Origin of the sequence: Mycobacterium terramassiliense (assembly GCF_900157385.1) — a bacterium.
GTDB classification, from domain to species: domain Bacteria; phylum Actinomycetota; class Actinomycetes; order Mycobacteriales; family Mycobacteriaceae; genus Mycobacterium; species Mycobacterium terramassiliense.
Window position 1 is genome coordinate 2,834,358 of the sequence record NZ_LT717701.1, and the last position, 57,671, is coordinate 2,892,028.

Here is a 57,671-nt window from a genome sequence, read left to right on the forward strand (position 1 = left end):
GTCCTGCGAGTCGGCCAGCAGGCTGCGGATCTTCCGGATGGTCACCCGCATCTGGTGCACGGCGTCGTCGGCGTCGGCGCGCACCGCGCGATCCCACACGAGCAGCTCGGCGACCTGCTCGGCCACGGCCCGGTGTACCGGGTCGGCCGGCCGTTGCGCCTCGTCCGGGCGCGCCGTTTCACCGAGCACGCGGGCCAGCTTGGAGCCGTGACCGGCGGGCGCCGCACCGGCGTCGAGCAGCCGATTGCTCAGCCGGCCCAACAGCTCGGTGTCGGCCGCCGCGTTGTTCTCCACCAGCTCGAGTTCCCACTCGCGCCATTCCTGTTCGGCGGGTGGTGCTTCGGGGTTGCCGGCCGCCCACGCGGTGACGTGGTCGTTGCTGAACTCCGCGAGCGCCGCCCCGTCCGCGCCGTACAGCACCTGGGTTTCGCGTTCGGTGCTGATGCGCGCGACGGGTACGAGCGGCCGTTCGCGGACGATCGCCAGCACGACGTCCCGCAACTCGCCGGGCACGTCCTGCTCCGATGCTTCCAGCGGCGCGCGCACCTCGGTGCGGGCGTCGGGGCCGGCCGGCAGCTTCAAATGCCAGCCCGCGTCGTGACCGCCGGTGCGACGCCGCAGGGTGATCTTGTTGCGGGCCAGGTCATGCGTCGGGGTGTCGAAGTACGTCGCGTCCAGCGATTCGACCGGCGACTTGTCGACATGATCGACGGCGGCGATGCCTTCGAACGACGGCGATACCGTGGACTCAACGACGTCGAACTTGCGCTCCACCTCGAGATGGCGCGAGGTTTTGGGCGCTTTCACGGGCATTCTCGACTCCATTGAGGCGGGAGGATGGGCACCCATAGGGTGCCACATCGGGGGGCGCGCTCAGGCGGCCCGTTCCCCTCCTCAGGGGGTGAGGTGCATCGCCAGGCCGGCGAGCTGACGGATCGTTTGGCTTTCGCTCTCCCGGTAGGGCCGCCCGTCGGGGCCGAGGAGGTCGTGGAACCAGACCTCCGGAGGCGCCGGGTAGGGGCGTTCCCACGAGTCCCAGGGGAAGTAGGTCTGCGTCTTCCCGGCGACCAGTCCCCAGTTGATCGCACCGACGTTATGCGCCTTGGCAATTGGCAGGACGCCCTCCACGGTGCTGCCCAGGGACCGGGCCAGGTACTCGGTGCACAGGATCGGCCGTCCCTGCGGGGCGAGCTCCGCGATGCGCGCCTCGAAGTCGGCGGGCTCGCCGTAGCTATGGAACGTGATGACGTCGGAGTTGTCGAGCTGAATGCCGCGGATGGCGCCGCGCAGATCGGTGTCCTCTTCGGGTTCGCCGTCCCACACGCCGCTTGTCAACGGTTGGCGGGGGTCGACCGAGCGCGCCCAAGCGAACACCTGGGGAAGCAGATCGGCGACGAGGTTCGCCTTGTCCGCCCTCTCGACCGAGCGGTAGTAGCGGGAGGGATTGTCGGGCTCGTTCCACAGGTCCCAGCCCAAAACCCGGTCGTCATCGCGGAATTGGGTCAGCACCGACGTGACGTAGCGGCGCAGGACGCGGACGTAGCCGCCGTCGCCCAGGCGTTCGGCGCCCGGACTTTGCACCCAGCCGGAGTTGTGCACGCCCGGCCTGGGTTCGCGCTGCCTGCCCGCGTGCGGGAACGGATCCCAGCAGGAGTCGAACAGGACGAACAACGGTTTGATGCCGTGCCGCGCGGCGATGTCGACGAGCTGGGCGAGGCGGACTTGGAATCCCCGGGGATCCTGGGTCCAGAGCTGATCGTGCAAGAAGACCCGGATCGTGTTGAACCCGTGCAGCTGCGCCCAGCCCAGCTCGGTGTCGATGCGTCCCGGGTCGTAGGTGTCGGCCTGAAACATCTCGAGTTGATTGATGGCGTTTGACGTCACGAAGTTCGCGCCGACGAGCCAGTCCTGCGCCTGATACCAGCGGTTGGCGCGGTCGGGGGACCAACGGCTTGAATCCGGCGCGCCGACGGGAGGTTGCGCGGCGGCGCGAGGTGCTCGGGCCAGGGCGGTGCTTCCCGCCAGTAGCAGCGGCAACTTCAGGACCGTTCGGCGGTGCACGAAGCCACCACGAGTGCCGACTATGTGTTCAACCCCCCGCCCGCGGAGCCGTGATTTGTGTCTAGAAGAAATCGTACGCTCTTTGTCAGACAAGGGATTTCAGCAAAACCTTGTCTGGACAGGATCGACTTTTACGCGGGCAGAAGCCCCTGACCGTCAGCCTTTGGCGAACCTCCAGGGGCTCCTTCGTGCGGCGCCGATCAGAAGCAGTGCTCGTCGGCGGGAAAGACGCCGCCGGCCACTTCCTCCGCGTATTGCACTGCGGCCCGGTGCAACTCGCCGCCGATGTCGGCGAACCGCTTGACGAAGCGGGCGGGCTTGCCGCCGCTCAGGCCGGCCATGTCCTGCCAGACCAGGACCTGGGCGTCGCAGTTGGGACCGGCTCCGATCCCGATGGTCGGGATGGTGAGCTTGCCGGTGATCTGGGTGGCCAGTTCGGCCGGCACCATCTCCATCACGACCGAGAACGCGCCGGCCTCGGCGACGGCGATCGCGTCGTGCACGGTCTGTTCGGCGGCGTCGCCGCGACCCTGCACCCGGAACCCGCCGAGGCTGTTCACGCTCTGCGGGGTGAAGCCGATGTGTGCCATCACCGGGATGCCGGCCGCGGTCAGGCAGGCGATCTGGTCGGCCACCCGCTCACCGCCCTCGAGCTTGACGGCGTGCGCGCCGCCCTCCTTCAGGAACCGGGTGGCGGCGGCCAGCGCGGCCGCCGGACCCGCTTCGTAGCTGCCGAACGGTAGATCGGCGACGACCATCGCGTGCTGGGCCCCGCGCGCCACGCCGCGGACCAGCGGGATGAGTTCGTCGATCGACACCGGCACCGTGGTGTCGTAGCCGTAAACGACGTTGGCGGCCGAATCACCGACCAACAGCACCGGGATGCCGGCGTCGTCGAAGATCCTGGCGGTCGAATAGTCGTAGGCCGTGAGCATGGCCCACTTGTGGCCCTCGGCCTTCATTTTCTGCAGGTGGTGGGTGCGAATCTTGGCCGGCGTCTTGGTGGGCGCGGGCGAGTTTGCACCGTAAATGTTCTGCTCAGACATCATTGTCCCTGGTAGTGGTCTGGTCGATCCTCGTGGCCGTTGAGGTCCCCGGGTTCGTCGGACTCCACACATTCTGCCATCTGTTCAGGGCGATTGCACCGCCGGTGTGGTGTGAGTCATACCATTGGCGGCCATGCAGCGGCTCAGCGGACTCGACGCCAGTTTCCTCTACCTGGAGACCCCCTCGCAGCCCATGCATGTTTGCTCGATCATGGACCTGGACACCTCGACGATGCCGGGTGGCTACACCTTCGACCGGCTGCGCGACGCGTTGTCCCTGCGCCTCAAGGCGATGCCGCAGTTCCGCGAAAAGCTCGCCAACAACCCGCTGAACCTCGATCACCCGGTGTGGGTGGACGACGAGCACTTCGACGTCGACCGCCACCTGCACCGCATCGGATTGCCGCCGCCGGGCGGCCGCAGCGAGTTGTCGGAGATCTGCGGCCACATCGCGTCGCTGCCGCTGGACCGGGGGCGGCCATTGTGGGAGATGTGGGTCATCGAAGGGGTGGCGGGCACCGATTGCCACGAGGACGGTCGCGTGGCGGTGATGACCAAGGTGCACCACTCCGGGGTGGACGGGGTCACCGGCGCCAACCTGATGTCGCAGCTGTGCGCCACCGAAGCCGACGCGCCCGCGCCGGATCCGGTGGCGGGCGTCGGCGGCGGCAGCGGGTGGCAGATCGCGGCGGGCGGGTTGGTCCGGTTCGCCAGGCGCCCACTGCAGCTGGCCAACGTCCTGCCCCAAACCGTGTCCTCGGTGGTCGCGACGGTTCGCAAGGCCATCGAGGGCCAGGCGATGGCGCGTCCGTTTGCCGCGCCGCGCACCGCCTTCAACGCCAGCATTACCGGCCGCCGCAACATCGCCTACGCGCAGTTGGACCTCGAGGACGTCAAGAAGGTGAAGAACCACTTCGGCGTCAAGGTCAACGACGTGGTGATGGCCCTGGTGTCCGGGGTGCTGCGGCAGTACCTGGCCGAGCGCGCGGCCCTGCCCGAATCGCCGCTGGTGGCGTCGGTGCCGGTGTCGGTGCACGGCAAGAGCGATCGGCCCGGCCGCAACCAGGTTTCGGCCATGTTCTCCAGCCTGCACACCGACATCGCCGATCCGGTCGAGCGCCTGAAGGCCATCGCGGAAGCGAATTCGGTTGCCAAGCAACATAGTTCGGCCATCGGGGCCTCCCTGCTGCAGGACTGGTCGCAGTTCGCCGCCCCCGCGGTGTTCGGCATCGCGATGCGGCTGTACGCCAGTTCCCGGTTGACCGAGAGCGCGCCGGTGCACAACCTGGTGGTCTCCAACGTCCCGGGCCCGCAGGTGCCGCTGTACCTGCTGGGGTGTGAGGTCAAGGCGATGTATCCGCTGGGGCCGATCTTCCACGGTTCGGGGCTCAACATCACGGTGATGTCGCTGAGCGGGAAGCTGGACGTCGGGCTGATCTCGTGCCCGGAGTTGCTGCCGGACCTGTGGGAGATGGCCGACGACTTCGCGGTGGTGATGGAAGAACTGCTCAGCGCCGCCGGTTAGTCAGGGGCACCAACCGCTCATCAGAATCTCAGGTTGGCTCTGGCAGCATAGGTGAGCATGAGAGTGTCCCGCCGCGACAGGATCGCGCGCACGCTGCTGATCTGGACGGCGATCGTTGCCGTGGCGCTTACGGTCGCAGGCTGCCTCCGCGTGGTCAACGGTCGCGCCCTCATGAAGGCGCCCAAGCTGGGCCAGGCGGTCGAATGGACCCCCTGCCGCTCGTCCAACCCCAAGGCCAAGATCCCCAGCGGCGCGATGTGCGGCAGGCTCGCCGTGCCCGTCGACTACGACCACCTCGACGGCGACGTCGCGACCCTGGCAATGATTCGGTTTCCCGCGACCGGCGACAAGATCGGCTCGCTGGTGATCAATCCGGGCGGGCCGGGCGAGTCCGGCATCGAGGCCGCGTTGAGCGTCGTGCAGTCGCTGCCCAAGCGCATCCGGGAGCGCTTCGACCTGGTCGGCTTCGACCCGCGCGGGGTCGGCTCGTCGCGGCCGGCGATCTGGTGCAACTCGGATGCCGACAACGACCGGCTGCGTACCGAGCCGAACGTCGACTACAGCCCCGCCGGGGTGGCCCACATGGAGGACGAGACCAAGGAGTTCGTCGCCCGTTGCGTCGACAAGATGGGCAAGAACTTCCTGGCCAATGCCGGGACCGTCAACGTCGCGCGCGACCTGGACGCCATCCGCGCCGCGCTGGGTGACGACAAGCTGACCTATCTCGGCTACTCCTACGGCACCCGGATCGGCTCGGCCTACGCCGAGGCCTATCCCACCAAGGTGCGGGCGATGATCCTCGACGGCGCCGTCGACCCCAACGCCGACCAGGTCGAGGCGGATCTGCGCCAGGCCAAGGGATTTCAGGACGCGTTCAACGACTACGCGACGGACTGCGCCAAGCAGCCGACCTGCCCGCTGGGCACCGACCCGGCCAAGGCCGTCGCCGTCTACCACAGCCTGGTCGACCCGATGGTCGACCCGAACAACACGATGGTGGGCAGGCCGATCCCGACGAAGGACCCGCGCGGGCTGAGCTATGCCGACGCCATCGTGGGCACCATCATGGCGCTGTACTCGCCGTCGCTGTGGCACCACCTGACCGACGGCCTGTCCGAGCTGGTGGACCACCGCGGGGACACGATGCTGGCGCTGGCCGACATGTACATGCGCCGCGACCCGCACGGCCACTACACCAACGCCACCGACGCGCGGGTGGCGATCAATTGCGTTGACCAGCCACCGATTACGGACCGCGCCAAGGTCATCGACGAAGACCGCCGGTCGCGGGAGATCGCCCCCTTCATGAGCTACGGCCAGTTCACCGGCGACGCCCCGCTGGGCACCTGCGCGTTCTGGCCGGTGCCGCCCACCAGCAAGCCGCACGCCATCTCGGCGCCCGGCCTGGCGCCGACCGTGGTGGTGTCGACCACGCACGATCCGGCGACGCCCTACAAGGCCGGCGTCGACCTGGCGAACGAGCTGCGCGGGTCCCTGCTGACCTTCAACGGGACCCAGCACACGGTGGTGTTCCAGGGCGACAGCTGCATCGACGACTACGTGACGGAGTACCTGCTCGGCGGCGACCCGCCCCCGAGCGGCGCCAAGTGCTAGCCGGCCGCTGGCGGCGCCGAGCGTGCGCTGGTTGCGAGATTCCGGCCGGCGCTTTCAGGCGATGGATGCAACAGTGGGTGGTTTGGTCGGGTTGGACAGTAGTTCGTCGAGGGCTTCGGCGGGGGTTTTCCAGTCCAGTGTTTGGCGTGGCCGATTGTTGAGTTTGGCCGCGACGTAGTCCAGATAGTCGGCCGGAAACACCGACAGGTCAGTGCCTTTAGCAAACCACTGGCGCAGTAGCCCGTTGGTGTTTTCGTTGCTGCCGCGCTGCCACGGGGAGTGCGGATCACAAAAGTAGATATCCAAGTCGGTGGCTGCGGCGATGGCGATGTGGTTGGCCATTTCCTTGCCTTGGTCCCAGGTCAACGTGCGGCGCAGCATCGCCGGCAGCTGGGCCATCTTGGCCACGATCGCGTCCTGGACGGCCAGCGCGCCGTGGTTGTCGGGCAGGTGCAACAGCATGACGAATCGGGTGCTGCGCTCGACGAGGGTGCCGATCGCCGAGCCCGATTCGGTGCTGCCCAACATGAGGTCGCCTTCCCAGTGGCCAGGCACCGCGCGGTCGGCCACCTCCGGTGGACGCTCGCTGATGTTGACCATGTTGGGGATACGACCCCGGCGCTCACCGGGGATGCTGCGCGGTTTGCGCAACGCCCGCCCGGTGCGCAGGCAGCGGTGGATATCGCGGCGCAAGTGGCCGCGGCCTTGCACGTAAATCGCCTGATAGATGGCTTCGTGTGACACCCACATCTCCGCATCGTCAGGAAAATCCCGCCGCAGCCCCACCGCGATCTGGCCGGGACTATGGAAGTCGTCTAACCGAGTCTGCACCTCCTGACGCAATCGGTCATTTGCCGCCAGCGTGCTCTGCTTGGGACGCCGGGCACGTTCATCGGAGCGTGCTTGGGCCCTGAGGGCCCGATACTGAACGTGCGCGGTTTTGCCGCTCTGGCGCGCCCCGAAGGCTTCCTTGCGCCGATAACCGGATTTGCGCCCGTCGTAGCTGTTGTCCACCCCGTTGGCGTCGATCTCGCGTTTGATCGTCGACGCCGGCCGGCCCAGCCGGTTGCCGATCGAGTGCAACGATTCGTTCGTCCTGACACCAATTTCGATCTCGACCCGGTCTTCGAAGGTCAGCCTCGGCCGCGGGCCAACGCTTTTCGGTTCACATAGCCGTGGTTTCACGCCGCCAGCATCAGCAAACCAGCCATAGCCAGAACGTTCCGACACGCCGACGGCGACACCGGCCTCCGCGGCACTACAGCCATTACCGATGTGAGCCCAGAACTGACGGACAACAAACCTCAACGGCGGACGCGGCACAGCAACACTCCTCAATCAGATGTGTTGCATCCATCCCTTGAAGCTAAGGCCGGATATTCGCGCTGAGTGCACGTTCGGCGAACGGGTGGCGACACGCGGAGGCGAGACCAAGGCGTGACCATTCCGCGCTGTGACGGGTATCCGCGGCTGCAAATATTGACAGCCATGTCGCGCCGCAGACCGTTGAGCTCGGCGCTGCTGTCGTTCGGATTGTTGCTTGCGGGTTCGCAGTTGCCGGTGGCCGGCGCGACTCCCGAGCCCGGTGCGGGTCAAACGCCGAGCCCGGCCCCGCCGGCCGCTGCGGCGAGGCCGCAGAACTGGGGCAGCTGCAACCAATTCCTGACCGACACCAGCGACCTTCCCACCGCCCAGTGCACCACCGTCTCGGTCCCGATCGACTACGCGAATCCGGGTGGCGCGCAAGCCAAGCTGGCCGTGATCCGGGTTCCCGCGACGGGCCGGCGGATGGGATCGCTGTTCATCAACCCCGGCGGGCCGGGCGCGTCCGCGGTCGACATGGTCGCCGGCATGGCGTCGGATTTGGAAAACAGCGACATCACCCGCAATTTCGACCTGGTGGGGTTCGACCCGCGCGGGGTCGGCCACTCGACGCCGCAGTTGCGGTGCCGCAGCGACGCCGACTTCGACGCGTTCCGGCGCGACCCGATGGTCGACTACAGCCCGGCCGGCGTGGCGCACATCGAGCAGGTCTACCGGCAGCTGGCCCAGCAGTGCGCGAGCCGGATGGGCAACGGGTTCCTCGCCAACGCCGGCACCGCATCCGTCGCGCGGGACATGGACGTGGTCCGCCAAGCGCTGGGCGACGACCAGATCAACTACCTCGGGTTCAGCTACGGCACCGAGATCGGCACCGCCTACCTCGAGGGGTTCGGCAGCCACGTGCGGTCGATGGTGCTCGACGGCGCCATCGACCCGACCGTGGACCCAGTGCAGGAAAACATCAACCAAATGGCCGGATTTCAAACGGCTTTCAACGACTACGCCACCGACTGCGCCCGCTCCGCGGGCTGTCCGCTGGGCACCGATCCGGCCCAGTTCGTCAACCGCTACCACGCCCTGGTCGATCCGCTGGTCGCCAGGCCCGGCCGGACGTCGGACCCGCGCGGGCTGAGCTATGCCGACGCGACCACCGGCACCATCAACGCGCTGTACACCCCGCAGCACTGGAAGTACCTGACCAGTGGGCTGCTCGGGCTGCAGCGCGGCACCGACGCCGGTGACTTGCTGTTGCTGGCCGACGACTACGAAGGCCGGGACAAGAGCGGGCACTACACCAACGATCAGGACGCGTTCAACGGCGTGCGGTGCGTCGACGCGCCGACTCCGACCGACTCGGCGACCTGGGTGGCCGCCGACCAGAAGATGCGCCAGGTCGCCCCGTTCCTGAGCTATGGACAATTCACCGGCAACGCCCCGCGCGACCTGTGCGCGCTGTGGCCGGTGCCCGCCACCTCCCGGCCGCACGCCGCGCCGCCCGCCGCGCCCGGGAAGGTCGTCGTCGTCTCGACGACACACGACCCGGCCACCCCGTATCAGGCCGGCGTGAACCTCGCCCGCCAACTGGGCGCCCCGCTGATCACCTACGACGGCACCCAGCACACCGCGGTGTTCAACGGTGACCAATGCGTGGACACCGCGGTGGTGCGCTACTTCGTCGCCGGAGCGCTGCCGCCCGCGTCCCTGCGGTGCAGACCCTGAGGTGCCCGCAACGGTTCTGAGCGGTCTTGAACTGCAGTGGTAACACGGATTTAACAGGCGTTGCCTACTGTCGGGTCATGGATCGACAGAAGGAATTCGTCCTCCGGACGCTAGAGGAACGAGACATCCGCTTCGTTCGGCTTTGGTTCACCGACGTGCTCGGCACCCTCAAGTCCGTCGCGATCGCCCCGGCCGAACTCGAAGGGGCCTTCGAGGAGGGCATCGGCTTCGACGGCTCCTCGATCGAGGGCTTCGCGCGCGTCTCGGAATCCGACACCGTGGCGAATCCGGACCCGTCGACGTTCCAGGTGCTGCCGTGGGCCACCTCGTCCGGACATCATCACTCCGCGCGGATGTTCTGCGACATCACCATGCCCGACGGCTCGCCGTCGTGGGCGGACCCGCGGCACGTGCTGCGGCGCCAGCTACAGAAGGCCAACGACCTCGGCTTTTCCTGCTACGTGCACCCGGAGATCGAGTTCTTCCTGTTGGAGCCCGGGCCCGACGACGGGTCGCGGCCGGTGCCCATCGACAGCGCGGGCTACTTCGACCAGGCGGTGCACGATTCGGCCTCCAACTTTCGCCGGCACGCGATCGAGGCGCTGGAATTCATGGGCATCTCGGTCGAGTTCAGCCACCACGAGGGCGCTCCAGGCCAGCAGGAGATCGACCTGCGCTTCGCCGACGCGCTGTCGATGGCCGACAACGTGATGACGTTCCGCTACGTCATCAAGGAAGTCGCGATCGAAAACGGCGCGCGGGCGTCGTTCATGCCCAAGCCGTTCGCCGAGCACCCCGGCTCGGCCATGCACACCCACATGAGCCTGTTCGAGGGCGACGTCAACGCCTTCCACAGCACCGACGACCCGCTGCAGCTGTCGGACGTGGGCAAGTCGTTCATCGCCGGGATCCTCGAGCACGCCTCGGAGATCAGCGCGGTCACCAACCAATGGGTCAACTCCTACAAGCGGCTGGTGCAGGGCGGCGAGGCGCCCACCGCGGCGTCGTGGGGGGCGGCCAACCGGTCGGCACTGGTGCGGGTGCCGATGTACACGCCGCACAAGACGTCCTCGCGGCGGATCGAGGTGCGCAGCCCCGACTCGGCGTGCAACCCCTACCTGGCGTTCGCCGTGCTGCTGGCCGCCGGACTGCGCGGGGTGGAGAAGGGCTACGTGCTGGGACCGCAGGCCGAGGACAACGTCTGGGACCTCACCCCCGAGGAACGACTCACGATGGGGTACCGCGAGCTGCCCACCAGTCTCGACAGCGCGCTGCGCGCCATGGAGGCCTCCGAGCTCGTCGCGGAAACGTTGGGGGAGCACGTGTTCGACTTCTTCCTGCGCAACAAGCGCTCGGAATGGGCGAATTACCGCAGCCACGTCACGCCCTACGAGCTGAGCACCTACCTGTCGCTGTAGCTCACAGCCGGTGCCGATCGGGCTGAGAGACCGGCCGGTTGCGCTACGGTCGTGGGCGTGACCAAACCCGCGACGGAGCGCCCCCGGCTGCCGAGCGTGGGCCGGCTCGGGTTGGTCGACCCCCCTGCGGGCGACCGGCTGGCGCAGCTGGGTTGGTACGCGCGCGACGACCCGGACTACGTCGACCGGTTGTGGTCGTTGTCGCGCGCGCCGGATCCCGACGCCGCCCTGCGGATCCTGATTCGGCTGGCGGAGAACCCCGACAGCGACTGGGATGAGCTCAACGCGGCGCTGCTGACCGAGCGCGGGCTGCGCGGACGGCTGTTCGCGGTGCTCGGCTCGTCCCTGGCGCTGGGCGATCACCTGGCCGCCAATCCGCAGTCCTGGAAGCTGTTGCGCGGCAAGGCCCACCTGCCATCGCGCGAGGAGTTGCTCGCGAGGTTCACCGCGTGCGTCGACGAGGCGTTGGCCAGCCCCGGCTCCGCGCTGTCGCGCCTGCGCGTCTTCTACCGTGACCAATTGCTGGTGCTGGCGGCGCTGGATCTGGCCGCCACCGTCGAGGACGAGCCGGTGCTGCCGTTCAAGGTGGTGGCGGCGCAGTTGTCGGATTTGGCCGACGCCGCGCTGGCGGCCGCGCTGCGGGTGGCCGAGGTCGGCGTGTGCGGCAACCGGACGCCGCCGCGGCTGGCCGTCATCGCCATGGGCAAATGCGGTGCCCGCGAACTGAACTACGTCAGCGACGTCGACGTCATCTTCGTCGCCGAGCGAGCCGACGCGCAGAGCGCCCGGGTGGCCGGCGAGATGATGAAGGTGGCCTCCGAGGCCTTTTTTCAGGTGGACGCCGGCCTGCGGCCGGAGGGCCGCAGCGGTGAACTGGTGCGCACGATCGAGTCGCACGTCGCCTATTACGAGCGTTGGGCCAAGACGTGGGAGTTCCAGGCGCTGCTGAAAGCCCGGCCGGCCGCCGGCGACGCCGAGCTGGGCGAGCGCTACCTGGCCGCGCTGATGCCCATGGTCTGGATCGCCTGCGAGCGTGAGGATTTCGTCGTCGAGGTGCAGGCGATGCGGCGCCGGGTGGAGCAGCTGGTGCCCGCCGAGGTCCGCGGCCGGGAACTCAAACTCGGCAGCGGCGGGCTGCGGGACGTGGAATTCGCCGTGCAGCTGCTGCAGCTGGTGCACGGCCGCGGCGACGACTCGCTGCACGTGGCCTCCACGGTTGATGCGCTGGACGCGTTGGGCCAGGGCGGCTACATCGGACGTGAGGACGCGGCAAACCTGACCGCCTCCTATGAGTTCCTCCGGTTGCTCGAGCACCGGCTGCAGCTGCAGCGGCTCAAGCGCACCCATCTGCTGCCCGAGGCCGACGACGACGAGGCGGTGCGCTGGCTGGCGCGCGCGGCACACATCCGCCCCGACGGCCGGCACGACGCGGCGGGCGTGCTGCGGGAGGAGCTGCGGCACCAGAACGTGCGCGTCTCCGAGCTGCACGCCAAGCTCTTCTATCAGCCGCTGCTGGAGTCGATCGGGCCGGCAGGCCTGGAGATCGCGCACGGCATGACCTCCGAGGGCGCGGAGCGCCAGCTGGCCGCGCTGGGCTACGAGGGCCCGCAAACCGCGTTGAAGCACATGTCGGCGCTGGTCAACCAGAGCGGCCGCCGCGGCCGGGTGCAGTCGGTGCTGCTGCCCCGCCTGCTGAACTGGATGTCCTACGCGCCCGACCCCGACGGCGGGCTGCTGGCCTACCGGCGGCTGTCCGAGGCGCTGGCGGGGGAGACGTGGTACCTGTCCACGCTGCGGGACAAGCCCGCGGTGGCCAGGCGACTCATGCACGTCCTGGGGACCTCCGCCTATGTGCCGGGCCTGTTGATGCGCGCGCCCCGGGTGATCCAGGACTACGGCGACGGCCCGGCCGGCCCCAAACTGCTGGAGACCGAGCCCGCCACCGTGGCCCGCGCGCTGGTCGCCTCGGCGTGCCGCCACCCCGACCCGGTGCGCGCCATCGCCGCGGCGCGCACGCTGCGGCGCCGGGAGCTGGCCCGCATCGGTTCCGCCGATCTGCTCGGGTTTCTCGAGGTCACCGAGGTCTGCCGGGCGCTCACGTCGGTGTGGGTGGCCGTGCTGCAGGCCGCGTTGGACGCGTTGATCCGCGCCAACATGCCCGAGGACGGCCGGGCACCGGCGGCCATCGCGGTCATCGGCATGGGCCGGCTGGGCGGCGCGGAGCTGGGCTACGGCTCCGACGCCGACGTGATGTTCGTCTGCGAGCCGGCCCTCGGCGTCGAGGATTCGCAGGCCGTGCGGTGGGCGACGTCGATCGCCGAGCAGGTACGGGCGCTGCTGGGCACCCCTAGCGTCGACCCGCCGCTGGAGGTCGACGCCAACCTGCGACCGGAGGGCCGCAGCGGCCCGCTGGTCCGCACGCTGAGCTCGTACACCGCCTACTACGCGCAGTGGGCGCAGCCGTGGGAGATCCAGGCCCTGCTGCGCGCGCACGCGGTGGCCGGCGATGCCGAGCTGGGCCAGCGCTTCCTGCTGATGGCCGACCGGACGCGCTATCCACCCGACGGCGTGTCGGCCGAGGCCGTGCGGGAGATCCGCCGCATCAAGGCCCGCGTCGAGGCCGAGCGGTTGCCGCGGGGTGCCGACCCCAACACCCACACCAAGCTGGGGCGCGGGGGGCTGGCCGACATCGAATGGACCGTGCAGCTCATGCAGCTGCGCCACGCGCACGAAATCCCGGCGCTGCACAACACGTCGACGCTGGAATCCCTGGACGCGATCGCCGCCGCCAACCTGGTGCCGGCCGAGGACGTGGACCTGCTGCGGCAGGCCTGGCTGACGGCCACGCGGGCGCGCAACGCGCTGGTGCTGGTCCGCGGCAAGCCCACTGACCAGCTGCCGGGGCCCGGGCGGCAGCTCAACGCGGTCGCCGTTGCGGCCGGCTGGCCGACCGACGACGGCAGCGAATTCCTGGACAACTATCTTCGGGTGACGCGCCGGGCGAAAGCGGTCGTGCGCAAGGTGTTCGGGAGTTGAGTCAGGAGGCCGGCGCGTTGGATGCCACATTCGAGGTGCTCAGCGCGGCGGAGGCGGCACGGGTGACGGCCCTGTACACGCCGCTGGCCGACGCCGTCCGCGAACTCATCGACGCCACGATCCGCACCGAGGCCGACGAGGACGTCGTCGCCGGCGCGCGATCCGCGATCGAGGCCGTCACCGAGTCGTTGCGGCAACGGACGCGGCCGATGGGAGTCAGCTACCGCGTCGACAGCGGCCGCCCGCTGACGCTGGGAAACGCCGCGATCGGCCTGGGCAATCCGATCGCCCCGCCCGTCATCGTCCATCACGACGGCGGCGGCCGGTGCTGGAGCGAGTTCATCCTCGGGGCGGCCTACGAGGGCCCGCCCAAGCTGGTACACGGCGGGGTGAGCGCCCTGGTGCTCGACCACATGCTGGGCGAGGCGGCCAGCGAGGGGCTGTCCAAGCCGCGGTTCACCGGAACCATCACCGTGAAGTACCTGCGCGGCACCCCGCTGGGCCCGCTTCGGTCCGAGGCCTGGATCGAGGGCAAGGAGGGCGTGAAAGTCTTTGCCCGAGGCACCATTTCGGACGCCGCCGGCGTCACCGTGGAGGCCGAGGGCGTCTTCATCGAGCCGTCCTGGGCGCGGGAAGCGCAATGAAGTTCTACGTCAGCAGCGCCTTCCTGAACACCCGGGAGATCGTCGAGATCGCCAAGGCCGCCGACGAACTCGGCTACGACGGCATCGGCATCCCGGACCACGTCGTCAACCTGGAGACCCTGGACACGCCGTATCCGTACACCAAGGACGGGGAGCGGCGCTGGCAGCCGTTCACCGACTGGCCCGACCCGTGGGTGCTCGTCGGCGCGCTCGCACAGGTCACCACCCGGCTGCGGTTCGTCACCACCGTGTACATCCCGGCGATGCGCAACCCCTACTCGGCGGCGAAAGCCATTGGCACCGCTGCGGTTTTGGCGTCGGGGCGGGTGGAGCTCGGCATCGGCGTCGGCTGGTGCCGCGAGGAATTCGCGCTGATGGGCGAGCGGTTCGCCGCGCGCGGCAAGCGCACCGACGAGATCATCGACCTCATGCGGGCGCTGTGGCGGCCGGGCTGGACGGAATTCGAGGGCGAGTTCTACGGTGCGCCGCGGCTGGAGATGGAGCCGACGCCGCCGCCGATACCGGTGTACGTCGGCGGGCTCAGCGACGTGGCGCTGCGCCGCGCGGCCCGCAACGACGGCTGGATCGGCGACCTGATCAAGACCGATCGGGCCATCGAGGCGGTGGGCCGGCTGCGCGAACTGCGGGCCGAAAACGGGCGTTCGCTGGACGATTTCACCGTCCTGACGCCGCTGACCGACGCCTTCACCACCGCCGACTACCGGCGCGCCGAGGCGGCAGGCATCACCGGCATCATCACCATGCCGTGGATGTTCTATGCCGGGCCCGACGCCACGTTGGCCGACAAGATCGACGGCATGCAGCGCTTCCGCAAGGACCTGGCGCTCGACGGCTAAACTTTGCTCGTGGCCTTCACGGTGGTTTTCAGCAACGGCGAACCGCGGGACTACGGTGCCTTCGACAGCTACGAGGTCACCGACGCGGGGGTGCTGATCATCCAAATGCACCGCGAGGACGTCGAGCGGCACTACGTCGCTCCCGGGGGCTGGCTGGAGGTCGTCGAGATGGCCGAGGGCCAACCCGTCCGGATGACCCGCGGGATCATGGGCCGGCGACCCAATTGACCCGATTGCCCCGCCGCAGCCTCAGTAGGAACGCAACCGCGCGACGCCACCCCGCAAAAGCCCAAGCGGCTCAATGATTCCCAGCGCCCGGATGCGCCGGGCGGTGATCAGCACGAGCAGGGTGATCGCCAGCCGGCCCAGCGCGATCCGGCTTGTTCGCCTCTTCCAGGTCGACGGCTGGGAGCCCGCGCGCCGGCCGAGGCAGTAGCCGAGGCACAGGGCTGTCCCGAGCGCCGAGAGGAGCGCGAGCGCTGTCATGAGATGAGCGTCCTTTGTCGCCGTCGCGGAAAGGTCACATACCGGCTACACCTCGGCCAACACCGCGACACATAACCAGTTGCGAAGACACGCCGGGACGCCTCGCAAGGGTTTATGTTTCGGCGCGATAGCCGCCATGACGAAACCGCCCGCGCGGCAAGCGAGCCCGCGCGGGCGGCGTCGTCTAGGGCCGCGACGGCTTAGACGTCGTAGTACAGCGCGAACTCGTAGGGGTGCGGCCGGATCTGGACCGGCAAGATCTCGTTCTCACGCTTGAAGCTGATCCACGTCTCGATCAGGTCGGGCGTGAAGACGCCTCCCTCGGTGAGGTATTCGTGGTCGGCCTCCAGCCGGTCGATGACCGCGGACAGCTGGGTGGGCGCCTGCGGGATGTTCGCGGCCTCCTCGGGCGGCAGCTCGTAGAGGTCCTTGTCGACCGGCGCCTGCGGCTCGATCTTGTTCTTGATGCCGTCAAGCCCGGCCATCAGCATGGCCGAGAACGCCAGGTACGGGTTGCCCGACGAGTCGGGGCAACGGAACTCCAGCCGCTTGGCCTTCGGGTTGCTGCCGGTGATCGGGATGCGCACGCACGCCGAGCGGTTGCGCTGGCTGTACACCAGGTTGATCGGCGCCTCGAACCCGGGAACCAGGCGCTTGTAGGAGTTGACCGTGGGGTTGGTGAACGCCAGCAGCGACGGAGCGTGGTGCAACAGGCCGCCGATGTAGTGGCGCGCGGTGTCCGACAGGCCGGCGTAGCCGGTCTCGTCGTACATCAGCGGGGAGCCGTCCTTCCACAGCGACTGGTGGGTGTGCATCCCGGACCCGTTGTCGCCGAACAGCGGCTTGGGCATGAAGGTGACGGTCTTGCCGGCCTGCCACGCGGTGTTCTTGACGATGTACTTGTACAGCTGCATGTCATCGGCGGCGTGCAGCAGCGTGTTGAACTTGTAGTTGATCTCGGCCTGCCCGCCGCTGCCCACCTCGTGGTGGCCCTTCTCCAGGCTGAAGCCCGACGTGATCAGGTTGTGCAGCATCCTGCTGCGCAGGTCGACGTAGTGGTCGACGGGGGCGACGGGGAAGTACCCCCCCTTGGGGCGGACCTTGTAGCCGCGGTTGGGGCTGCCGTCGTTCTCGGTGGGCTCGCCGGTGTTCCACCAGCCGGAGATCGCGTCCACCTCGTAGAAGGAGCCGTTGGTGCGCGAGTCGAAGCTGACCGAGTCGAAGATGTAGAACTCGGCCTCGGCGCCGAAGTACGCGGTGTCGGCGACCCCGGTGCTGATCAGGTAGTTCTCCGCCTTGCGAGCGATGTTGCGCGGGTCGCGCGAGTACGGCTCGAGGGTGAACGGGTCGTGCACGAAGAAGTTCATGTTCAGCGTCTTGGCTTCGGTGAACAGGTCGATGCGCGCGGTCTGGGGGTCGGGCAGGAGCAGCATGTCGGATTCGTGGATGGACTGGAACCCGCGAATCGACGAGCCGTCGAAGGCCAGACCGTCCTCGAACACGCTCTCGTCGAAAAACGAAACCGGAATCGTGAAGTGCTGCATGATGCCTGGCAAGTCACAGAACCGGACGTCGACAAACTCGACGTTCTCGTCCTTGGCGAGTTTGAAGACGTCGTCGGGCGTCATTTCCGTCACAGAATTGCTCCTTTACTTGGTGATCCGCGGCCTGACGCTATGGAGCTGATGTTGCCCGTCAGTCAACCCGATGTTGCGCAGAGGTTACGTGACCATGCTCCCCGCAGCAGAATCCGGGTCGCCGGCGGGTTCTATTGTGGGGCCATGACCCGCAAGATCGTATCTGGTCGGCTGAACGGGCGCACTAGTTCTCGGCGGCCCCTGTGACCGAGGGTTTACCGCGGGCGCGGTCGGCCTATCCCGGCGAGAGGCTCGGCCTGCCGGAGCGCGGGCCGGGATCGCTGGCGCCGATGGGCCGCCGCCTCGCCGCGCTGATGATCGACTGGCTGATCGCCTACGGCCTGGCGGCGCTGGCCATGGCATTCGGCCTGCTTTCCCAACGGATGCTGTCGACGGCGGTGTTGGTCGTCTGGCTCGTGCTCGGCCTGGTTGCGGTGCGGCTGTTCAGTTTCACGCCGGGGCAGTTGGTGCTGGGCCTGCAGGTGGCGTCGGTCGACGGGCGGGTGCCGGTCGGGCTCGGCCGCTTGGCGGTGCGCGGGCTGCTCGTCGCGTTGGTCGTCCCTGCGCTGTTCACCGATTTCGACGGCCGCGGCATGCACGATCGCGTGAGTGGCACCGCGGTGGTCCGCCGCTGATTTGATGGCGGCGACCCGCAGCGCCCGGCTTCGCCGCGGTTGCCATCGCCGCTGAATTTGATGGCGGCGACCCGCAGCGCCCGGCTTCGCCGCGCTTGCGATCGCCGCTGAATTTGAGGGCGGCGACCCGCAGCGCCCGGCTTCGCCGCGCTTGCGATCGCCGCTGACGACAACGGCGACCCGCTAAGCGGCCGCTACCTGCGGCGCACGGTGCGCTGCACGCCGCGCATCTTGCCGGCGTTGGGCAGCGGGCCCTTCGGCATCACGGCGGCGCCGGCTCGCGACCCCAGGGCGGCCAACCGCGACTCCAGCGAGTCCATCTGTTTGACGGTGATGTTGTTCGGCAGGCGCGTGAGGTGGCGCTCCAGCTTGCCCAACGGGACCTCACCCTCGCCGTTGCCGACGACGATGTCGTAGATCGGCGCCTCGCCGACCAGCCGGGCGGTGCGCTTCTTCTCCTGTGCCAGCAGCGGTTTGACCCGGGCCGCCGATCCCTCGCCGACCAGGATGACGCCGGGCCGGCCGAGCACCCGGTGCACGGCGTCGAAGTGACCTGTCGCGGCGACGCCGGGGGTGACCCGCCACTTGCCGCGCAGGTTGTCCAGCACCCACGCCGCCGCGCCGGTTTGACCCTCGGCTTTGCTGTAAATCGAGCGCTGGGCCCGGCGGCTGAAGATGATGAACATGACCAGGGCGCCCAGCAGCACGCCGAGCGGGATGAGCGTGAGCATGGTCAACCCGCCGGCCCACACGCCGGCGGCCACCGAGACGCCGACGATCAGCACGAACGCGCCGATCATGTACGGCAGCAGCCGCTTGTCCTCCTTGCGCTGCATGTTGAACGCCTGCCACAGCTGGCCGCGGCGCTCCTTGGCGGCGGCCTTGCGGGCGGCGGCCGCCTGAGCCCGGGCGGCCTTGTTCTCGGCGGCAGTGCGGGGTTTAGCCATAGTCACTAAGGATACGTACGTGCCCGGTTACGGGACGCGGCCGGCAGCGGCTTGCGCGTAGAGCCGCCCGGCCCGGTAGGACGACCGCACCAGCGGCCCGGCCAGCACCCCCGAAAAGCCCAGCGCTTCGGCGTCCCGGGCGAATTCGTCGAACTCCTCGGGCGCCACCCACCGCTCGACCGGGTGGTGGCGCGCCGTCGGACGCAGGTATTGGGTGATCGTCACGATGTCGCAGCCGGCGTCGCGCAGGTCGGCCAGCGCGCCGCGCACCTCGTCGGGGGTTTCGCCCAACCCCAGGATCAGGTTGCTCTTGGTGACCAGGCCGGCGTCGCGGGCCGCGGTGATCACATCCAGGCTGCGCCGGTAGGTGAACGCGGGCCGGATCCGCTTGAAGATGCGCGGCACGGTTTCGACGTTGTGCGCCAACACTTCCGGGCGCGCCTCGAAGACCTCCGCCAGCCGCGAGGGCTCGCCGTTGAAGTCGGGGATCAGCAGCTCGACGCCGGTCGACGGGTTGAGTTCTTTGATGGCGCGCACCGTCTCGGCGTACAGCCAGGCCCCGCCGTCGGGCAGGTCGTCGCGGGCGACGCCGGTGACCGTCGCGTAGCGCAGCCCCATCGCCCGCACGCTGTCGGCGACCCGCCGGGGTTCGTCGCGGTCCAGGGCCGCGGGCTTGCCGGTGTCGATCTGGCAGAAGTCGCAGCGGCGGGTGCACTGGTCGCCCCCGATCAGGAAGGTGGCTTCCCGGTCCTCCCAGCATTCGAAGATGTTGGGACAACCGGCCTCCTCGCAGACCGTGTGCAGGCCCTCGCGCCGGACCAGGCCCTTGAGCTGGGTGTACTCGGGTCCCATCCGGGCCCGGACCTTGATCCACGGCGGCTTGCGCTCGATCGGCGTCTGGGCGTTGCGCACCTCCAGGCGCAGCAGTTTGCGTCCTTGGGGAGCGACAGTCACATGCCTGATGCTACGCGGGCGGCGGGCTGGTCACCGACCGGCAGCGCTCCGTCCAGCGCGTCGCACACCGCGGCCGCGACCGCCGCCCGCACCTCGTCGACCGCGACCGTGCGCCCCAATTCGGCCGACAGGGACGTCACCCCGGCGTCGCTGATGCCGCACGGGACGATCGCGGTGAACGCGCCCAGATCGCAGTCGCAGTTGAGCGCGAAGCCGTGCAACGTGGTGGCGCGCGCCACCCGCACGCCGATGGCGCCGACCTTGCGCGCGGGCCGGCCGCCGCCAGCCGGCACCCATACCCCCGACCGCCCGTCCACCCGGACGGTGTCCAGGCCCAGGTCGGCGCACACCTTCATCAGCGATTCCTCAAGGCGCCGAACGTATTTGACCACATCGAGCGGTTCGGCCAGCCCGATGACGGGGTATCCGACCAGCTGTCCGGGCCCGTGCCAGGTGATCTTGCCGCCGCGGTCGGTGTCGACGACAGCGGTTCCATCGACCGGTCGCTCGTGCGCCTCCGTGCGCCGTCCGGCCGTGTAAACCGGCGGGTGCTCCAGCAGCAGCAGCGTGTCGGGGCCGCCGGCGACCCGGGCGTCGGCCAGGTCGCGCTGTAGTTGCCAGGCGGTGCGGTACTCGACGGTCCCCAGCTGACGGACGTCGATCGCGGTCGCGCTCGACCGGATGGAAGGACTCACGTTCGTGACGGTACTCGCCCGCCGACACCACGGCCCGGCGGAGCGGCCTCAGTCGTGATCGCGCCGGGCGGTAGCAAAGGCGAGCGCTTCGCCAATGGTGTTGTGGTGGAACTGGAAACCGGCGCGCTCCAGCGCCGAGGGGATCGCGCGCTGGCCGGTGAGCAGCCCCTCCTCGGCGAACTCGCCGAGGGCGGCCCGCACCGCGAAACCGGGCAACATCAACGGGGTGGGACGGTTGACGGCCCGACCGAAGGCGGTGGTGAATTCCGCGTTGGTCACCGGCGCCGGTCCGGTCAGGTTCACCGGGCCCGACAGCGACGGGTGTGAGATTGCGAACAGCAGCGCGCGCACCTCGTCCTCGAGCGTGATCCAGGACATGTATTGGCGGCCGCTGCCCAGCCGGGCGCCCAGCCCCGTCGAAAACAGCGGCCGCAGCCGGCGCAGCGCGCCGCCCGACCGGGCCAGCACCAGGCCGGTGCGGGCCAGCACCACCCGGGTGCCCGCGTACTGGGCCGGCAGCGTGGCGGCCTCCCAGTCCTCACACAGCTGGGCCAGGAAACCCATTCCCGCCCTTGCGGTTTCGTCGACCACGCGGTCTTTGGTGTTTCCGTAGTAGCCCACCGCGCTGGCGTTGATCAGGGTTTCGACGCCGGCGTCGGCGACGGCGTTGGCCAGCACCTCGGTGGGGGCGATGCGGCTGTCGCGCAGGCTCTGCTTGAAGGCACCCGACCAGCGGCGCTGGCCGACATTGACGCCGCACAGGTTGACGACGGCGTCGACGTCGGCCAGCGCGTCGGCGTCGAAATCGCCGCTCTCCGGGTTCCAGTGCAGTTCCTCGGAGTTCGTCGGCGTCCGGCGCACGATGCGCAGCACCGGGTGGTCTGCGGCGCGCAGCGCCGCGGCCAAAGCCGAGCCGATCAGGCCGGACGAACCCGCTATCGCGATGACGGGCTTGGCCACGGTTGTCCAAGCCTCCTATAGACCAAGGTCGGCCTCGAACGCTGCCTCTTCGAGCCGGTGCTTGATCGTGGTGAGGAAACGCCCGGCATCGGCGCCGTCGATCAGCCGATGGTCATAGGTCAGCGGGAGATAGCACACCGAGCGGACGCCGATCGACTCGTTGCCGAACTCGTCCACGATCACCCGCGGCCGCTTGACGATCGCGCCGGTGCCCAGCATCGCGGCCTGCGGCGGAACCAGGATCGGGGTGTCGAACAACGCGCCCTGGCTGCCGATGTTGGTGATGGTGAAGGTGCCGCCGGACAACTCGTCGGGCTTGAGGTTGCCCGAGCGGGCGCGGTCGGCGATGTCGGCGATCGCCCTGGCTAGGCCCGCCAGCGACAGGTCGCCGGCGTTGTGGACGACGGGGGACAGCAGCCCCTGCTCGGTGTCGACGGCGAAGCCCAGGTGTTCGGCGTCGTAGTAGGTGATCTCCTTGGTGTCCTCGTTGTAGCTGGCGTTGATGTTCGGGTGGATCTTCAGGGCGTCGATCACGGCCCGGGCGATGAACGGCAGGTAGGTCAGGTTCACGCCCTCGCGCTCGGCGAACGCCGACTTGGCCCTGGCCCGCAGCCCGACGATCTTGGTCATGTCGACCTCGTGGGTCTGGGTGAGCTGGGCCGTGGCCTGCAGGGACTCGCGGGTCTTGGCCGCGGTGATCTGGCGGATCCGGCTGGCCTTCTGCGTGGTGCCACGCAGGTGCGCCAGCGCGGGCGCCGGGGCGGCCGCGGCGGCGGGAGCCGCCTTGGCCGGCTGTGCGGCGGGCGCGGCGGCGGGGGCCTGCGCGGGCGCGGGCGCCGCCTTGGCTTCTTGTCTCTTCTGGGCGGCGGCGAGTACGTCCTGCTTGCGGATGCGGCCGCCGACGCCGGTGCCCGTGACCTCGGCGAGGTCGATGTTGTTTTCGTTGGCCAGCTTTCGCACCAGCGGTGTCACGTACGGCGCGCCGTCGGTGCCCGGGCCGCCGGATTCCGCGGCGGCCGGGGCCGGGGCCGGTTGCGGTTTCGGCGCCGGCCCCGGCTTTTGGCTCCGGCTTGGGCGCGGGCGGGGCCGGCGGGGCGCTCGCACCGGATGCCTCCGCGCTCGAGCCGATCCGCGCCAACTCGCCGCCGACCGGCACGGTCGCGTCCTCCTCGGCGGTGATGCTGACGAGCACGCCGGCCACCGGGGAGGGGATTTCGGTATCCACCTTGTCGGTGGACACCTCCACCAGCGGCTCGTCGACCTGAACCGAATCGCCGACCTTCTTCAGCCAGCGGGTCACGGTGCCCTCGGCCACCGACTCGCCGAGCTCGGGCATCAGCACCGGCTTGGAGTCGCCGGAAGCGCCGGCCCCCGACTCGGCCGGGGCCGGCGCCGCGGGCTGCGGTTCGGGCTCCGGCTCGGGTTGAGCCTCGGCTCGGGGCTGCGGCTCGGGCTCGGGTTCGGGCTGGCTGGGCGCCGCGGGCTGGGCCTGGGGCTGCTCGCCCGCGTCGCCGATGACGGCGAGTTCGCCACCGACCTCGACGGTGTCGTCCTCCTGGGCGACGATCTTGGTCAGTACGCCCGCGGCCGGCGAGGGAATCTCGGTGTCGACCTTGTCGGTCGACACCTCGACGAGCGGCTCGTCGAGTTCGACCGTGTCGCCTTCCTGCTTGAGCCAGCGCGTGACCGTCCCCTCGGTGACGCTCTCACCGAGTGCCGGCATCTGGACGGAGAAGGCCATCGTTTCTGACTCCTCGATCGCTCGTGGGTCGGGGCTGGTCGTACGTCTCGCTTGGAAGAACCGAAGTAGCTATCCAAAACTATCCTGTCACTGCGCATTCCTCGGCACACATCCAGGGCGCGGGCCGCGCGGCTGCCCGGGCGGCCCGAACACCCTTGCTACGGTGTGGCGACGTAGTCAAAGCGGGGAGGTCCGGTGCCGGCAATACAAGAGGTGCCCCAGCGGTTCGTCGACAGCGCGGACGGCACGCGGATCGCCGTCTACGAGGAGGGCAACCGGGAGGGCCCGACCGTCGTGCTGGTGCACGGCTTCCCCGATTCCCACGTGCTGTGGGACGGCGTGGTGCCGCTGCTGGCCGAGCGGTTCCGCGTGATCCGCTACGACAACCGGGGCGTCGGCATGTCGGCGGCGCCCAAGCCGGTTTCCGCCTACACCATGGCCCGGTTCGCCGACGATTTCGCCGCGGTGATCGGCGAGCTCAGCCCGGGTGCGCCGGTGCACGTCCTGGCCCACGACTGGGGCTCGGTCGGCATCTGGGAGTACCTGAAGCGCCCGGGCGCCGGCGACCGGGTCGCCTCGTTCACGTCGGTGTCCGGCCCCAGCCAGGACCAGCTGGTCGAGTACATCTTCGGCGGGCTGCGGCGGCCCTGGCGCCCCCGGCGCTTTGTGCGGGCCATCAGCCAGGCGCTGCGGCTGACCTACATGGTGTTCTTCTCGATCCCGGTGCTGGCGCCGCTGTGCCTGCGGCTGTTGTTGTCGATCCCCGCGCTGCGGCGCAACGCCGTCGACAACATTCCCGACGACAAGATCCATCACTCCGCCAAGCTGGCCGCCGACGCCGCACATTCGGTGAAAACCTATCCCGCCAACTACTTTCGGTCGTTCTCCCGCAAGCGGGAGCTGCACATGGTCGACGTGCCGGTGCAGCTCATCGTCAACACGCGGGACAAGTACGTCCGGCCCTACGGCTTCGACGACACGGCGCGCTGGGTGCCGCGACTGTGGCGCCGCGACATCAGGGCTGGCCACTTCTCGCCGATGTCACACCCGCAGGTGATGGCGGCCGCGGTGCACGACTTCGCCGACCTGGCCGACGGCAAACAGCCGGGCCGGGCGATGCTGCGCGCGCAGGTCGGACGCCCCCGCGGGCGCTTCGGCGACACCCTGGTGGCGGTCACCGGCGCGGGCAGCGGCATCGGGCGCGAGACCGCGTTCGCCTTCGCCCGGGCGGGCGCCGAGCTGGTGGTCAGCGACATCGACGAGGCCACCGTCAAGGAGACCGCCGCCGAGATCACGGCGCGCGGCGGCGTCGCCCACGCGTACGTGCTCGACGTGTCCGACGCCGGCGCGGTCGAGGCGTTCGCCGAGCGGGTCAGCGCCGCGCACGGCGTGCCCGACATCGTCGTCAACAACGCCGGCATCGGGCAGGCGGGATGTTTCCTGGACACCCCGGTCGAGGAGTTCGACCGGGTGCTCGAGATCAACCTGGGCGGCGTGGTCAACGGCTGCCGGTCGTTCGGCCGCCGCCTGGTCGAGCGCGGCACCGGCGGCTACATCGTCAACGTCGCGTCGATGGCCGCCTACGCCCCGCAGCAGTCGCTGATCGCCTACTGCACCTCGAAGGCCGCGAACTACATGTTTTCCGACTGCCTGCGGGCCGAACTGGACGCGGCCGGGGTCGGGGTGACGACGATCTGCCCCGGCGTCATCAACACCAACATCATCAGCACCACCCGCTTCAGCGCCCCGGTCGGCAAGGACGGCAACGTCGACGGCCGGCGGGGCCAGCTCGGGCGCCTCTTCGCGCTGCGCCACTACGGGCCGGAAAAGGTCGCCAAGGCGATCCTGTCGTCGGTCGAAAAGAAAAAGCCGATTCGGCCCGTCGCGCCGGAAGCCTATGCGGTGTACGGCCTTTCCCGCGTGGCGCCGCAGGCGTTGCGCAACGCCGCGCGGGTGCGGGTGATCTAGACCGTTCGGGACCCCGACGGTCGTCGCACCAGCAGCGCGGCGCCGATCGCGACGACCCCGATGACGGCCAGCGGGATGGTCCAGCTGCGCCGGCCGTTCACCGACGACTGGCATTGGGCCACGTAGTCGGTGTGCGGGAGGACCTGGTTCAGGATGGGGATGTTGGCGCCGTTCTTGTCGTTGGCATTGCGGGCGCTGGACAAGTCCACCGCGATCCCGTTCCCGCATGAGACGGAATTGCCGTTGCCGTCCGACACGGACACCGGTACCAGCAGCCCGATGATCCCGGCCAGCAAAAGCACGGCGCCCACTGCGATGATGATCCGTCGCACAGTCACTATTAGTCTCCCGTCGAACGCGAGTGTTGTAACGGCTTAGTAACCACTGGCCGCCGCCGCTAAACCGACCGGCGCTCTCGGGCGTGCACCGAGGCGGCGCATGGTTCCCGCCGACCGGGGTACCCGTAGGCATCACTGCCGTGTGAAAGGACCTTCAATGACGGCGACTCGAAAGATGGCGACCACCCGCGAGGTGCGGGCGTCGCGCCAGCAGATCTGGGATGCGATGAGCGACGGATGGACGTATGCGCAGTGGGTGGTGGGTAACAGCCGCACCCGCGCCGTCGACTCGAATTGGCCGCAGCCCGGCTCCGCGATCAAGCACTCGGTCGGGGTATGGCCGCTGGTGATCAGCGACGAAACGGTGGTCGAAAGCTGCACGCCCGGTGAGGAACTCGTGCTGCGCGCGGGTCTCGGATCGCTCGGCTCCGCGCGAATAACGTTGCGGCTCACCGATATTCCGGACGGCTGTCGCATCGATATGGTCGAGACACCGGCCTCCGGGCCGCTCCGGCTCCTGCCCGACCGGCTGGTCCTGGCCGCGGTCTACCCGCGCAACCGGGAATGCCTGTTGCGGTTGACGGCGCTTGCCGAACGCCTCGAGCCCAGCCAGGTCGACTAGGGCATGGCCGACGAGACCGCTGACGCGGTCGTCATCGGCGCCGGACACCACGGGCTGGTGGCGGCGTCGATGCTGGCCGACGCCGGTTGGGACGTGCTGGTGCTGGAGGCCCAGCCGGAACCGGGTGGCGCGGTGCGCAGCGCCGAACTGACACCGGGTTACATCACCGACCTGTTCAGCTCGTTCTACCCCATGACGGTGGCCTCGCCGGCGATGGCGGCGCTGCGGCTCGAGGACCACGGCCTGCGGTGGTCCCGTGCGCCGGCGGTGGTGGGTCATCCGCGCTGCGCGACCGACGACGACCCGCCCATCATCTACCCCGACCCCGCCCGCACCGCAACGGAATTGGCGCGCCGGGAACCCGGGGACGGCGACAACTGGTGGCGCGCCGTGGAACTGTGGCAGCAGATCAAGGCGCCGCTGCTGGACGGGATGCTGGCGCCGTTTCCGCCGGTGCGGCCGATGCTGCGGCTGCTGCTGAAACTGGGCACCGCCGACGCGGTGCGGCTCGCCCGCCTGTTGATCCAGCCCGCCAACACCATGGCGGGCCGGCTGTTCGACGGCGACGCGCCGCGGACCCTGTTGCTGGGCAACGCGATGCACGCGGACGTGCCGCCGGACGCTCCCGTCAGCGGCGCGATGGGTTTCCTGATGACGATGCTCGCCCAGGACGGCGGCTGGCCGGTGCCCGTCGGCGGTTCGGGCCAGCTGACGGCGGCGCTGGTGCGGCGGGCCGGCTCGGCCGGCGCGCGAATCGAGTGCAACCAGAACGTTTCCCGCATCCAGGTGCGCGGCGGGCGGGCGGTGGGAGTGAGCACCGCCGGAGGCCGGACGGTTCGGGCCCGCCGGGCGGTCGTGGCCGACGTGACCGCGCCGCGGCTTTTTTGCGACATGCTGCCCGCGGACGCGGTCCCGGCCGGGTTGCGCCGCGAGCTCGAGCACTACGGCTGGGACCCGCCGGTGGTGAAGGTCAACTACGCGCTCGACGGCCCCGTTCCGTGGCGATCGGAGAACCTGCGGGACGTGGGCACCGTCCACCTCGGGGCCGACGGCGACGGGCTGGTGCGCTGGATGGCCGACCTGAACACCCGGGTGGTGCCCGAGCATCCGTTCCTGCTGTTGGGCCAGACCACCACGGCGGATCCGAGCCGATCGCCGGAGGGAACCGAAAGCGTATGGGCCTATACGCATTTGCCGCGCGACGTGGCCGATGACGCCGCCGCCGAGCGGCTCGCGAAGTCGATGGATCAGGTGATCGAAGAGCACGCCCCGGGCTTCGGCGCGGCGGTGATCGACCGGTTCGTGCAACGCCCGTCGGACCTGGAGGCCAGCGACGCCAACCTGCACCTGGGCGCCCTGAACGGCGGCACCGCGCAGCTGCAGCAGATGCTGATCTTTCGTCCCGCGCCCGGGATGGGCCGCGCCGAAACCCCGGTCGAGGGCCTGTATCTGGGCAGCGCGTCGGCCACCCCGGGCGGGTCCGTGCACGGCGCGTGCGGCCGCAACGCGGCCAACGCCGCGCTGGCCGCCGGGGGAGTGACGGGCTGGCCGCGCCGCCGGGTCAGGCGGGCCGTCTTCTCGTTGCTGACGAACTAGCCGTTCTCGGCGATGTCCTCGAGCACGGCGAACATGGTGCGGGTCGGCACGCCGGTGCCGCCCTTGGGCGTGTACCCCCACGGGCTGCCGGTGTTGTACGCCGGGCCGGCCACGTCGATGTGTGCCCAGCCCACCCCGTCGGCGACGAACTCGCGCAGGAACACCCCCGCCACCAGCATCCCGGCGAAGCGCTGCCCACTGATGTTGGACAGGTCGGCCACCGTGGACTTCAGGTCGTCCTTCAGCTCGTCGGGCAGCGGCATCGGCCAGCCGTTCTCGCCCACCCGCTGCGAGATCGCCGCCACCCGGTCGCGGAACTCGTCGCTGCCCATCACGCCGGGGATGCGGGCTCCCAGCGCCACCGTCTGCGCGCCGGTCAGCGTCGACGTCTCGATCAGGTAGTCCGGGTCGTCCTCGCACGCCCGCACGATGGCGTCGGCCAGGATCAGCCGGCCCTCGGCGTCCGTGTTCTGCACCTCCACGGTGGTTCCGCCGTACTGGGTCAGCACGTCGCCCGGGCGCTGGGCCGTCGCCGACGGCATGTTCTCGGCCATCGGCACCGTGGCGATCACATCGATCGGCAGTTGCCGCTGCGCGGCCAGCGCGACGGTCGCGATGACCGCGGCCGCGCCACCCATGTCCGAGGTCATGTAGTGCATCGACGCCGCCGGCTTGATCGAGATGCCGCCGGTGTCGAACGTGACGCCCTTGCCCACCAGAGCCACCTTTTTAGCCTGCTTGGGTTTCTTGGCGAGCTTGGAGCCGCGATGGGTGAGCCGCACCAGCCGCGGCGGGCGCGACGAGCCCTGACCGACCCCGATCACCCCGCCGTAGCCCGCCTTCTGCAGCGCCTTGTCGTCGAGCACCTCCACCTCGAGGCCCACCGATTCACCCAAAGCCTTTGCGCGCTTGGCGAATTCGGCCGGAAACAGGTGACTGGGCGGCGTGTTGACCAGGTCGCGCGCGGTGGCGACCGCGGTCGCGACGGCCGCCCCGTGCGCGCTGTCCTTCTTGGCGTCCTTGGAGGTGGACAACACGGTGATCTTGCGCAGCCCGTTGTCTTTCGGCGCGGTCTTGTCGCTGCGGAACTCGGTGAAGCGGTAGCTGCCCAGGATCAGCCCCTCCACGGCGGCCGAGCACACGTCGTCGCCGGGCAACTGGGTCAACGTGGTCAGCACCGCCTCGGCCCCGCCCAGCAAGCGCGCCGCCACACCCGCGGCGCGACGGATCACGTCGGCCGGCCATTCGGGGCGCGGCTTGCCCAGCCCGATCGTCAGCACGCTGGCCACCGGCAGCGACGCCACCACCAGCCGGTGCACCTGCTCGCTGCCGCCGGTGGCCTCGAGCGCCTTCAGGCCGGATTCGATCTCGGCGACCGCGTCGGCGGACAGGAACGGCCCGGCCGCCGAGACGACCGCGCCCGGCTTGTCCTCGTCGCCGGCCGAGACGACCGGAACCACCAATACCGCCGAACCCACGTTGCGTTTGGGCAGCGAGGTGGCGACGTTGACGGTGGGTGCTTGGTAGGCCGGTTCGGTGCTCACGGCAAACCACCCTAGTCACCCGGGCCGGGGGTCGCTTGGGCCGTCCCGGCCGTGCAGTTCGAAGGCGGCCACCGGGTGGTCAAAACCCTTGAGCGTCAACGGGCCGTGGGGGACCCCGGGCCAGTCGGGTAACTCGTCGCGAAGCTCGGAGGAGGCCAGGATCTGCCCTGGTGCCGCCGAGCCCACCAGGCGGGCGGCCAGGTTCACCGGGATGCCGAAGTAGTCGCCGTTGATGGCCAGCACCGCGCCGTATCCGAGGCCGGCGCGCACGCCCAGGCCCGCCTCGCGCGCCCGCGGATGGTCGACGAGATCGACCGCCGCCCGCGCGAGCCGCTCGGGCGACGAGCACACCCACATCACGGCGTCGCCGATGAACTTCACCACCCGGCCGCCGTCGGCGTGCACCACGTCGGCGACGGTGGCACCGAACTCGGTGAGCAAGTCCGACAATTGCGCCGGCGTCAGGGCCTGGGTCAACGCGGTGAAATTGGACAGGTCGGCAAAACCGATGCCGCATACCACGCTCGCCGACGTGTCGCGCAGCACGCCCTCGAAGTACGTGCGCGCGCTGGTCAGGTGGTGGCGGTGCACGACGTCGATCAGGGCCCCGATGCGGGGCACGAACTCGGCGACCGACCGGTACGCCTGCGCCGTGGCGAGCTCGTCGTGGGTGTAGTTCATCTGGATGTCCGGCGTCCCGGCCCGGAGCACCGACGACTCGGCCTCCGCCAGCCGGGCCATGGCGGCGCCGAGCACCCGCAGCATGCCGAGCGCCCCGTCCTCGCCGACCACCGCCCTGAGCCCCACCCACGTCGAGAGCGCATCGACGTCGGCCTGGCTGAGCGCGGGGGCGTCGGGGCCGGCGACGGTCAGGCCGAGCGAAGCCCACGCGCGCGCCACGTCGTCGGCGGGCAGGCCGAGTTGCGCGGCGGCGGACTGGATCGTGTAGACCGGCCGGCCAGTCCACGCCAGCACGTCGCCGGCCAGCCCGAACAGCCGCCCGCGGCGTTCGGCCTCGGCCATGTCCTCGACGGTGAACCCGAGTCCGTCCAGGTACTTGATCAGGTCGGCTCGCTCGCGGGCGTTCGCGACGCCCGCGGCCTCGAACTCGTCGAAGTCCAGCGGATCGGACACCTGCCCAAGTGTGCCAGCGGCGAAGCCGATTAGGGTAAGGCATCGTGACGGAGCTGCAGCACGGACCGCTGGACGACCGCCATCGCGACCTGGGCGCAAACTTCGCCGAGTTCAGCGGCTGGTCGATGCCGGTGTCCTACGCCGGCACCGTCAGCGAACACAACGCCACCCGCAACGCGGTCGGCCTGTTCGACGTCAGCCACCTCGGCAAGGCGCTGGTGCGCGGGCCGGGCGCCGCCGCGTTCGTCAACTCCGCGCTCACCAACGACCTGGGCCGCATCGGCCCGGGCCAGGCGCAATACACCCTGTGCTGCACCGAATCCGGCGGCGTCGTCGACGACCTGATCGCCTACTACGTCAGCGACGACGAGATCTTCCTGGTGCCCAACGCCGCCAACACCGCCGCGGTGGTCGACGCGCTGCGGGCGGCCGCCGAGGCCGGTTCGGGGCCGGGGCTGACCATCACCAACGAACATCGCTCGTATGCGGTGCTGGCCGTGCAGGGCCCGCGATCGGCCGACGTGCTCGGCGAGCTGGGCCTGCCGACCGACATGGATTACATGGGTTACGCCGATGCCACCTACTCGGGGGTGCCGGTCCGCGTCTGCCGCACCGGCTACACGGGCGAGCACGGCTACGAGCTGCTGCCGCCCTGGGATTCCGCGGGTGTGGTGTTCGACGCGCTGCTCGCGGCGGTGAGGGCCGCCGGGGGAGAGCCGGCCGGCCTCGGCGCCCGCGACACGCTGCGCACCGAGATGGGCTATCCGCTGCACGGGCACGAACTTTCGCTCGACATCTCGCCGCTGCAGGCCCGCTGCGGCTGGGCCGTCGGCTGGAAGAAGGACGCGTTCTTCGGCCGCGACGCGCTATTGGCCGAGAGGGAAGCCGGACCGCGGCGGCTGCTGCGCGGGCTGCGGATGGTCGGGCGCGGGGTGCTGCGACCCGGCCTGACCGTCCTGGCCGGGGACGCCCCGGTCGGGGTCACGACCTCCGGGACGTTCTCGCCGACGCTGCAGGCCGGCATCGGGCTGGCGTTGATCGACACGGACGCCGGCATCGACGACGGTCAGCGCATCAAGGTCGACGTCCGCGGCCGCGCGGTCGAGTGCGAGGTCGTGCGCCCGCCCTTCGTCGCCGTGAAAACGCGTTAGCGCCCAGGGGTTCACGTGAGAAAAACCCATTGGCGCGCGGATATAGAATCGGCCGCATGACCAGCGGCTCGCTCGAGTTCACGGTTCTACGCGCGTCTAATCCCGCGACCGACTCGGAACGTGAATCGATCCTGGCGGAGCCGGGTTTCGGCAAATACTTCACCGACCACATGGTGTCGATCGACTACGACGAGGGCCGGGGTTGGCACAACGCGCGCGTCATCCCGTACGGCCCGATCGAATTGGACCCCTCGGCGATCGTGCTGCACTACGCGCAGGAGGTCTTCGAGGGGCTCAAGGCATACCGCTGGGCCGACGATTCGATCGTGTCGTTTCGCGCGGAGGCCAACGCGGCCAGGATGCGTTCGTCGGCGCGGCGGCTGGCCATTCCCGAGCTGCCCGAGAGCCTCTTCGTCGAATCCCTTTGCCAGCTCGTCGCGGTCGACAGGACCTGGGTGCCGCGGACCGGCGGCGAGGAGGCGCTGTACCTGCGGCCGTTCATCTTCGCGACCGAGCCGGGGCTGGGCGTGCGTCCCGCCAAGCAGTACCGCTACCTGCTGATCGCCTCGCCGGCCGGCGCGTACTTCAAGGGCGGTATCAGCCCCGTGACGGTGTGGGTGTCGACGGAATACGTGCGGGCCAGCCCCGGCGGCACCGGGGCGGCCAAGTTCGGTGGGAACTACGCCGCCTCGCTGCTGGCCCAGGCCGAGGCCGCCGAAAACGATTGCGACCAAGTGGTCTGGCTGGACGCGGTCGAGCGCCGCTTCATCGAAGAGATGGGCGGGATGAACCTGTTCTTCGTGTTCGGCAGCGGCGGATCGGCGCGGCTGGTCACCCCGGAGCTGTCCGGCTCGCTGCTGCCCGGAATCACCCGGGACTCGTTGCTGCAGTTGGCCATTGACGCCGGGTTCTCCGTCGAGGAGCGCCGGATCGACATCGACGAGTGGCAGAAGAAGGCCGCCGCCGGTGAGATCACCGAGGTGTTCGCCTGCGGCACCGCGGCCGTCATCACCCCGGTCTCGCGGGTGAAGTACGGCGACAACGAATTCACCATCGCCGACGGGCAACCGGGCGAGGTGACGATGGCGCTGCGCGACACGCTGACCGGAATCCAGCGGGGCACCTTCGCCGATACGCACGGCTGGATGGCCCGGCTGGGCTAGGGCCCGCATTGCACCCGCCGTGACGCTGCAGTCACGTTCGGGGCCCAGCGTGACTGCAACGTCACGCTCAGCCGTGCATCGCGGCCAGCGCCACCGCGGCCACCGTCGTGGTGAGTTCGATCGCGGCGCCCAGCACGTCACCGGTGATGCCGCCGAACCGGCGCACGCAATGCCCCACCAGCGCGGCGCCGCAGCCCACCGCGACCAGCACCGCGACCGGCCCCTGCCACGGCCGCGAACCCGCCAGCAGCGAGACGGCGAGCAGCGCGGCGAGCCAGGCCGCCAGCACGGGCGCCGGCTGGCTCCCGGCGACCCGGGCCCCCAGCGCGCTGCCCTCGGCCGCCGGCACCGACCGCCGGCACGCCAGCACGGCCGCGACCCGGCCGGCGACGACCGCCAGCACGATGGCCGCCGGTCGTAGCGCCGAGAAGGCCAGCCCCTGCAGCAGGATGACCAGCACCACGGCCGCCACACCGAACGGCCCGGTCGACCCGTCGCGCATCACCGCCAGCGCGCGCTGGGGCGGGCCGTAGCACCCCAGCCCGTCGGCCGTGTCGGCGACCCCGTCGATGTGCAGCCCGCGCGTGACGAGCAGCAGCGTTGCCACCGCGAGCAACCCGGGCAGCGGGCTGGACGCACCGAAAACCCAAGCGCCACCCCACGTCACGCCCGCGGCCAACGTCCCGAGCGCGGCGCCGACCACGGGCAGCGCGGTCATCGCGCCGCGGCCCATCGGGGCGTTCCCCGGCACGGGTAGCACCGTTGCGAACGCGAAAGCAGTTGCCAGCGAACGCATCACGGTGGCGGCGGGGTGGCCGGCCCGGCCGCACCGGCCACCCCGGCTTCTTCGAAGGTGGCCATGGAGCACAGCGCGGCCACCGCGGCGCGCAGCACCGGCAGCGCGACCGCCGCGCCGGTTCCCTCGCCGAGCCGCATGCTCAGGTCCAGGATCGGGTCCAACTCGAGGGCCGCCAGGGCCAGCTCGTGGGCGGGCTCCGTCGACCGGTGACCGGCCTGCCACCACTGCCGCGCGCCGGGAGCCAGGCGCTCGGCGACCAGTGCCGCGGCGGTCACCGCCACGCCGTCGAGCAGCAGCGGGGTGCGCCGCACCGCCGCCTGGGCGCAAAAGCCGGCCATCGCGGCCAGATCCGCCCCGCCGCAGCAGCGCAGCAGCCCGACAGGGTCGGGTAGCACCGCCCGCGCCCGGAACAGGGCGTCGCGCACGGCGGCGGTCTTGCGCGCCCACCCCGCGTCGTCGATCCCGGTTCCCAAGCCAACCGCCGCGACCGGCTCGGCGTTGGTCAGCGCCGCCACCAAAACCGCCGCCGCGGTGCTGTTTCCGATCCCCATGTCGCCCGCGATCAGCAGGTCGGCGCCCGCGTCGACCTCCTCGTCGGCGATGGCCCGGCCCGCGGCGAGCGCGGCGATCGTCTCGCCGTCGGACAGCGCGTCGGTGGTCCGGATGTCGCCGCTGCCGCGGCGCACCTTGTGGGCGCCGATCCGCGCGGAAGCCGCCTCGGCGTCGACGGCCAGGTCCGCCAGCCGCACCGTCGCGCCGGCGACGCCGGCCAGCACGTTGATCGCCGCGCCGCCGCCGTCGATGTTGGCGACCATCTGGGCGGTGACCTCCGGCGGGTAGGCCGACACCCCCGCCCGCGCGACTCCATGGTCGCCCGCGAAGACCACCACCCGGGCGCGCTCGAATTGTTTTGGCGGACAACGCCCTTGGCACGACGCCACCCACACCGACAGGTCCTCGAGGCGGCCCAGGGCGCCACGGGGCTTGGTCAGCGCGTCCTGGCGGGCGCGGGCGGCGGCGGCGGCGCCCGCGTCGGGCGGCGATACCGGGGCGAATTCCATCAGGTCCCCGACGGCTTGATCTGCATCGGCTGCCCGGCCACCACCAGCACCACCCGGTCGCACAGCTCGGCGACGCGCTGGTTGAGCGTGCCGAGTTCGTCGGCGAACCGGCGACCGGATGCGGTGGCCGGCACCACGGTCAGCCCGACCTCCGGGCTGACCAGCACCAGCGTGGAACCGAACGCGCCCACCGCGGCCAGCAGCGCCTCGATGGGGGCCGCCACCGACCCGTCGGCCCACGCGTCGTTGCGGTCCAGCGCGCCGGTCAGCCAGCCGCCGAGGTCGTCGACCAGCGTCGGGGTGCCCGGCGACTGGCGCAATTGGCCTGCGACATCGCCGGTTTCGACCGTGCACCAATGCGCGGGCCGGCGGTCGCGGTGCCGCGCGACCCTGTCCGCCCAGTCCGCGTCGGCCCCGTCCGCCGGCGCGGGGGCCAGGTAGCGGACCGGCTCGCCGGGCGGCAGCGACGTGGCGATGGCCTCCTCGGCCCAGCGGGACTTCCCGGACCTGATCCCGCCGAGCACCAGGGTGCGCACGGGGATCAGGCGGCTTTCGGGCGCCGCTTAATCAACACTGCTGCCGCGCTCGACCTGGGGCCGCGGCGCCCGCATCCGGCGCAGCTGTGAGGCCCGGCCCGCGGCGTAAATGCCCAGCTTCCAACGGCTTTCGGTGTTGTCGGGGAACTTGGCGTCCACCAGCTTGCTGACCTTGCGCGCCAGCAGCACGCCGTCGACGCCCATGACGACCATCAGCACCAGCATCGCCGGGGAGGCGTAGAACTGCAGCTGCGCGACGCCGAACGAGGCAAACAGCAACAGCATCGTCGCCGGCATGAACAGGCCGAGCAGGTTGCGCCGGGAGTCCACCACGTCGCGCACGTACCGCTTGATGGGCCCCTGATCGCGCGGCAACAGATATCCCTCGTCGCCGGCCAGCATGCGTTCGCGGCGGTCCGTCATGCGCGCGCGGCTGGCGGTCCGCTCGGCCCGGCGCTCCTCGCGGCTGAGTTTGGGGCCGGCCAGCGATTTCCGGCGGGCCCGCGCCTCGGCCGCGGTCATGGGCGCCGGTGCGACGTGGCCCTTCCTCGGGTTGCGCCGGGCCTCGCTGCGCTTGGGCGTGGGCCGACCCTTGGGGCCGGTCCGGCGCGACCCGGTGTCCGCCGAAGTGGCTGCATCGATGTCCGCGGTCACCCCGGCGGACCCTTCGAGGTCGTCGTCCTGGCCCTTCTTGCGGCCCATCAGCTTCACAGTGCCAAGGTTACTTCCCGGGGGGATCACCCGGTCATGGCCCCGGAACGCGTGGTTATCGGCCATGCGCCAGCGCGGCGCTTGCACCTACGCTTGACTGTGATGAATGGCTACCTGTGATGGACGACGGCACGATGGCCTCGGATGATGGCCTCGCACCCGGCCGTCTGCGGCTGCCGGCCATGCAGGTTTTGGTCGCCCCGGATTGCTATGGGGACAGCTTGTCCGCCGTGCAGGCCGCGGCCGCCATCGCGACCGGCTGGACGCGCTCGCGTCCCGGCGATCGGTTCATCGTCGCCCCGCAGTCGGACGGCGGCCCGGGCTTCATCGAGGTGCTGGCCGGCCGGCTGGGACAGCGGCGGCGGGTGACGGTGTGTGGGCCGCTGAGCACCGCGGTGGAGGCCGATTGGGTGTTCGACCGCCGCTCGAAGACCGCCTATCTGGAGTGTGCGCAGGCGTGCGGCCTCGCCCTGCTCGACGGTCCTCCCACCCCAGAAACCGCGCTGACGGCCGACAGCAGCGGCGTCGGGCAGCTCATCGCCGAGGCGCTGCGGGCCGGGGCCCGCCGGATCGTGGTCGGACTGGGCGGCAGCGCGTGTACCGACGGCGGCAAGGGGATGATCGCCCAGCTCGGCGGGCTGAAAGAGGCCCAGCGCGCGATGACCAACGTGGACCTGATCGCGGCCACCGACACCGAGTACCCGATGCTGGGCCCGTGGGGGGCGGCCAGGGTGTTCGGGCCGCAGAAAGGCGCGGACACCACCACCGTCGCCGCGCTCGAGGTCCGCCTCGAGGCGTGGGCGATCGAACTGGAAGCCGCGGCCGGACGGGACGTCAGCTCGGAGCCGGGCGCGGGCGCCGCCGGTGGTCTGGGCGCCGGGCTGCTGGCGCTGGGCGGCCGGTGCGAATTGGGCGCGGAAATCATCGCCGAGCACACCCACCTGGCCGACGACCTCGAGACGGCGGACATGATCGTCACCGGTGAGGGCCGCTTCGACGAGCAGTCCCTGCACGGGAAGGTGGTCGGCTGCCTCGCGGAATCGGCCGGTCCGCTGGGAATCCCGGTGATCGTGCTGGCCGGCCAGGTCGGGCTGGAAAACTCCGCGGTGCGCTCGTCGGGCATCATGTCGGCCCTGTCCATCGCCGATTACGCCGGTTCCGTGCGGTTGGCGCAGGCCGACGCGGCCAACCAGCTCATGGGATTGGCCTCCGAGGTCGCGGCGCGACTCGGGAATAGCGGTCCCGCAATGTACCGTTGAGGCAGTGGGCCGTCCCCGGTGCGGGTGGCGCCCGACCATGAGCTAAGTAGGAGAAGCAATGACGGTGCAAAACGAGTCGACGACCGCCAAGACCCATGGCGTGATCCTGACCGAAGCCGCCGCTGCCAAGGCGAAGTCGCTGCTGGACCAGGAGGGCCGTGACGACCTGGCGCTGCGCATCGCGGTCCAGCCGGGCGGATGCGCGGGCCTGCGCTACAACCTGTTCTTCGACGACCGGACGCTGGACGGCGACCTGACCGCGGAGTTCGGTGGCGTCACGCTGACGGTGGACCGGATGAGCGCGCCCTACGTCGAAGGCGCGTCCATCGACTTCGTCGACACCATCGAGAAGCAGGGCTTCACCATCGACAACCCCAACGCCACGGGTTCGTGCGCCTGCGGGGACTCGTTCAACTGATCGACGGGCCGCTCATCCCGGTCGCGGCGACCCGTCCCCCAGCTCCGCGGGGGTAGCCCCACGCCAGGCCTCGCCGCCCTCGCGATCGCCGCTAGTACGAGCCGCCGGTGCGGAGCACATACGCACACACCATGATCTGGCCGCGCTGAAATAGCAGCTGGGCCATGCCCTGGACGTCGCTGCGCGCCGGGCTCCCGTCCGCGGGCGACACACGCATGGTGAACAGCGCCTGGGCCTGGTATTGCGACAGGTAGACGATCTTGTCGACCGACACGAGCTGCACGTCGGAGAACTGCTTGCGCAGGGCGTCACTGCTCATCTTGGCCAGCGCCACGTCGGAGCGCTTGTCGCGGACCGCGTCGTACATGCCGCACAGCGCGTTGCGGACGATGACGTCGATATTGCGGTGCTCGAGGGCGTCCAGATAGTCCTGAATCGCCGTTTTGGCCGCGCCCTCGGAGAACGAGTTGCCGGTATTGGCCCCGTTGGTGCGAACCCCGTACGCGATCGCGAGCGTCGTCGCGGCGACCAGCGCGACGGCCATCATTAGGCCGATGAGCAGCCGCCGCTTGGGCCGCCCCGTCGGGTACGGGACCGGGGGCGTTTGACCGCCGTAATGGGCCGCGTGGTGGGTTGGCGGGCCCGCCGGAGGCTCGCCGGGGAACTCGAGCGGCCGGGACCCGGTGTGGGGCGTTGGTCCGGTGGCGCCGACGGTGGGGTCCGGCGGGTGCGGACCTGCCATGTGGTTCTCCTACGGTGGTGGTCGGGACCATGAACGCGCCGGGTCCCGACGGGCCCGAGGCCGGCGGCCCGGCGACGTCTCATTTCCCTAGGCAGGCTAGCGCACGAGTTTGCCCGGACCGTGAGGCGACGACACCCGATGCGCCTGAGTAAGCTAGATAACCTTACTAACGAAGGATGGAGATTTCGTGACGATCGCGGTGACAGGTTCTATTGCGACCGACAATCTGATGCGGTTCCCCGGCCGCTTTTCCGAGCAGCTGCTGGCCGACCATCTGCAGAAGGTGTCGCTTAGCTTCCTCGTCGACGACCTGGTCATTCACCGTGGTGGCGTGGCGGGCAACATCGCCTTTGCCATCGGTGTGCTAGGCGGTGATGTCGCGCTGGTCGGTGCGGCCGGCGATGACTTCGCCGATTACCGCGAATGGCTCGTGGCGCACAACGTCAACTGCGACCACGTGCTGATCTCACAGACCGCGCACACCGCGCGGTTCACCTGCACCACCGATGTCGATATGGCCCAGATCGCGTCGTTTTATCCGGGGGCGATGTCGGAGGCCCGCAACATCAAGCTCGCCGACGTGGTGTCCTCGGTGGGGAAGCCGGAGCTGGTCATCATCGGGGCCAACGACCCCGACGCGATGGTGGTGCACACCGAGGAGTGCCGCAAGCTCGGCTTGGCGTTTGCCGCCGATCCGTCCCAGCAGCTGCCCCGCCTGTCCGGGGAAGACATCGACAAGCTCGTCGACGGTGCGGCCTACCTGTTCACCAACGACTACGAGTGGGAGCTGTTGTTGTCCAAGACCGGCTGGTCGGAGGCCGACGTGCAGGGCAAGGTCGGGCTGCGGGTGACGACGCTGGGGGCCAAGGGCGTCGACATCGTGGAGCGCGACGGGACGACCACGCATGTCGGTGTGGTGCCCGAGACCAGCCAGACCGACCCCACCGGGGTCGGCGATGCGTTCCGGGCCGGTTTCCTGACCGGGCGCAGCGCGGGGCTGAGCCTGGAGCGTTCGGCGCAGCTGGGCTCGCTGGTGGCGGTGCTGGTGCTGGAGTCCACCGGAACCCAGGAGTGGGTGTGGGACCACGAGGTGGCGAAGTCCCGGCTGGCCGGCGCCTACGGCGAGGACGCGGCCGCCGAGATCGCCGCGGTGCTCGCCTGAGCGAGGCCGCGCGTTAGAGCTGGACCGGGTATACGGGCTCGCTGATCTGCGGCACCACGGTGTGCTCGACGAAGATCGCGTGCCAGAGCATGAAAATGAGCACCGTCCACAGCCGGCGGCTGTGATCGCTTGCGCCGCTTCGGTGCTCGTCGAGCATCCGGCGCACCGCGCCCCGGTCGACCAGATGATCGGCCTGCGACGCGTCCACCAACGCGTAGGCCCAGTCCAGCAGTTCGCCCGCGCGCAGCCAATGCCGGATCGGCACCGGGAAGCCGAGCTTGGGCCGGTGCAGCACGTGCGCGGGAACGATCGGCTCCAGCGCGCGCCGCAGCGCGTACTTGGTGGTGGTGCGCGTGATCTTGGCCTCGACCGGCAGCCGGGAGGCGACGGCGAACACCTCGGGATCCAGGAACGGAACCCGCAGCTCCAGCGAGTTGGCCATCGTCATCTTGTCGGCCTTGACCAGGATGTCACCGCGCAGCCAGGTGAACAGGTCGACGTGCTGCATGCGGGCCACCGGGTCCCAGCCGGCCGACTCGGCGTACACGGATGCGGTCACGTCGGTGTGGGTCCAGTCGTCGCGGAAACCGGGCAACACGTCACGCAACTGGGCGTCGGAGAAACTGCGCGCGTTGCCGTAGTAGCGCTCCTCGAGGGTCAGCGATCCGCGGTGCAGCAGGCTCTTGCCGCGCATGCCGTCGGGCAGCGGCTTGGACACCCTGCCCATCGACCGCCGCAGCGGCCGCGGCAGATAGTCGAAGGGCTTGAGCGACAACGGCTCCCGGTAAATGGTGTAGCCGCCGAACAGTTCGTCGGCGCCTTCGCCGGACAACACCACCTTGACGTGCTTGCGGGCCTCGCGGGCGACGAAGAACAGCGGCACCAGCGCGGGGTCGGCGACCGGCTCGTCGAGGTACCAGACGATCTCGGGCAGGGCGGCGACGAATTCGTCCGGGCTGACGACTTTGGCGATGTGGCGGGCACCGATCGCCTCCGCCGAGGCGACCGCGACGTCGATCTCGGAGAACCCCTCCCGCTCGAAGCCGGTGGTGAACGTGATCAGCCTGGGGTTGTGCCGGATGGCCAGCGCCGCGATCGCGGTGGAGTCGATGCCACCGGACAGGAACGCGCCCACGGTGACGTCGGCGCGCATGTGCTTGGCCACCGAGTCCTCCAGCACCGCGGTGATCTCGTCGTAGCGGGCCTGTTCGGTGTCGCCGGTGATCGGCGTGGCGGCGAAGCGCGGCACGAAGTACCGGCTGATCTGCGGCGCCGTCCCGGGCCGGATGCGGGCGTAGCAGCCCGACTCCAGCCGGCGCACCCCGCGGTGCAGGGTTTCGGGCTCCGGCACGTACTGCAGGACCGTGTAGTGCTGCACCGCGCGCTCATCGATGCCGGTGTCGAACCCGATCAGGTCGGCCAGGTCCATCAGGCATTTCTTCTCGCTGGCCATCGCGGTGCCGCCGGTGCCGACGGCCATGAAGAGCGGCTTGATGCCGAACGGATCACGGGCGCAGAACAATTCGCGGGTGACGGTGTCCCACAGCGCGAACGCGAACATGCCCCGCAGCCGGGTCAACACGTCGGTGCCCCAGTGGTGGTAGCCGGCGACGATGGCCTCGCCGTCGCCGTCGGTGGCGAACGCGGCGCCGTGCTCGGTCGCCAGTTCGTCGCGCAGCTCGAGGTAGTTGTAGATCTCGCCGTTGAACACCAGCACGTAGCGGTCGGGCGCCTCCGGCGGCCCCCACCGTAGCGGCTGATGCGAATGCGCGATGTCGATGAACGACAGCCGGTTGAAGCCGAACACGACGGCCCCGTCGCCGTCTGGGTCAAACAAACCGCCCGGCTCGTCCGGTCCGCGGTGGCGCATGAGGCGCAGCGCGCGGGAGATGGCGCCGTCGGCTCTGGCGGCGGCCGACACGTCTACCACATCTGCGGCCCTCGGGCCGCCGGGATCGGCCGGGGCCGCGACGAACGCCAGCAGACCACACACGGCGCCCCAGTATGCCGCACTTGACCGCCGCCTGTGGCGCCGCACACCCCTGACGGGTCGGGGTTTCGTCGCCGGGGTAAGCGGCGTGGTCTACGCTGCGTAGTATTCGATGTCCGAGCATGGAGGCGCCAACGTGACACCTCGCGAGCAGGTCCGTTCGCAACGCTTGTCGCAGGCCAGGTTCCAGCGCCGATCCGGGGGAGCCCACCGGGGTCTGTCCCGTCGTTTGCGGCCGTTGGCGCTGGCCGTGACGCTGGGCGTGCTGGCGGTCACCCTGAGCGGATGCAGCTGGTCGGAGGCGATCGGGATGGGCTGGCCGGAAGGCATCACCCCGGAGGCCCACCTCAACCGGGAGCTGTGGGTCGGAGCGGTGATCGCCTCCCTGGTGGTCGGGGTGATCGTGTGGGGGCTCATCTTCTGGTCGTCCGCGTTTCACCGCAAGAAGGCCACCGACACCGAGCTGCCCCGGCAGTTCGGCTACAACATGCCCCTTGAGCTGGTGCTCACCGTGACGCCGTTCCTCATCATCTCGGTGCTGTTCTACTTCACCGTGGTGGTCCAGGAGAAGATGCTGCACCTGGCCAAGGACCCCGAGGTCGTGATCGACGTCACCTCCTTCCAGTGGAACTGGAAGTTCGGTTATCAGCGCGTCAACTTCAAGGACGGCACGCTGACCTACGAGGGCGCCGATGCCGCGCGCAAGGCCGCGATGGTCTCCAAGCCGGAGGGCAAGGACGCCCACGGCGAGGAGCGCGTCGGCGCGGTGCGGGGGCTCAACCCCCAGGACCGGACCTACTTGAACTACGACAAGGTCGAGATCCTGGGCACCGCCACCGAGATTCCGGTGCTGGTGCTGCCGGCCGGCAAGCGCATCGAATTCCAGTTGGCGTCCGCGGACGTCGTGCACACCTTCTGGGTGCCGGAATTCCTGTTCAAGCGCGACGTGATGCCCAACCCCCAGGCCAACAACTCCGTCAACGTGTTCCAGGTCGACGAGATCACCAAGACCGGCGCCTTCGTCGGGCACTGCGCCGAGTTCTGCGGCACCTACCACTCGATGATGAACTTCGAGGTTCGGGTGGTGGCGCCCAACGACTTCAAGGCCTATCTGCAGCAGCGGATCGCGGGGAAGTCCAACGCCGAGGCGCTGCAGGCCATCGCGCAGTCGCCGCTGGCGGTGACCACCCACCCGTTCGATACCCGCCGCGGCGAATCGGCACAAGCCAGTAGGTGAGGACGCGAAATGCACATCGAAGCGAGGCTGTTCGAATTCATCGCCGTCTTTTTCCTGGCGGCGGCCGTGCTCTACGGCGTGCTGACGGCGCTGTACGCCACCGGCGGTGAGGAGTGGGCGGGTACCACCGCCCTGGCGCTGACCGGTGGCCTGGCGTCGATCACGGCGACCTTCTTCCGGTTCGTCGCGCGCCGGCTGGACACCCGGCCCGAGGACTACGAGGGCGCCGAGATCAGCGACGGCGCAGGGGAATTGGGGTTCTACGCCCCGCACAGCTGGTGGCCGATCCTGATCGCGCTGGCGGGCGCGGTGGCCGCGACCGGTATCGCGCTGTGGCTGCCGTGGCTGATCGTTGCCGGGGTGGTATTCGTCCTTGCTACGTCGGCGGGATTGGTCTTCGAGTACTACATGGGACCCGAGAAACACTGATTTGCGACTCAAAGGTCACAATCAGGGCATCAGTTGATCAGTGGCCCGTTTGCCAAGACATCCCCCTCTATTCGGTTCGGTAGGGTTTGCCCAGGCATATGAGAAACTCCCAAGCGCGCGCGCAACGAGGCATTCGCGGAGCCCCGCGCGCTGGTGAAGCAGTTGAACAGGGCAGGCAACTATGAGCGGGCCGAATCCCCCGGAAACCGAACCTGGCGAACCGGACTCCGGCGACGAACTGGGACACGAGGCGGTCGAATCCCATGAGGGACCCGTCGACGACAGCGCGGGGATCGCGGCGGCGGATCAGACCGGCCAGACGGACGCGTACTCGCGGGCCTATTCGGCCCCCGAGTCCGAGCATTTCCTCAGCGGCCCCTACCTGCCGGCCGACCTGAGGCTCTACGACTACGACAGCTACGACGAGTCGGCCGACCCGGACGACGAACACCGCGCCCCGCGCTGGCCGTGGGTGGTGGGCATCGCCGCCATCGTGGCCGCGATCGCGTTGGTGGTTTCGGTGTCGCTGCTCGTCACGCGCGCCGACACGAACAAGCTGGCCAACCCCGCCACCACAACCACCCCGTCGGCGCCGCCGCCGCAGGACGAGATAACCCCGGCCACCTCGACGGCGGCCGCGCCGCCTCCGCCGACGACAACACCGGCCGGGCCGCGGCAGGTGACCTATTCGGTGACCGGCACCAAGGCGCCGGGTGACATCATCTCGGTCACCTACGTCGACGCGTCCGGGCGCTCCCGCACCCAGCACAACGTGTACATCCCGTGGTCGATGACCGTGACGCCGATCTCCACCTCCGACGTCGGCTCGGTCCAGGCCTCCAGCCTCTTCCGGGTCAGCCGGCTCAATTGCTCGATCACCACCAGCGACGGAACGGTGCTGTCGTCGAACAACAGCGACTCGCCGCAGACGAGCTGCTGATGGTCAGCAGATACTCGGCTTACCGGCGTGGCTCCGACACCATCCCGCCCGACGTCATCGATCGCCTCCTGCTGGGCGCCTGCGCGGCCGTCTGGCTGGTGTTGTTGGGCGTCAGCGTGGCCGCCGCCGTCGCGCTGGCCGACCTGGGTCGGGGCTTCCACAAGACGGCCGGCGGCTCGCACACCCCGTGGGTGTTGTACGCGGTCATCATTGTCTCCGCGCTGATCATCGCCGGGGCGATCCCGGTGCTGGTGCGGGCCCGTCGCATGGGCCTGATCGAGCCGGCAACCCGGCCGGGGGCGGGGCCGGCGCGCGCCCCGCAGCGGCCCCCGGTGCGCCTCATGGCCCCCGCGCCGCGCACCGCGGCCGAGCGGGCGCGCCAGCCGAGGATGCAGTCGGCGGAGCCGGCGACGCAGTGGTCCGGCACCGTGGTGGATCGGGTCTGGTTGCGCGGCACGGCCATCCTGACGGGCACGCTCGGCGCGGCTCTGATCGCGGCCGCGACCGCGACGTACCTGATGGCCGTCGGTGACGACGGCCCGTCGTGGGCGGTCTACGCGGTGGCCGGGGTCGTCACCGGGGCCATGCCGGTGGTGGAGTGGCTGCACATCCGCCAGCTACGCGGCCTGGCAGACTCGCGCTAGCCGGGCGGGCCCGCGACACATAAACCTCTGCGACGACACGCCGAAACGCGCCGCAAGGGTTGATGTCTCGCGGCGCGCTCGGTTCAGTGCGGTCTAGTGCTCGCCGTGCTCGCCGTTCGGGGAGCCGACGACGCTCTCCTGGTGCTCGCGCAGCGCGGTCAGCGCGCGCTGCTCGGAGGAGTGCGCCGCCTCGCGCAGCGCGGCATCCTCGGACGCGGGGTCGGCACGCAGGAAGCTGCCGCTACCCGGCGAGCCGGCCGAGCCCAGCTTGTTCATGCGCTTGGGCAACGCCGCGCCCTGGTACTCGAGCGGGATCGGGTGCCCGTGGTCGTCGACGGGCCCGAGCGGCTGGTGCAGCTCGATGTACGCGCCGTGCGGCAGCCGCTTGATGATGCCCGTCTCGATGCCGTGCTCGAGCACCTCGCGGTCGCTGCGCTGCAGCCCGATGCACCACCGGTAGGTGATGAAGTAGACGAACGGCGGAAGGATCACCATCCCGATGCGCCCGATCCACGTCGTCGCGTTCAGCGAGATGTGGAACTTGAACGCGATGATGTCGTTCATCGCCGCCAGGGTCAGCACCATGTAGAAGGAGATCGCCATCGCGCCGATCGAGGTGCGCACCGGCACGTCGCGCGGCCTCTGCAGCAAATTGTGGTGTGCGTAGTCGCCGGAGAACCGCTTCTCCAGGAACGGGTAGATGATCAGCAGGATGAAGATCAGGCCCATCAGCAGCGCGACCCAGACCGGGGCCGGAATGGTGTGGTGCCAGAAGTAGAACTCCCACGGCGGCCAGATACGGGCCAGACCCTCGGTCCACATCATGTAGAAGTCGGGCTGTGAGCCCGCCGAGACGTGAGATGGCTTGTAGGGGCCCAGGTTCCAGATCGGGTTGATCTGCAGCAGCCCGCCCATCAGGCCGAGCACTCCGACGATCGCCGCGAAGAACGCGCCGGACTTGACGGCGAAAATCGGCATCACCCGCACGCCGACCACGTTGTGCTCGGTGCGGCCGGGGCCGGGGAACTGGGTGTGCTTCTGAAACCACACGAACGCCAGGTGCAGCCCGATCAGCGCCAGGATGATCCCGGGCAACAGCAGGATGTGCAGGGCGTACATGCGCGGGATGATGGCGCCCACCGTCGCGCATTCGTTGCCGATGCCACCGCACGGGAAGTCGCCGCCGAACAGCGCCCAGTGCAGCCACGTGCCGATCACGGGCATCCCCAACGTGATCGAGGACAGGGCGGCACGCAGCCCGATGCCGGACAGCAGGTCGTCGGGCAGCGAGTAGCCGAAGTAGCCCTCGAACATGGCGAGGATCAGCAGCAGCGACCCGATCACCCAGTTCGCCTCGCGGGGCCGCCGGAACGCGCCGGTGAAAAAGATGCGCGCCAGGTGCACCATGATCGACGCGGCGAAAAGCAAAGCGGCCCAGTGGTGAACCTGCCGGACGAACAGCCCGCCGCGCACCTCGAACGAGATGTCGAGGGTCGAGGCGAAGGCCTTGGACATGTCGACGCCGCGCAGCGGTTGGTACGCGCCGTTGTAGGTGACCTCGGCCATGGACGGGTCGAAGAACAGCGTCAGATACACGCCGGTGAGCAGCAGCACGATGAAGCTGTACATCGCGATCTCGCCGAGTAGGAACGACCAGTGCGTCGGAAACACCTTGTTGAGCTGCCTGCGCACCGCCGCCGACGGGTGGTAGCGCGTGTCGATGTCCTCGCCCTGGCGGGCCAGGATGTCACCGATCTTCGGGGGACTCAGTTTGGGGCTCATGTCGTCGTCCTCTCCCAAAATGCCGGTCCGACGGGCTCGATGAAGTCACCGTTGGCGACCAGGTACCCGTTGGAGTCGATCGTGATCGGCAGTTGCGCCAGCGCGCGCGCCGCCGGGCCGAAGATCGGCTTGGCGAAGTGCAGGGCGTCGAACTGCGACTGGTGGCAGGGGCACAAGATCCGGTAGGTCTGCTGTTCGTACAGCGACGCCGGACAACCCAGGTGCGAGCACACCTTCGTGTAGGCGAAGAACTCGCCCCAGTTGAAGCTCTCCTGGCCCTGGCGCTTGACCATCCGTGACATGTCGGACGGCCGGATCCGGATGAGCATTACGGGGTTGCGGACGCCCTGGTTGATCGCGCGGAGCTTTTCCTGCGATTCCGGGGTGGTGCCGTCCCCGTCGGACTCCCGCCACGGAAAGACGGTCTCCATGCCGCCGGCGTCGAGGTCCTCGGGGCGCATCTTGATGAACGGTGACGCGCCGGCGGAGCCGGTGGCGCGCGCCAGGAAGATGGTCTCGCCCTTGTAGCGCGGGGTCCACCCGGAGGTCCACAGCACGGCCTTCTTGCCGTCGGCGGTGGGCACGACGGGCTTCCACGGGTTCTTGATCAGGCCGCCGGCGAACGCCACCAGGGTCGACAGCCCGAACGCGCCGAGCCCCACGCCCAGTGACAGGCCGACCAGCTTGCGCCGCCCTACCGTCGAACCCTGATACGCGTCGGCCAGGTTGGCCACCACCGTCTTGCGGTCGATCTCGCGCGAGGCGCCGTCATGGCGCTCCTGGATCGAAAGCTCTTCGGGGATAAACCTTTTCTGGTACAGGATCGCGCCGATCGCGATGCACAGGATCGACATTCCGAAGGTCAGGCCGTACAGCGGTGTGGCCAGCGTGTAGAGCAGGCTGCCTGGGGCGTCCTTGGGCTTGTACTCCCACGGCCAGAACAAGAAGATCAGCAGCAGCGCGACCCCGAAGAAGCCCCCCAGCAAAAGCCATCGGGCCACCGAGCGCTCGGCGCGCTTCTCGGCTTTGGTGCCCTCGATCGGCCAGCGCGGCTCCTTGAAGACGGTCTCGACGCCGTCGATCCTGCCGCCCAGGGCCACCAGTTCCTCTTGCGACATCGCGGCCAGCGCGGCGTCGCTGGGCTCGTGGGGTGCCCCCGGTCCGCCCTTGTCGGTGTCGGAGCCGCGCGGGTGTTCGTCGCTCATGATGCTCGCGCCCCAATCCACAGTGCCAGCCCGATGGCGGCGACCATCCCGATGATCCAGGCGGCCATGCCCTCGGGTGCGGGTCCGAAGCCACCGAGGCCGTAGCCGCCCGGCTGCCGCTCCTCGGAGACGGTTTTCACGTAGTCGATGATGTCCTTCTTGGCGTCGAAGGACAGCTGGCGGTCGGAGAACTTCGGCATGCTCTCCGGGCCGGTCAGCATCGCGGTGAGGATCTGCTGTTCGTTGGCTCCGCCCAGGTCGGGCGCGTACTTACCCGACGACAGGGCACCGCCCTTCCCGGTGAAGTTGTGGCACGAGGAGCAGTTGAGCCGGAACAGGTCGCCGCCGCGGCCCGGGTCATCGCCGCGCAGCGAGCGCATCGCCAGGCTGCCGTCGGGGTTGCGGACCACCGTGGGCCCGCCGCCGTTGGCCTGCACGTAGGCGCCGATCGCGTCGATCTGGGCTTCGTCGAAGATCGGCTCCTTGCGGGGGGCCTGGGCGGCGCCGGCCATCACCGGCATACGGCCGGTGGACACCTGGAAGTAGACGGCCGCCTCGCCGACGCCGATCAGGCTGGGCCCACGGTCCGGGACGCCCTGCAGGTTGGCGCCGTGGCAGGACACGCAGGACGTGTCGAACAGTTGCTTGCCGTTGCGCAGCAGCGCCGACCCCGACTCGTCGGCGACGGCCACCTGCGGGGCGGGGGTGAGGACCGCCGCCACCCCTCCCGACAAGGTCAGCGCGATCAGCAGCAGCAGCCCGCCCGACAGGCGGCGCCGCAGCCGACGTCGCGAGCGATCGCTCTGTGCTTTTCGCGGCTTGGTCCGCCGCGCACCGATTCGGGTAGACCCCAGTTTCTTCAACCGAGCACTCCTGTCCGTCTAGCGCCGGCTCATCGGATGAAATAGATCACGGTGAACAGCGCGATCCACACGATGTCGACGAAATGCCAGTAGTAGGAGACGACGATGCTGGCCGTTGCCTGCGCGGGCGTGAACTTGCTCATCGCGGTGCGGGCCAGCAGGAATATGAAGGCGATCAGCCCGCCGGTGACGTGCAGGCCGTGGAAACCGGTGGCCAGGTAGAACACCGTGCCGTAGGCGCTGCCCGGGATCGTGGTTCCGTGCGACATCAGGTGGTAGTACTCGTAGGCCTGGCCGAGGACGAAGAACAGGCCCATCAGGAACGTGATCACGTACCAGCGGCGCAGCCCGAAGACGTCGCCGCGCTCGGCGGCGAACACGCCCATTTGGCAGGTGAAAGACGACGCGATCAGCACCAGCGTCACCGGAACCGCCTGGTACAGGTTCAGCTCGGTCGGCGGTGGCGGCCACTTGCCGCCCGCCTGAGCGCGCGCGGTGAAATACATCGCGAACAGGCCAGCAAAGAACATGAGTTCGCTGGACAGCCACACTATGGTGCCGACAGCGACCATGTTCGGCCGGTTCAGCGAATGCACTCGCGACGTGATCGCAGTACCCGAGGTCCCCACAGCGCTGGTCACATCCGCAAGTATGACGCTTTGTAGTTGTCGAACTCTACCCGGGTCCGAAATTTCGGTGATCGGCGTTTTGCCCGCCGCCACCGGGCCCGCAGGGGCGCGCCTGTGGCAACGGTTGGGGGGCGGCTGATCCTCGTGGGACCATCGGCGCGTGCCCGCGTCACCTGAAGCCTTCCCGCCCGGGGGCGCCCCCGGGGAGGCGCCGTCGTGGCCGCAGGTCCTCGGCCGCCTGACGGGCGGTCACGAACTGGTGCGGGGCCAGGCCGCCTGGGCCATGGACGAGGTCATGTCCGGCGCGGCGAGCCCGGCCCAGATCGCCGCCTTCGCGGTGGCGATGACGATGAAGGTGCCCACGGCGGGCGAGGTGAGCGAGCTGGCCGACGTCATGCTGCGCCACGCCCGCCCGATGCCGGCCGGCGCGGTCCCCGCGGACGCCGTCGACATCGTCGGCACCGGGGGCGACGGCGCCAACACGGTCAACCTGTCCACCATGGCGTCGATCGTGGTGGCCGCGGCGGGGGTGCCGGTGGTCAAGCATGGCAACCGGGCGGCCTCGTCGCTGTCCGGGGGAGCCGACACGCTCGAGGCGCTCGGCGTGCGCATCGACCTGGAGCCCGACCAAATCGCGCGAAGCCTCGCCGAGATCGGGATCGGGTTCTGCTTCGCGCCGCTGTTCCACCCGTCGTATCGGCACGCGTCCGCGATGCGCCGCGAGATCGGCGTGCCCACGGTGTTCAATCTACTTGGGCCGCTTACCAATCCGGCGCGCCCCCGGGCGGGTTTGATCGGCTGCGCGTTCGCCGACCTCGCCGAGGTGATGGCCGGGGTGTTCGCGGCCCGCCGGTCCAGCGTGCTCGTCGTGCACGGCGACGACGGGCTCGACGAGCTGACCACCACGACCACCAGCACGATCTGGCGCGTGCAGGCCGGCACCGTGGACCGGCTGACGTTCGATCCGGCCGGGTTCGGGTTCGCCCGCGCCGAGCTGCACGAGCTGCTGGGCGGCGACGCGCAGGCCAACGCGGCGGAGGCGCGCGCGGTGCTGGCCGGCGCGAAGGGCCCGGTCCGCGATGCCGTCGTGCTCAACGCCGCCGGGGCGATCGTCGCGCACGCCGGGCTATCCAGCCGCGCTGAATGGCTGCCCGCCTGGGAGGACGGGTTGCGACGGGCCGGCGCCGCCATCGACTCGGGGGCGGCCGAACAGCTGCTCGCGCGATGGGTGCGGTTCGGCCAGCAGGCCTGAGTCCCCGCCCCGCGGGGCACGTGCCGGATCCTGCTGCCAGGCCAACCGCGCCGAACGCGCCGACGCCGCCCACGCCGACCACGGGCCGGCCGACCCCAGCGGTGAGGCCCATCCCTCGTCGGTCTCGGCGGTGACGCGCACGACGCGCACCCCGGGGCTGGCCAGCCATCGCGCGATGAGCGCGGTCTCCTCGACGAGCGCGCCGCCGAGCGGGGCCGCCGTTCGCAGGATCGCCTGTGCGCCAGCGTGAATGGCGTCGATCACCGGCATCGGGGGAACCCCCCGCTTGGCGGTGCCGGCCGCGGCGAGCTGGCCGTAGCGGATCACGGCGAGGTGGTAGCCGCCCCGGCCGTCGGGGCCGTCCGGCGCGGCGGCGATCAGCTCGGGCAGCGACGCCAGCGCTCGCAGCCGCTGGCCGCGCCACAGCGTCTCGATGGCGGTGGCGGTGCGGTCGCGCTGGCGCGCGGCGCTCTCGAAGTGACGTTGCTCGGCAAGCGAGGCGACGTGGCGCACGGCGGCTGCCAGGGCGGCGTTGTCCAACCCCTCGATCAGCGCCGCGACCTGCGCCACGGCCGCGGCGTATTGGGTGGCGCTGACGCCTCGGGCGGCCGGGCAGGGGGACACCTCGACCTCCGGGCAGGCCGGCCCGTGCAGGGCTGACCGGCCGAGCCGCGCCGTGCAGGTGCGCAGCCCGGTGAACCGCGCCAGCAGCGCCGCGGTGTCGGTGGCGTCGGTGCGCGACTGGAACGGGCCGACGGCGCGGTCGTGCCGCGGCGCCCGGATCGCCGCGAGCCGCGGGAACGCCTCGTCGGTGAGCGCCAGCCACCACCACCGTTGCGGGAAGCGCGACCGCCGGTTGTAGGGCGGGGCGTGCGCGGCCAGCAGGCGCAGCTCCCGCACCCCCGCCTCCAGCGCGTGCGCGCATTCGACGTGGTCGACCGCGCCGGCCAGCGCGACCATCTCCTTCATCCGGCCGCGGGGGTCCGCGCCGGTGAAGTACTGGCCCACCCGGCGGCGCAGGTCGACGGCGGTCCCGATGTAGAGCACTTCACCCGTCGGCCCGCGGAACAGGTAGACGCCTGGACGGTGTGGAAGGCCTTCTGCGAGAACACGTTTGCGGCGCTGGGCCGGAGTCACGTCGGGCAGGTAGGAGCGTAGGTCGGCGTAGGTGTGCACGCCCTGGTTGCCGACTCGCTCGATGAGCGCGTGCAGCACGTCGACGGTGGCGCGGGCGTCGTCGAGGGCGCGGTGGGTCGGTTGGGCGGCCGCCGCGAACAGTCGCGCCAGGGCGGCGAGCCGGACGCTGGGGGCCTCCTCGCGGCTGAGCACCCGGCGGGCCAGGCGGACCGTGCACAGGACCTGGGGGCGTGGCCAGGGGAGGTCGCATCGCTGCGCGGCGGCCCGCAGGAAACCCACGTCGAACCCGGCGTTGTGGGCGACCAGCACCGCCCCATGGTCCAAGCCGGCGAACTCGAAGAACATCGGCAACACGGCGTCGATGGTCGGGGCGTCGCACACCATCGCCGTGGTGATGCCGGTGAGCTGCACAATCTGGGGCGGGATGCTGCGCTGCGGGTCGACGAGGGTGGCGAACTCGCCGAGCACGACGCCGCCGCGGACCTTGACCGCCCCGATCTCGGTGATGGCGTCGCACGGCGCACCCTCGGCGTCCTTGGTGCGCCCGCCGGTGGTTTCCAGGTCCACCACGACGAAAGTGGTGTCGCGCAAGGGGGTTTCGTCGATCGGGGCCGCGGCCGGGTCCCAGCGCGGTCCCAAGTCGGCGAAACTCAGCTGAGTCGCACCACTCATGGCCGAGACGTTAGGCACAAACACCGACAGCGGCCGGGTTCCCACGCCGGGCCGTCGGGGGCGGATCGATCCCGGATTGTTGTCGGTGGCCCCGGTTAGCGTGCGGGATACGCGCGAACTTCCGCGTGCGGATGACCGAGAGGACGGCCCCAGATGGCATACGGCAGCGGCAAGGGTGAACCGGCGCCCGGTCCGGACGCACCGGTGGTGATCGACTGCGACGAGTGCGCGGTGCGCGGCCCGGGCTGCCGCGACTGCGTGGTCAGCGTGCTGCTCGGGGTTCCCGAGACCCTGCTGCGGGACGAACGGGCCGCGCTCGAAGTGCTCGCCGACGCCGGGCTGGCCCCGAGGCTGCGGTTGGTGCCGATTCGTCGCGACCGTGGGGCCGGTGTAGCCTAATTGCCTTGTGCGCCAAAACCGCTCGAACGTCTTAGAGGATTGCCATCATTCACAAAGTAATGACAGAAATCTTCCCGATTTCTTAACGACCCGGTTTGGACAAACGTCGATATCGTTCCGTAACCTGTTTGAGACCTAAACTAGTCCGACGGCGCTCCGGCAGTGCCAGTCCAGGCCGTTTAAGGATGCAAATTTTGAGGCTCGACTCTATGTACCCCTGTGCGCGTGTCATCACACGTTCTGCCCTCGGTACGTTAGCGGGCTTGATCGTCTTCACGGGGGTTTTTGCCGCGAATTCCGTGGCCGATCCGGCCGAGGACGCGCTGGCCAAACTGAACCAGCTGTCCCGCCAGGCCGAACAGACCACCGAGGCGATGCACAGCGCGCAGCTTGACCTGAACCAGAAGCTGGCGATCCAGCAGGCGGCGGAAAAGAAGCACGCCGACGACCAGGCCGCGGTGGATTCGGCGAAGGCGCGCCTGGCCGCCTTCCAGGGCGCGGTGAACAAGCTCGCCGCGGCCGAATACATGGGGGGTCGCGTCGACGGCATGGAGGCGATGCTCACCGCCGGATCGCCGCAGGGCCTGATCGACAAGCTGGCCGTGCAGCGGCTGATGGCGACGCAGATGCGCACCCAGATGGCGAGCTACCGGATCGCCGGTGCGCAGGCCGCCGAGGCCGAGCGGGCGTCCGCCAAGTCGGCGGCCGACGCCAAGAGCGCGGCCGAGCAGGCCGCGGCGGTCCGGGCCAGCCTGCAGTCCAAGCAGAGCCAGCTGCAGGTCCAGATCGCGGTCGTCAAATCCCAGTACGTGTCCCTCACGCCGCAGCAGCGCACCGCGCTCGCCGACCCCGGGCAGGTCCCGGCGGCCGCACCCGGCGCGCCGGCCCCGGACGCGGTGCCGCCGCCCGGCGGGCCGGCGCCCGCTGACGCGCCGCCACCCGCCGGCATGATGCCCGGGATGCCGGGGATGCAGCCCCCGGGCGGCGTGGGCGGCGGTGACCGCGCGACCGTTGTGCAGGCGGCATTGACCCAGGTCGGGTCGTCCTACGTGTGGGGCGGCGCATCACCCGGCGCGTTCGACTGCTCCGGTTTGGTGATGTGGGCGTTCCAGCAGGCCGGGATTTCGCTGCCGCACTCCAGCCAGGCGCAAGCGCAGGGCGGTCAGCCGGTGGCGCTGTCGGACCTGCAGCCCGGCGACGTGGTGACGTTCTACAACGACGCGTCGCACAGCGGCATCTATGTCGGCGACGGCATGGTGATCCATTCCTCCACCTACGGCGTGCCGGTGCGGGTGGTGCCGATGGGCGCCGCAGGCCCGATCCACGACGCCCGTCGCTACTGAGCACCTCGGCCGGCGGCGCCGGGACCTGCCGATCCTGCTGGCGTGGGTATTCGCCCTCGAGCTGATCGTGGCGGCGGCCGTGCCGTTCGGCGCGGGCGACGCCAAGGCGAGGCACGCCCAGGTCGTCACCCCAGCGCCCAGCCCGGCCAGGGCCACGACGAGGTCGCTGGTCGTCGGTGACCGCACCGTGCGGCTGGTGGGACTGGGCGGTGCCATCACCGACCGGTTGCTGACCCGGGTGGCGTCCGACATCGGCGGCGCGATCGCCGCGGTGACGGCGTTCTGGGGCGCTGATTGGCCGCGCGACATCTCGATCCTGGCCACCGGCTCGCAGGAACAGTTCCGGGCCGCCGCCGGCGGGGGACCGCCATCGCAGTGGGTCGACATCGCGGCCGTGACGGTGGCCGACCGCGTCGATCCCGCGCACCGGGCGGCGTTCGGACAACGGATCGTGTTCGCGCCAGGGGCCGCCACCATGAACGACGGCGCGCTACGAATTGTGTTGACGCACGAGCTTTTTCACTACGCGGCGCGCGCCGACACCGCCGCCGACGCGCCCCACTGGATCACCGAGGGGGTCGCCGACTTCGTCGCCCGGCCGCAGCCCCCGGTGCCCGCCGATGCGCTGCCGGTGCCGCTCACGCTGCCGACCGACAACGACCTGGACGCGCCGGGGCCGCAGCGCTCGCTGGCCTACGACCGCGCATGGTGGTTCGCCCGCTTCGTCGCCGACACCTACGGGATCCCGAAGTTGCACGACCTGTACCTGGCCACCTGCGGTGTCGGGCACGCCGACGTGCCCACCGCCGTCCACGACGTCCTCGGCACCGACACGGCCGGGCTGCTGGTGCACTGGTACCAATGGCCGCCCCGCTAGCCTGACGCAGGTGAGCCGGGTCCTGCTGGTAACCAACGACTTTCCGCCCCGCCCGGGCGGCATCCAGTCCTACCTGGGCGAGTTCGTCGGCCGGCTGGTGGACGCCGGGCCGCATTCGGTGACGGTATACGCGCCGCAATGGAAGGGGGCCGAGGCGTTTGATGACTCGGCCGCGGCGACCGGCTATCGCGTGGTGCGCCACCCGGGCATGCTGATGCTGCCCGGCCCCGCGGTGGACGCGCGGATGCGCCGGCTGATCGGCGAGCGGGGCATCGACACCGTCTGGTTCGGCGCGGCCGCACCGCTGGCGCTGCTGGCGCCGCGCGCCCGGCAGGCCGGGGCGACCCGGGTGCTGGCCAGCACGCACGGCCACGAGGTGGGCTGGTCGATGCTGCCGGTCGCGCGGTCGGTGCTGCGCCGCATCGGCGATTGCACCGACGTCGTGACGTTCGTGAGCCGCTACACGCGGTCGCGCTTCGCCTCGGCCTTCGGCCCCGCGGCGAGGCTCGAGTACCTGCCGCCCGGGGTGGACACCGAGCGGTTCCGGCCCGACCCGGCGGCCCGGGCCGAGCTGCGCACCCGCTACGGGCTGGGCGAGCGGCCCGTCGTCGTGTGCCTGTCGCGGCTGGTGCCGCGCAAAGGCCAGGACATCCTGATCAAGGCGCTGCCGTCGATCCGCCGCCACATCGACGGGGCGGCACTGGTCGTCGTCGGCGGCGGTCCCTACCAGGACGCGTTGCGCAAGCTGGCCCGGGACTGCGGGGTGGCCGAGCACGTCACCTTCACCGGCGGCGTGCGCGCCGACGAATTGCCGGCCCACCACGCGCTGGCCGACGTGTTCGCGATGCCGTGCCGCACCCGCGGCGCCGGCATGGACGTCGAGGGCCTGGGCATCGTCTTCCTGGAGGCCTCGGCGACGGGCGTGCCGGTCGTCGCCGGCCTATCCGGTGGGGCCCCGGAAACGGTGCAGCACAACAAGACTGGGCTGGTGGTCGACGGCCGGTCGGTGGACGAGGTCGCCGAGGCGGTCACCGCGCTGCTGGGCGATCGCGACCGGGCCGCGGCGATGGGCGCGGCCGGGCGAACGTGGGTGACGTCCCAGTGGCGCTGGGACGCGCTGGCCGCCCGGCTGGGCGAACTGCTCGGTTAGTCCTTCTCGTAGATCGATTCGATGTCGGCGGCGAACTTCTCGGCCACCACGTTGCGCTTGACCTTCATGGTCGGCGTCAGCTCCCCGGTGTCCTCGGTGAAGTCGACCGGCAGAATGCGGAACTTGCGGATCGACTCGGCGTGCGACACCGCCAGGTTGGCGTGCTTGACGGCTGCGTCCACCTCGGCGACCAGGTCGGGGTCGGTGGCCATGTCGCCGACCGACGCTTCGGCGGGCTTGTGGTTGCGCTCCTTCCAGGGATCGAACGCCTCGGGGTCGATGGTGATCAGCGCGCCGACGAACGGCTTGTTGTCGCCGACGACCATGGCCTGGCTGATCAACGGGTGCGCCCGCAGCTGGTCCTCGAGCACCGCGGGGGCGACGTTCTTGCCGCCGGCGGTGACGATGATCTCCTTCTTGCGGCCGGTGATCTTCAAAAAGCCGTCCTCGTCCAGCGAACCCAGGTCACCGGTCTTGAACCAGCCGTCGGTGAACGCGTCGCTGGTGGCCTGCTCGTTGCGCCAGTAGCCGCTGAACACCACGCCGCCGCGCACCAACAGCTCGCCGTCGTCGGCGATGCGCATGCTGTTGCCGGGCAGCAACGTCCCGACCGTCCCGATCTTGACCCGCCCGACCTGGTTGACCGTGATGGCCGAGCTGGTCTCGGTCAGGCCGTAGCCCTCGTGGATGGTCAGGCCCACGCCGCGGTAGAAGTGGCCCAGTCGCGCGCCCAGTGGCGCGCCGCCCGAGACGGACGCGTGGCAGTCGCCGCCCAGCGCCGCGCGCAGCTTGTGGTAGACCAGCCGGTCGAACAACGCGTGCTTGGCGCGCAGCAGCAGCCCGGGCCCGCCGTCGTCCTGGGCCTGGCTCCAGTCGACCGCGGTTTGCACGGCCATCGCGAAGATGCGCCCGTTGCCGTCGTTGACGGCGTTCTGCTCGGCGGTGTTGTAGACCTTCTCGAACACCCGCGGCACCGAGACCACGACCGTCGGCTTGAACACCGCCAGCATCGGCAGCAGGTTCTTGATGTCGCTGGTGAAACCCACCGTGACCTTGTTCGCGAACGCCGACAGGGTCAGCGAGCGGGCCAGCACGTGCGCCAGCGGCAGGAAGACCAGCAGCCGCTGGCCCTCGTCCAGCAGCGTCGGCAGGCACTCCTTGGCACCCCGGGACTCGTAGAGCAGGTTGGAATGGGTCAGTTGGCAGCCCTTCGGCCGGCCCGTGGTGCCGGAGGTGTAGATCAGGGTCGCCGGATCGTCGGCGCGCAGCGCCTCGAGGCGGGCGGTCAGCTCGGCCGGCTCGACCGAGACGCCCTCCTGTGCGAGCTGGTCGAGCGCCTTGGGTCCCGAACCGTCGATGTGCAGCACCCGGCGCAGCTCGGGCAGCTCGGTGGTGAGTTCGGTGACCATCGCGGCGTGCGCGTCGGTCTCGGCGAAGGCCAGCACCGCCTCCGAGTCCTGCAGCACCCAGCGCACCTGCTCGGCCGACGACGTCTCGTAGATCGGGACCGTGACCGCGCCCACCGCCAGGATCGCCAAGTCCAGGATCGCCCACTCGTAGCGGGTGGCCGAAAAGATGGACACCCGGTCGCCGGCCTGGACCCCGAGCGCGATCAGGCCC

The 57,671-nt window shown here is 70.0% G+C and carries 50 protein-coding genes and 2 pseudogenes (2 of these 52 cut by a window edge); 26 read left to right on the forward strand and 26 right to left on the reverse strand.

Going from position 1 to position 57,671, the window contains the following annotated elements; all coding sequences use genetic code 11:
• The 3 genes from MTAB308_RS27975 to panB form a co-directional block, all read right to left on the reverse strand.
• Positions 1–813, reverse strand: partial view of a CYTH and CHAD domain-containing protein gene (locus tag MTAB308_RS27975; protein WP_077104116.1) — the 5' portion only. 687 nt of this gene lie to the left of the window's left edge; the window shows 813 of its 1,500 coding nt (coding positions 1–813); the start codon lies at positions 811–813; its stop codon lies off the left edge, out of view.
• Positions 814–894: 81 nt separating this feature from the next.
• Complete coding sequence (locus MTAB308_RS27980; protein ID WP_077104118.1) at positions 895–2,061, reverse strand: cellulase family glycosylhydrolase; 1,167 nt, start codon at positions 2,059–2,061, stop codon at positions 895–897.
• Positions 2,062–2,261: 200 nt separating this feature from the next.
• A complete protein-coding gene (gene panB, locus MTAB308_RS27985; protein WP_077104902.1) occupies positions 2,262–3,107 on the reverse strand; it encodes a 3-methyl-2-oxobutanoate hydroxymethyltransferase in 846 nt (281 codons plus the stop codon).
• 193 nt (positions 3,108–3,300) lie between these two features.
• Here panB and MTAB308_RS27990 point away from each other — a divergent pair, with 193 nt between their 5' ends.
• Complete coding sequence (locus MTAB308_RS27990) at positions 3,301–4,632, forward strand: WS/DGAT/MGAT family O-acyltransferase (protein ID WP_425436363.1); 1,332 nt, start codon at positions 3,301–3,303, stop codon at positions 4,630–4,632.
• Between the two features lie 51 nt (positions 4,633–4,683).
• On the forward strand, positions 4,684–6,246 hold the full coding sequence (locus MTAB308_RS27995; protein ID WP_108637421.1) for an alpha/beta hydrolase: 1,563 nt from the start codon (positions 4,684–4,686) through the stop codon (positions 6,244–6,246).
• 54 nt (positions 6,247–6,300) lie between these two features.
• Here MTAB308_RS27995 and MTAB308_RS28000 read toward each other — a convergent pair whose 3' ends face one another.
• A complete protein-coding gene (locus MTAB308_RS28000; protein ID WP_077099686.1) occupies positions 6,301–7,569 on the reverse strand; it encodes an IS30 family transposase in 1,269 nt (422 codons plus the stop codon).
• Between the two features lie 156 nt (positions 7,570–7,725).
• Between MTAB308_RS28000 and MTAB308_RS28005 the strand changes: the two genes are divergently transcribed.
• The 6 genes from MTAB308_RS28005 (at position 7,726) to MTAB308_RS28030 (ending at position 15,471) form a co-directional block, all read left to right on the forward strand.
• Positions 7,726–9,288 carry an alpha/beta hydrolase gene (locus MTAB308_RS28005; protein WP_108637484.1) on the forward strand — a complete coding sequence of 521 codons (1,563 nt, stop codon included), beginning with the start codon at positions 7,726–7,728 and terminating at the stop codon, positions 9,286–9,288.
• A 77-nt stretch (positions 9,289–9,365) separates the two neighbouring features.
• Positions 9,366–10,706, forward strand: a complete 1,341-nt coding sequence (glnA, locus tag MTAB308_RS28010) for a type I glutamate--ammonia ligase (RefSeq protein WP_077104125.1) — start codon at positions 9,366–9,368, stop codon at positions 10,704–10,706.
• Between the two features lie 51 nt (positions 10,707–10,757).
• Complete coding sequence (locus MTAB308_RS28015; protein WP_077104127.1) at positions 10,758–13,742, forward strand: bifunctional [glutamine synthetase] adenylyltransferase/[glutamine synthetase]-adenylyl-L-tyrosine phosphorylase; 2,985 nt, start codon at positions 10,758–10,760, stop codon at positions 13,740–13,742.
• Positions 13,739–14,386, forward strand: coding sequence for a PaaI family thioesterase (locus MTAB308_RS28020; protein ID WP_083746681.1), 648 nt, complete (start codon positions 13,739–13,741; stop codon positions 14,384–14,386). The genes MTAB308_RS28015 and MTAB308_RS28020 overlap by 4 nt, the downstream gene beginning before the upstream one ends.
• Positions 14,383–15,243 (forward strand): TIGR03619 family F420-dependent LLM class oxidoreductase, encoded by an 861-nt coding sequence (locus tag MTAB308_RS28025; protein WP_077104131.1) that lies wholly within the window; start codon positions 14,383–14,385, stop codon positions 15,241–15,243. Before MTAB308_RS28020 ends, MTAB308_RS28025 begins: the two co-directional genes overlap by 4 nt.
• Before the next feature lie 9 nt (positions 15,244–15,252).
• The gene (locus tag MTAB308_RS28030) at positions 15,253–15,471 is read left to right on the forward strand and encodes a hypothetical protein (protein WP_077104133.1); all 219 of its coding nucleotides are present in this window, start codon (positions 15,253–15,255) and stop codon (positions 15,469–15,471) included.
• Positions 15,472–15,492: 21 nt separating this feature from the next.
• Here the strand turns inward: MTAB308_RS28030 and MTAB308_RS28035 are convergent, their stop codons facing one another.
• Together MTAB308_RS28035 and glnA (MTAB308_RS28040) are read right to left on the reverse strand one after the other, a co-directional pair.
• A complete protein-coding gene (locus MTAB308_RS28035; protein WP_077104135.1) occupies positions 15,493–15,729 on the reverse strand; it encodes a hypothetical protein in 237 nt (78 codons plus the stop codon).
• Positions 15,730–15,929: 200 nt separating this feature from the next.
• Positions 15,930–17,366: a type I glutamate--ammonia ligase gene (glnA, locus tag MTAB308_RS28040; protein WP_077104137.1), complete on the reverse strand. Its 1,437-nt coding sequence runs from the start codon at positions 17,364–17,366 to the stop codon at positions 15,930–15,932.
• Positions 17,367–17,569: 203 nt separating this feature from the next.
• Here glnA (MTAB308_RS28040) and MTAB308_RS28045 point away from each other — a divergent pair, with 203 nt between their 5' ends.
• Positions 17,570–18,001 carry an RDD family protein gene (locus MTAB308_RS28045; RefSeq protein ID WP_077104139.1) on the forward strand — a complete coding sequence of 144 codons (432 nt, stop codon included), beginning with the start codon at positions 17,570–17,572 and terminating at the stop codon, positions 17,999–18,001.
• A gap of 194 nt (positions 18,002–18,195) precedes the next feature.
• On the opposite strand, the gene MTAB308_RS28050 is transcribed toward MTAB308_RS28045, so the two are convergent.
• The 5 genes and pseudogenes from MTAB308_RS28050 to sucB form a co-directional block, all read right to left on the reverse strand.
• Positions 18,196–18,948 (reverse strand): DUF4191 domain-containing protein, encoded by a 753-nt coding sequence (locus MTAB308_RS28050; RefSeq protein ID WP_077104141.1) that lies wholly within the window; start codon positions 18,946–18,948, stop codon positions 18,196–18,198.
• A 27-nt stretch (positions 18,949–18,975) separates the two neighbouring features.
• On the reverse strand, positions 18,976–19,902 hold the full coding sequence (lipA, locus tag MTAB308_RS28055; protein WP_077104143.1) for a lipoyl synthase: 927 nt from the start codon (positions 19,900–19,902) through the stop codon (positions 18,976–18,978).
• The gene (gene lipB / locus MTAB308_RS28060) at positions 19,899–20,597 is read right to left on the reverse strand and encodes a lipoyl(octanoyl) transferase LipB (RefSeq protein WP_077104145.1); all 699 of its coding nucleotides are present in this window, start codon (positions 20,595–20,597) and stop codon (positions 19,899–19,901) included. Before lipB ends, lipA begins: the two co-directional genes overlap by 4 nt.
• Positions 20,598–20,645: 48 nt before the next feature.
• Positions 20,646–21,557 (reverse strand): TIGR01777 family oxidoreductase, encoded by a 912-nt coding sequence (locus MTAB308_RS28065; protein ID WP_077104147.1) that lies wholly within the window; start codon positions 21,555–21,557, stop codon positions 20,646–20,648.
• Positions 21,558–21,572: 15 nt separating this feature from the next.
• Positions 21,573–23,298: pseudogene (gene sucB, locus MTAB308_RS28070) on the reverse strand (2-oxoglutarate dehydrogenase, E2 component, dihydrolipoamide succinyltransferase).
• 195 nt (positions 23,299–23,493) lie between these two features.
• On the opposite strand from sucB, the gene MTAB308_RS28075 reads away from it, so the two are divergent.
• Complete coding sequence (locus MTAB308_RS28075; protein ID WP_077104149.1) at positions 23,494–25,266, forward strand: SDR family oxidoreductase; 1,773 nt, start codon at positions 23,494–23,496, stop codon at positions 25,264–25,266.
• On the opposite strand, the gene MTAB308_RS28080 is transcribed toward MTAB308_RS28075, so the two are convergent.
• The gene (locus MTAB308_RS28080) at positions 25,263–25,604 is read right to left on the reverse strand and encodes an aminopeptidase (RefSeq protein ID WP_077104151.1); all 342 of its coding nucleotides are present in this window, start codon (positions 25,602–25,604) and stop codon (positions 25,263–25,265) included. The genes MTAB308_RS28075 and MTAB308_RS28080 overlap by 4 nt on opposite strands.
• 157 nt (positions 25,605–25,761) lie before the next feature.
• On the opposite strand from MTAB308_RS28080, the gene MTAB308_RS28085 reads away from it, so the two are divergent.
• Together MTAB308_RS28085 and MTAB308_RS28090 are read left to right on the forward strand one after the other, a co-directional pair.
• Positions 25,762–26,226 (forward strand): SRPBCC family protein, encoded by a 465-nt coding sequence (locus MTAB308_RS28085; protein WP_245831515.1) that lies wholly within the window; start codon positions 25,762–25,764, stop codon positions 26,224–26,226.
• Positions 26,227–26,229: 3 nt separating this feature from the next.
• Positions 26,230–27,822, forward strand: coding sequence for a phytoene desaturase family protein (locus MTAB308_RS28090; RefSeq protein ID WP_077104156.1), 1,593 nt, complete (start codon positions 26,230–26,232; stop codon positions 27,820–27,822).
• Here MTAB308_RS28090 and MTAB308_RS28095 read toward each other — a convergent pair.
• Together MTAB308_RS28095 and MTAB308_RS28100 are read right to left on the reverse strand one after the other, a co-directional pair.
• The gene (locus MTAB308_RS28095) at positions 27,819–29,366 is read right to left on the reverse strand and encodes a leucyl aminopeptidase (protein ID WP_077104158.1); all 1,548 of its coding nucleotides are present in this window, start codon (positions 29,364–29,366) and stop codon (positions 27,819–27,821) included. The genes MTAB308_RS28090 and MTAB308_RS28095 overlap by 4 nt on opposite strands.
• 15 nt (positions 29,367–29,381) lie before the next feature.
• Positions 29,382–30,500: an adenylate/guanylate cyclase domain-containing protein gene (locus MTAB308_RS28100; protein WP_077104160.1), complete on the reverse strand. Its 1,119-nt coding sequence runs from the start codon at positions 30,498–30,500 to the stop codon at positions 29,382–29,384.
• A 41-nt stretch (positions 30,501–30,541) separates the two neighbouring features.
• On the opposite strand from MTAB308_RS28100, the gene gcvT reads away from it, so the two are divergent.
• On the forward strand, positions 30,542–31,651 hold the full coding sequence (gene gcvT, locus MTAB308_RS28105) for a glycine cleavage system aminomethyltransferase GcvT (protein ID WP_108637422.1): 1,110 nt from the start codon (positions 30,542–30,544) through the stop codon (positions 31,649–31,651).
• A gap of 56 nt (positions 31,652–31,707) precedes the next feature.
• The gene (locus tag MTAB308_RS28110) at positions 31,708–32,814 is read left to right on the forward strand and encodes a branched-chain amino acid aminotransferase (RefSeq protein WP_077104164.1); all 1,107 of its coding nucleotides are present in this window, start codon (positions 31,708–31,710) and stop codon (positions 32,812–32,814) included.
• Positions 32,815–32,881: 67 nt separating this feature from the next.
• Here MTAB308_RS28110 and MTAB308_RS28115 read toward each other — a convergent pair whose 3' ends face one another.
• From MTAB308_RS28115 to MTAB308_RS28130, 4 genes are read right to left on the reverse strand one after another with little or no spacing between them, the layout of a single operon-like run.
• Positions 32,882–33,613, reverse strand: coding sequence for an adenosylcobinamide-GDP ribazoletransferase (locus tag MTAB308_RS28115; protein WP_077104166.1), 732 nt, complete (start codon positions 33,611–33,613; stop codon positions 32,882–32,884).
• Complete coding sequence (cobT, locus tag MTAB308_RS28120; protein WP_173842285.1) at positions 33,610–34,677, reverse strand: nicotinate-nucleotide--dimethylbenzimidazole phosphoribosyltransferase; 1,068 nt, start codon at positions 34,675–34,677, stop codon at positions 33,610–33,612. The genes MTAB308_RS28115 and cobT overlap by 4 nt, the downstream gene beginning before the upstream one ends.
• On the reverse strand, positions 34,674–35,210 hold the full coding sequence (locus tag MTAB308_RS28125) for a bifunctional adenosylcobinamide kinase/adenosylcobinamide-phosphate guanylyltransferase (protein WP_077104170.1): 537 nt from the start codon (positions 35,208–35,210) through the stop codon (positions 34,674–34,676). The genes cobT and MTAB308_RS28125 overlap by 4 nt, the downstream gene beginning before the upstream one ends.
• Before the next feature lie 27 nt (positions 35,211–35,237).
• Positions 35,238–35,921: a DUF3043 domain-containing protein gene (locus tag MTAB308_RS28130; protein ID WP_077104172.1), complete on the reverse strand. Its 684-nt coding sequence runs from the start codon at positions 35,919–35,921 to the stop codon at positions 35,238–35,240.
• Positions 35,922–36,103: 182 nt separating this feature from the next.
• Here MTAB308_RS28130 and MTAB308_RS28135 point away from each other — a divergent pair, with 182 nt between their 5' ends.
• Both MTAB308_RS28135 and MTAB308_RS28140 read left to right on the forward strand, forming a co-directional pair.
• Complete coding sequence (locus MTAB308_RS28135) at positions 36,104–37,180, forward strand: glycerate kinase family protein (protein WP_077104904.1); 1,077 nt, start codon at positions 36,104–36,106, stop codon at positions 37,178–37,180.
• Between the two features lie 58 nt (positions 37,181–37,238).
• Positions 37,239–37,598: an iron-sulfur cluster assembly accessory protein gene (locus MTAB308_RS28140; protein ID WP_077104174.1), complete on the forward strand. Its 360-nt coding sequence runs from the start codon at positions 37,239–37,241 to the stop codon at positions 37,596–37,598.
• Positions 37,599–37,689: 91 nt separating this feature from the next.
• Here the strand turns inward: MTAB308_RS28140 and MTAB308_RS28145 are convergent, their stop codons facing one another.
• On the reverse strand, positions 37,690–38,340 hold the full coding sequence (locus MTAB308_RS28145) for an Rv0361 family membrane protein (RefSeq protein ID WP_077104176.1): 651 nt from the start codon (positions 38,338–38,340) through the stop codon (positions 37,690–37,692).
• A gap of 187 nt (positions 38,341–38,527) precedes the next feature.
• Between MTAB308_RS28145 and MTAB308_RS28150 the strand changes: the two genes are divergently transcribed.
• The gene (locus MTAB308_RS28150; RefSeq protein ID WP_077104178.1) at positions 38,528–39,502 is read left to right on the forward strand and encodes a carbohydrate kinase family protein; all 975 of its coding nucleotides are present in this window, start codon (positions 38,528–38,530) and stop codon (positions 39,500–39,502) included.
• 13 nt (positions 39,503–39,515) lie between these two features.
• Here MTAB308_RS28150 and asnB read toward each other — a convergent pair whose 3' ends face one another.
• Positions 39,516–41,495, reverse strand: coding sequence for an asparagine synthase (glutamine-hydrolyzing) (gene asnB / locus MTAB308_RS28155; protein WP_077104180.1), 1,980 nt, complete (start codon positions 41,493–41,495; stop codon positions 39,516–39,518).
• A gap of 133 nt (positions 41,496–41,628) precedes the next feature.
• Here asnB and ctaC point away from each other — a divergent pair, with 133 nt between their 5' ends.
• The 4 genes from ctaC (at position 41,629) to MTAB308_RS28175 (ending at position 44,742) form a co-directional block, all read left to right on the forward strand.
• Positions 41,629–42,729, forward strand: coding sequence for an aa3-type cytochrome oxidase subunit II (ctaC, locus tag MTAB308_RS28160; protein ID WP_077104182.1), 1,101 nt, complete (start codon positions 41,629–41,631; stop codon positions 42,727–42,729).
• A gap of 9 nt (positions 42,730–42,738) precedes the next feature.
• Positions 42,739–43,158 (forward strand): cytochrome c oxidase subunit 4, encoded by a 420-nt coding sequence (locus MTAB308_RS28165; protein ID WP_077104184.1) that lies wholly within the window; start codon positions 42,739–42,741, stop codon positions 43,156–43,158.
• A 181-nt stretch (positions 43,159–43,339) separates the two neighbouring features.
• Complete coding sequence (locus MTAB308_RS28170; RefSeq protein ID WP_077104186.1) at positions 43,340–44,098, forward strand: MmpS family transport accessory protein; 759 nt, start codon at positions 43,340–43,342, stop codon at positions 44,096–44,098.
• Positions 44,098–44,742: a DUF2561 family protein gene (locus tag MTAB308_RS28175; protein ID WP_077104188.1), complete on the forward strand. Its 645-nt coding sequence runs from the start codon at positions 44,098–44,100 to the stop codon at positions 44,740–44,742. The genes MTAB308_RS28170 and MTAB308_RS28175 overlap by 1 nt, the downstream gene beginning before the upstream one ends.
• Before the next feature lie 93 nt (positions 44,743–44,835).
• On the opposite strand, the gene qcrB is transcribed toward MTAB308_RS28175, so the two are convergent.
• Genes qcrB through ctaE form a run of 4 tightly spaced genes read right to left on the reverse strand, consistent with a single transcriptional unit; the run spans position 44,836 to position 49,233 of the window.
• Positions 44,836–46,524 (reverse strand): cytochrome bc1 complex cytochrome b subunit, encoded by a 1,689-nt coding sequence (gene qcrB, locus MTAB308_RS28180; protein ID WP_077104910.1) that lies wholly within the window; start codon positions 46,522–46,524, stop codon positions 44,836–44,838.
• Positions 46,521–47,729 (reverse strand): cytochrome bc1 complex Rieske iron-sulfur subunit, encoded by a 1,209-nt coding sequence (gene qcrA / locus MTAB308_RS28185; protein ID WP_077104190.1) that lies wholly within the window; start codon positions 47,727–47,729, stop codon positions 46,521–46,523. The genes qcrB and qcrA overlap by 4 nt, the downstream gene beginning before the upstream one ends.
• On the reverse strand, positions 47,726–48,592 hold the full coding sequence (qcrC, locus tag MTAB308_RS28190; RefSeq protein ID WP_077104193.1) for a cytochrome bc1 complex diheme cytochrome c subunit: 867 nt from the start codon (positions 48,590–48,592) through the stop codon (positions 47,726–47,728). Before qcrC ends, qcrA begins: the two co-directional genes overlap by 4 nt.
• A 29-nt stretch (positions 48,593–48,621) precedes the next feature.
• The gene (gene ctaE, locus MTAB308_RS28195; protein WP_066937831.1) at positions 48,622–49,233 is read right to left on the reverse strand and encodes an aa3-type cytochrome oxidase subunit III; all 612 of its coding nucleotides are present in this window, start codon (positions 49,231–49,233) and stop codon (positions 48,622–48,624) included.
• Positions 49,234–49,381: 148 nt separating this feature from the next.
• Between ctaE and trpD the strand changes: the two genes are divergently transcribed.
• Entirely contained in the window at positions 49,382–50,473 is a 1,092-nt protein-coding gene (gene trpD / locus MTAB308_RS28200; RefSeq protein ID WP_077104195.1) for an anthranilate phosphoribosyltransferase, read from the forward strand.
• On the opposite strand, the pseudogene MTAB308_RS28205 reads toward trpD, so the two are convergent.
• Positions 50,411–52,282: pseudogene (locus MTAB308_RS28205) on the reverse strand (DEDD exonuclease domain-containing protein); the annotation flags it as partial. The gene trpD and the pseudogene MTAB308_RS28205 overlap by 63 nt on opposite strands.
• Positions 52,283–52,435: 153 nt before the next feature.
• Here MTAB308_RS28205 and MTAB308_RS28210 point away from each other — a divergent pair.
• The 4 genes from MTAB308_RS28210 (at position 52,436) to pimB (ending at position 56,051) form a co-directional block, all read left to right on the forward strand.
• Positions 52,436–52,681, forward strand: coding sequence for a hypothetical protein (locus tag MTAB308_RS28210; RefSeq protein ID WP_077104197.1), 246 nt, complete (start codon positions 52,436–52,438; stop codon positions 52,679–52,681).
• Between the two features lie 194 nt (positions 52,682–52,875).
• Complete coding sequence (gene ripC / locus MTAB308_RS28215) at positions 52,876–54,024, forward strand: peptidoglycan hydrolase RipC (protein WP_077104912.1); 1,149 nt, start codon at positions 52,876–52,878, stop codon at positions 54,022–54,024.
• 34 nt (positions 54,025–54,058) lie between these two features.
• Positions 54,059–54,901 carry a hypothetical protein gene (locus MTAB308_RS28220; RefSeq protein ID WP_245831573.1) on the forward strand — a complete coding sequence of 281 codons (843 nt, stop codon included), beginning with the start codon at positions 54,059–54,061 and terminating at the stop codon, positions 54,899–54,901.
• 10 nt (positions 54,902–54,911) lie between these two features.
• Complete coding sequence (gene pimB, locus MTAB308_RS28225) at positions 54,912–56,051, forward strand: GDP-mannose-dependent alpha-(1-6)-phosphatidylinositol monomannoside mannosyltransferase (RefSeq protein ID WP_077104201.1); 1,140 nt, start codon at positions 54,912–54,914, stop codon at positions 56,049–56,051.
• Here the strand turns inward: pimB and MTAB308_RS28230 are convergent.
• Positions 56,048–57,671 carry the 3' portion of an AMP-dependent synthetase/ligase gene (locus MTAB308_RS28230; protein WP_077104203.1) on the reverse strand. It continues 179 nt past the right edge of the window, so only the last 1,624 of its 1,803 coding nucleotides appear in the window; the start codon falls outside the window, past its right edge — the gene reads right to left on this strand; it ends in the stop codon at positions 56,048–56,050. The two genes, pimB and MTAB308_RS28230, sit on opposite strands and share 4 nt — an antisense overlap.

Excerpts from the sequence above, each read along its gene's own strand:
- panB (WP_077104902.1), bottom strand. The coding sequence starts at position 3,107 with ATGTCTGAGCAGAACATTTACGGTGCAAACTCGCCCGCGCCCACCAAG.
- MTAB308_RS27990 (WP_425436363.1), top strand. The coding sequence starts at position 3,301 with ATGCATGTTTGCTCGATCATGGACCTGGACACCTCGACGATGCCGGGT.
- glnA (WP_077104125.1), top strand. The coding sequence starts at position 9,366 with ATGGATCGACAGAAGGAATTCGTCCTCCGGACGCTAGAGGAACGAGAC.
- MTAB308_RS28025 (WP_077104131.1), top strand. The coding sequence starts at position 14,383 with ATGAAGTTCTACGTCAGCAGCGCCTTCCTGAACACCCGGGAGATCGTC.
- MTAB308_RS28035 (WP_077104135.1), bottom strand. The coding sequence starts at position 15,729 with ATGACAGCGCTCGCGCTCCTCTCGGCGCTCGGGACAGCCCTGTGCCTC.
- MTAB308_RS28050 (WP_077104141.1), bottom strand. The coding sequence starts at position 18,948 with ATGGCTAAACCCCGCACTGCCGCCGAGAACAAGGCCGCCCGGGCTCAG.
- MTAB308_RS28085 (WP_245831515.1), top strand. The coding sequence starts at position 25,762 with ATGACGGCGACTCGAAAGATGGCGACCACCCGCGAGGTGCGGGCGTCG.
- MTAB308_RS28090 (WP_077104156.1), top strand. The coding sequence starts at position 26,230 with ATGGCCGACGAGACCGCTGACGCGGTCGTCATCGGCGCCGGACACCAC.
- MTAB308_RS28110 (WP_077104164.1), top strand. The coding sequence starts at position 31,708 with ATGACCAGCGGCTCGCTCGAGTTCACGGTTCTACGCGCGTCTAATCCC.
- MTAB308_RS28135 (WP_077104904.1), top strand. The coding sequence starts at position 36,104 with ATGCAGGTTTTGGTCGCCCCGGATTGCTATGGGGACAGCTTGTCCGCC.
- MTAB308_RS28140 (WP_077104174.1), top strand. The coding sequence starts at position 37,239 with ATGACGGTGCAAAACGAGTCGACGACCGCCAAGACCCATGGCGTGATC.
- MTAB308_RS28145 (WP_077104176.1), bottom strand. The coding sequence starts at position 38,340 with ATGGCAGGTCCGCACCCGCCGGACCCCACCGTCGGCGCCACCGGACCA.
- MTAB308_RS28165 (WP_077104184.1), top strand. The coding sequence starts at position 42,739 with ATGCACATCGAAGCGAGGCTGTTCGAATTCATCGCCGTCTTTTTCCTG.
- MTAB308_RS28170 (WP_077104186.1), top strand. The coding sequence starts at position 43,340 with ATGAGCGGGCCGAATCCCCCGGAAACCGAACCTGGCGAACCGGACTCC.
- MTAB308_RS28175 (WP_077104188.1), top strand. The coding sequence starts at position 44,098 with ATGGTCAGCAGATACTCGGCTTACCGGCGTGGCTCCGACACCATCCCG.
- qcrB (WP_077104910.1), bottom strand. The coding sequence starts at position 46,524 with ATGAGCCCCAAACTGAGTCCCCCGAAGATCGGTGACATCCTGGCCCGC.
- qcrA (WP_077104190.1), bottom strand. The coding sequence starts at position 47,729 with ATGAGCGACGAACACCCGCGCGGCTCCGACACCGACAAGGGCGGACCG.
- MTAB308_RS28210 (WP_077104197.1), top strand. The coding sequence starts at position 52,436 with ATGGCATACGGCAGCGGCAAGGGTGAACCGGCGCCCGGTCCGGACGCA.